Annotated in this window: 38 protein-coding genes and 1 pseudogene (2 of these 39 cut by a window edge); 23 read left to right on the top strand and 16 right to left on the bottom strand. The window is 32.7% G+C overall.

The genetic code is table 11. From position 1 onward, the window contains the following. The 4 genes from ACHRV0_RS14450 to ACHRV0_RS14435 all read left to right on the top strand — a co-directional run. Positions 1-157, top strand: the final stretch of a protein-coding gene (locus ACHRV0_RS14450; RefSeq protein ID WP_395441346.1) for a DndE family protein. The gene continues 236 nt to the left of window position 1, outside the view; 157 of the gene's 393 nt are visible here — the last part of the coding sequence; its start codon lies beyond the left edge, outside the window; its stop codon occupies positions 155-157. Between the two features lie 4 nt (positions 158-161). After that, positions 162-1520 carry an ATP-binding protein gene (locus tag ACHRV0_RS14445; protein WP_395441345.1) on the top strand — a complete coding sequence of 453 codons (1359 nt, stop codon included), beginning with the start codon at positions 162-164 and terminating at the stop codon, positions 1518-1520. Then, a complete protein-coding gene (locus tag ACHRV0_RS14440) occupies positions 1513-2448 on the top strand; it encodes an O-methyltransferase (RefSeq protein WP_395441344.1) in 936 nt (311 codons plus the stop codon). The genes ACHRV0_RS14445 and ACHRV0_RS14440 overlap by 8 nt, the downstream gene beginning before the upstream one ends. A 66-nt stretch (positions 2449-2514) precedes the next feature. Then, positions 2515-5049, top strand: coding sequence for a type I restriction enzyme HsdR N-terminal domain-containing protein (locus tag ACHRV0_RS14435; RefSeq protein ID WP_395441343.1), 2535 nt, complete (start codon positions 2515-2517; stop codon positions 5047-5049). A 42-nt stretch (positions 5050-5091) separates the two neighbouring features. Here the strand turns inward: ACHRV0_RS14435 and ACHRV0_RS14430 are convergent, their stop codons facing one another. From ACHRV0_RS14430 to ACHRV0_RS14405, 6 genes are all read right to left on the bottom strand, one after another. Continuing rightward, the gene (locus ACHRV0_RS14430; protein ID WP_395441342.1) at positions 5092-6324 is read right to left on the bottom strand and encodes a DGQHR domain-containing protein; all 1233 of its coding nucleotides are present in this window, start codon (positions 6322-6324) and stop codon (positions 5092-5094) included. A 4-nt stretch (positions 6325-6328) separates the two neighbouring features. Then, the gene (locus tag ACHRV0_RS14425; protein ID WP_395441341.1) at positions 6329-6910 is read right to left on the bottom strand and encodes a hypothetical protein; all 582 of its coding nucleotides are present in this window, start codon (positions 6908-6910) and stop codon (positions 6329-6331) included. Positions 6911-6927: 17 nt separating this feature from the next. Continuing rightward, positions 6928-12096, bottom strand: a complete 5169-nt coding sequence (gene dptH, locus ACHRV0_RS14420) for a DNA phosphorothioation-dependent restriction protein DptH (RefSeq protein ID WP_395441340.1) — start codon at positions 12094-12096, stop codon at positions 6928-6930. Further along, on the bottom strand, positions 12077-13549 hold the full coding sequence (gene dptG, locus ACHRV0_RS14415) for a DNA phosphorothioation-dependent restriction protein DptG (protein WP_395441339.1): 1473 nt from the start codon (positions 13547-13549) through the stop codon (positions 12077-12079). Before dptG ends, dptH begins: the two co-directional genes overlap by 20 nt. Then, a complete protein-coding gene (gene dptF / locus ACHRV0_RS14410; RefSeq protein ID WP_395441338.1) occupies positions 13546-15291 on the bottom strand; it encodes a DNA phosphorothioation-dependent restriction protein DptF in 1746 nt (581 codons plus the stop codon). Before dptF ends, dptG begins: the two co-directional genes overlap by 4 nt. A 75-nt stretch (positions 15292-15366) precedes the next feature. Beyond that, the gene (locus ACHRV0_RS14405; protein ID WP_395441337.1) at positions 15367-15579 is read right to left on the bottom strand and encodes a helix-turn-helix domain-containing protein; all 213 of its coding nucleotides are present in this window, start codon (positions 15577-15579) and stop codon (positions 15367-15369) included. Between the two features lie 299 nt (positions 15580-15878). Between ACHRV0_RS14405 and ACHRV0_RS14400 the strand changes: the two genes are divergently transcribed. The 16 genes and pseudogenes from ACHRV0_RS14400 (at position 15879) to ACHRV0_RS14325 (ending at position 26748) form a co-directional block, all read left to right on the top strand. Continuing rightward, positions 15879-16325, top strand: a complete 447-nt coding sequence (locus ACHRV0_RS14400) for a prtrc system protein e (RefSeq protein ID WP_395441336.1) — start codon at positions 15879-15881, stop codon at positions 16323-16325. 31 nt (positions 16326-16356) lie between these two features. Next, positions 16357-16572, top strand: a pseudogene (locus ACHRV0_RS14395) (PRTRC system protein C); the annotation flags it as partial. Between the two features lie 59 nt (positions 16573-16631). Then, positions 16632-17723 (top strand): hypothetical protein, encoded by a 1092-nt coding sequence (locus tag ACHRV0_RS14390; protein ID WP_395441335.1) that lies wholly within the window; start codon positions 16632-16634, stop codon positions 17721-17723. Continuing rightward, complete coding sequence (locus ACHRV0_RS14385; RefSeq protein WP_395441334.1) at positions 17720-18289, top strand: PRTRC system protein B; 570 nt, start codon at positions 17720-17722, stop codon at positions 18287-18289. The genes ACHRV0_RS14390 and ACHRV0_RS14385 overlap by 4 nt, the downstream gene beginning before the upstream one ends. A 144-nt stretch (positions 18290-18433) precedes the next feature. Continuing rightward, positions 18434-19312: a PRTRC system ThiF family protein gene (locus tag ACHRV0_RS14380; RefSeq protein ID WP_395441333.1), complete on the top strand. Its 879-nt coding sequence runs from the start codon at positions 18434-18436 to the stop codon at positions 19310-19312. Between the two features lie 596 nt (positions 19313-19908). Continuing rightward, the gene (locus tag ACHRV0_RS14375; protein ID WP_395441332.1) at positions 19909-20136 is read left to right on the top strand and encodes a phage integrase SAM-like domain-containing protein; all 228 of its coding nucleotides are present in this window, start codon (positions 19909-19911) and stop codon (positions 20134-20136) included. A 321-nt stretch (positions 20137-20457) separates the two neighbouring features. Continuing rightward, positions 20458-20754, top strand: coding sequence for a hypothetical protein (locus tag ACHRV0_RS14370; protein ID WP_395441331.1), 297 nt, complete (start codon positions 20458-20460; stop codon positions 20752-20754). A gap of 414 nt (positions 20755-21168) precedes the next feature. Beyond that, a complete protein-coding gene (locus tag ACHRV0_RS14365) occupies positions 21169-21606 on the top strand; it encodes a carboxymuconolactone decarboxylase family protein (protein WP_395441330.1) in 438 nt (145 codons plus the stop codon). Between the two features lie 20 nt (positions 21607-21626). Continuing rightward, positions 21627-23072: a pyridoxal phosphate-dependent decarboxylase family protein gene (locus ACHRV0_RS14360; protein WP_395441329.1), complete on the top strand. Its 1446-nt coding sequence runs from the start codon at positions 21627-21629 to the stop codon at positions 23070-23072. Next, positions 23069-23605 (top strand): alpha/beta hydrolase, encoded by a 537-nt coding sequence (locus tag ACHRV0_RS14355; RefSeq protein ID WP_395441328.1) that lies wholly within the window; start codon positions 23069-23071, stop codon positions 23603-23605. The genes ACHRV0_RS14360 and ACHRV0_RS14355 overlap by 4 nt, the downstream gene beginning before the upstream one ends. Positions 23606-23721: 116 nt before the next feature. Then, the gene (locus ACHRV0_RS14350; protein ID WP_395441327.1) at positions 23722-24381 is read left to right on the top strand and encodes a hypothetical protein; all 660 of its coding nucleotides are present in this window, start codon (positions 23722-23724) and stop codon (positions 24379-24381) included. Between the two features lie 28 nt (positions 24382-24409). Continuing rightward, positions 24410-24793, top strand: coding sequence for a hypothetical protein (locus tag ACHRV0_RS14345; protein ID WP_395441326.1), 384 nt, complete (start codon positions 24410-24412; stop codon positions 24791-24793). A 1-nt stretch (position 24794) separates the two neighbouring features. Next, entirely contained in the window at positions 24795-25442 is a 648-nt protein-coding gene (locus ACHRV0_RS14340) for a sigma-70 family RNA polymerase sigma factor (protein WP_395441325.1), read from the top strand. 23 nt (positions 25443-25465) lie between these two features. Beyond that, positions 25466-25804, top strand: coding sequence for an arsenate reductase (glutaredoxin) (gene arsC / locus ACHRV0_RS14335; RefSeq protein ID WP_395441324.1), 339 nt, complete (start codon positions 25466-25468; stop codon positions 25802-25804). Positions 25805-25861: 57 nt separating this feature from the next. Next, the gene (gene folE, locus ACHRV0_RS14330; protein ID WP_395441323.1) at positions 25862-26506 is read left to right on the top strand and encodes a GTP cyclohydrolase I FolE; all 645 of its coding nucleotides are present in this window, start codon (positions 25862-25864) and stop codon (positions 26504-26506) included. A 5-nt stretch (positions 26507-26511) separates the two neighbouring features. After that, positions 26512-26748 (top strand): hypothetical protein, encoded by a 237-nt coding sequence (locus tag ACHRV0_RS14325; RefSeq protein ID WP_395441322.1) that lies wholly within the window; start codon positions 26512-26514, stop codon positions 26746-26748. Positions 26749-27403: 655 nt separating this feature from the next. On the opposite strand, the gene ACHRV0_RS14320 is transcribed toward ACHRV0_RS14325, so the two are convergent. The 6 genes from ACHRV0_RS14320 to ACHRV0_RS14295 all read right to left on the bottom strand — a co-directional run bounded on the left by ACHRV0_RS14320 (position 27404) and on the right by ACHRV0_RS14295 (position 40302). Further along, positions 27404-28912 carry an alpha-L-fucosidase gene (locus tag ACHRV0_RS14320; protein WP_395441321.1) on the bottom strand — a complete coding sequence of 503 codons (1509 nt, stop codon included), beginning with the start codon at positions 28910-28912 and terminating at the stop codon, positions 27404-27406. A gap of 19 nt (positions 28913-28931) precedes the next feature. Continuing rightward, a complete protein-coding gene (locus ACHRV0_RS14315) occupies positions 28932-31532 on the bottom strand; it encodes a LamG-like jellyroll fold domain-containing protein (protein WP_395441320.1) in 2601 nt (866 codons plus the stop codon). Between the two features lie 234 nt (positions 31533-31766). After that, positions 31767-34211, bottom strand: a complete 2445-nt coding sequence (galA, locus tag ACHRV0_RS14310) for a beta-galactosidase GalA (RefSeq protein WP_395441319.1) — start codon at positions 34209-34211, stop codon at positions 31767-31769. A 52-nt stretch (positions 34212-34263) separates the two neighbouring features. Continuing rightward, positions 34264-35982 (bottom strand): beta-N-acetylhexosaminidase, encoded by a 1719-nt coding sequence (locus ACHRV0_RS14305; protein WP_395441318.1) that lies wholly within the window; start codon positions 35980-35982, stop codon positions 34264-34266. 68 nt (positions 35983-36050) lie between these two features. After that, entirely contained in the window at positions 36051-36878 is an 828-nt protein-coding gene (locus ACHRV0_RS14300) for a family 16 glycosylhydrolase (RefSeq protein ID WP_395441317.1), read from the bottom strand. A gap of 418 nt (positions 36879-37296) precedes the next feature. Beyond that, positions 37297-40302 (bottom strand): triple tyrosine motif-containing protein, encoded by a 3006-nt coding sequence (locus ACHRV0_RS14295; RefSeq protein ID WP_395441316.1) that lies wholly within the window; start codon positions 40300-40302, stop codon positions 37297-37299. Between the two features lie 189 nt (positions 40303-40491). Between ACHRV0_RS14295 and ACHRV0_RS14290 the strand changes: the two genes are divergently transcribed. The 3 genes from ACHRV0_RS14290 to ACHRV0_RS14280 all read left to right on the top strand — a co-directional run bounded on the left by ACHRV0_RS14290 (position 40492) and on the right by ACHRV0_RS14280 (position 47177). Further along, a complete protein-coding gene (locus ACHRV0_RS14290; RefSeq protein ID WP_395441315.1) occupies positions 40492-42177 on the top strand; it encodes a sulfatase in 1686 nt (561 codons plus the stop codon). Between the two features lie 63 nt (positions 42178-42240). After that, on the top strand, positions 42241-45399 hold the full coding sequence (locus tag ACHRV0_RS14285) for a SusC/RagA family TonB-linked outer membrane protein (protein ID WP_395441314.1): 3159 nt from the start codon (positions 42241-42243) through the stop codon (positions 45397-45399). A gap of 11 nt (positions 45400-45410) precedes the next feature. Then, the gene (locus tag ACHRV0_RS14280) at positions 45411-47177 is read left to right on the top strand and encodes a RagB/SusD family nutrient uptake outer membrane protein (RefSeq protein WP_395441313.1); all 1767 of its coding nucleotides are present in this window, start codon (positions 45411-45413) and stop codon (positions 47175-47177) included. A 3355-nt stretch (positions 47178-50532) separates the two neighbouring features. On the opposite strand, the gene ACHRV0_RS14275 is transcribed toward ACHRV0_RS14280, so the two are convergent. The 4 genes from ACHRV0_RS14275 to ACHRV0_RS14260 form a co-directional block, all read right to left on the bottom strand. Then, the gene (locus ACHRV0_RS14275) at positions 50533-50820 is read right to left on the bottom strand and encodes a hypothetical protein (protein ID WP_395441312.1); all 288 of its coding nucleotides are present in this window, start codon (positions 50818-50820) and stop codon (positions 50533-50535) included. A 665-nt stretch (positions 50821-51485) separates the two neighbouring features. After that, complete coding sequence (locus ACHRV0_RS14270; RefSeq protein ID WP_395441311.1) at positions 51486-53423, bottom strand: OmpA family protein; 1938 nt, start codon at positions 53421-53423, stop codon at positions 51486-51488. 12 nt (positions 53424-53435) lie between these two features. Next, positions 53436-54347 carry a type IX secretion system membrane protein PorP/SprF gene (locus ACHRV0_RS14265; RefSeq protein ID WP_395441310.1) on the bottom strand — a complete coding sequence of 304 codons (912 nt, stop codon included), beginning with the start codon at positions 54345-54347 and terminating at the stop codon, positions 53436-53438. 70 nt (positions 54348-54417) lie between these two features. After that, positions 54418-57671, bottom strand: partial view of a gliding motility-associated C-terminal domain-containing protein gene (locus tag ACHRV0_RS14260; RefSeq protein WP_395441309.1) — the 3' portion only. It continues 961 nt past the right edge of the window; only the last 3254 of its 4215 coding nucleotides appear in the window; its start codon lies beyond the right edge, outside the window — the gene reads right to left on this strand; it ends in the stop codon at positions 54418-54420.

Here is a 57671-nt window from a genome sequence, read left to right as displayed (position 1 = left end):
TGCTTTGTATAAAACAGATAAAGATATAGGCCGTTACATAAAAATGCACGTAGATGACGGTTTACAACTTTTAAATGAAGAAGTTAACAATCGTTCTAATATTGATGGGTTTGATTTTTTAACAGAAAAAATTAAAAATTCTTTAATTGAAATCTAATTTTATGAGTTTACAAATTAATGACAATGTAATCGAAGGAAATCCGACCAAGACTTTCTTTATTGAAATGATTACCAGAGACATCTCTATTAGAGACGCGATTTTAGATTTGTTAGACAACTCCATTGACGGAGCCAGTAGAATAACCCCTGGAGATTATAAAGATCTATTTATTGAAATTACAATTAATAAAGACCTGTTTATGGTGAAAGATAATTGTGGAGGTTTTTCTTTAGATGTCGCCAGAAAATATGCATTTAGATTTGGAAGACCTGATGAAGCACCTGAAACATTTGGATCTGTTGGTCGTTTTGGAATAGGAATGAAAAGAGCATTATTCAAAATAGGAAAAGCATTTGAAGTTGAATCAAAACACACTAATGATCACTTTCAAGTCTTTGTTGACGTAGATTCATGGAGATCAAAGAAAAAAACAATTACAATAGGTGATCAGGCATCAGAAGTGGAAGACTGGGATTTTAGTTATGAAAATATTACTCCCGAAACCTCCAATTTAACTGAAAATGGAACATTTATTGAAGTATCAAAACTATATAAAGAAGTTAGTGAATTATTTGATGACGATGAATTTTTAACAGATTTAAGAGACGATATCGAGCGTCTATTAAATTTTAGTTTAGAAAAAGGAATTAAAATTTCTTTAAATGGTGAAACTTTATCAGGGAAAAATATCCAAATCTTTAATGATAAGTCTAATCCATTTATTGTAGAAGGTGTAAAAGATAATGTTAGTTACAAAGTTGTAGCCGGCTTGGGAGAAGTTGGTGATCCAAAAAAATCAGGATGGTATATTTATTGCAATGATCGTCTTGTTTTAGAGGCTGATACTAGTGAAATAACAGGATGGGGAACAAGTGGAATACCAAAATGGCATGTTGACTATGTCATGTTTAGAGGAATTGTTTTTTTAGATTCTGATGAAACTATAAATCTCCCATTAGCTACAACTAAAAAAGGTATTGATGCTACTTCCGATATATATAAGTTTGTATTAGTCTTTATGAAAGATGCGTTACTCAATATTATCCCTTTCTTTAAATTAGTTACAAAACTTGGTAACGAAGCAAATCAATACAGGGTACTATTAGGAGAAACTGAAACTAAAATTTCTGTAGTTGAAATGAAAAACCCTCAACCAGTTTATGTTCCGAGAAAATTTACAGCCCCAGCAGTTGATCAAGATAAGATTGCAACAAAAAAAGATAGTGTAAGAATTTCATATGATGCAAAAAAAGATTTAGCTAACATCGCAAGAACACACTCTCGATCAAAATCTTTGAAAGAATTAGGAGAAACAACTTTTGAGTACTATTTGAAAATGGAAGGATTAGAAGATGAATAGTCCTAAACATTTAAATTACGAAACCAGACCCGCAAAATTTACGGAACGAAAAATGCTGCTTTCTTCTTTCTTAAGACTATGCAATTTTTTTAAAGGGGAATATCAGTATATTGGATTTGGAGGTTTGTCATTTACAGATTTTAAGCTGTTTCATAAAGAATTACATATTAACGATATGTCTAGCATTGAGGCCGGATTGGAAATTGAAAAAGTAAAATTTAATTCGCCATATTCCTTCATAAATATTTTTCACGAATTATCATCGGAGGCTTTAACTAAAATAGACCTAAATAAGAAAACTCTAGTATGGTTAGATTATGATGGCACATTGGACAATTACATGTTTGAAGACTTAGCGATTTTATTTAATCGTTTACCTGTGGGAAGTATTTATTTAATGAGCTGTAATAAAGAACTTAAAAGTGCCGAAACTGGATATATATATACTGTTGAACAATTTCAAGAAAAATTTGATGGATTAGTACCATTTGGAATAAAAGACCAAAATTTTTCTGGTAGTGAAGATCACAAAACTATAAAGAAAATTTTTACAAATCTAATAAGAAAAACTGTAAAGAATCGTAATCTTATTGGTGAAAATATTTACTTTCATCAATTATATAATATAATTTATCAAGAAAATAGAGGAGCTAGAATGTTTACTTTTGGAGGTGTCTTAACTTCAAATGAAACGAAATTTGATGATTTAAATCTTTCAGATTTTGATTTTATCTCAAACGATGATACAGTCTATAAAATAAATCTACCTAATCTTACCACAAAAGAAATAGATCTTATTAATCTTCATCTATCGAATATTGAAGAAGCTGAAACATTAGCAAAAACAAAAATTGTCACAATTAGTGAAATCAATAAGTATAAAGCAATTTATAAATACCTTCCCAATTTTTATGATGTGAGGTTATAATTTTTTTTATCTTTAAATTTTAAGTGACCATTAAAAATTCAATTATTACTCATTTAAAACTTCTTTATGCATCAATCATTTGAATCTATTCATTTATCTGAAGATGATATCCGAACTAAAGTAGTGTACGAATGGTTGAAAGATTGTGGTATTTCTATAAGTGAAATAAGAGTTGAATACTCAATAAATATACGGTTAGGCCGAAAAATAAGAACAATACATTCTCGTGCTGATATTCTAGTAACAAACAACAAAGGAGCCAATCTTTTAATTATTGAAGTAAAAAAACCAGGACATGCATTTCATGAAAACGACAAATATCAGGCTTTATCTTATGCAAGAGCTTTATCTGAAGGGGGGATTGCGCCATTTACAATACTAACAAATGGTAAACATTCTCTTATTTTTGATTCTATAACTGGACAAAATATAAATTCTACATTCATTCCTAATAATCATAATTATATTAGAAATAATTTCAAGATTTCTGCGGATGTAATAAATACTTATTCTGAAGCCCTAGAATATCTAATTTCTTTTTCGGTTGAAAATTTAATGGAATTTTGTAAAGGACAAGTTCAACATAGAATGATTTCATTAAAAAGCTCTAGCATAAATTCTGGTAAAAAATATATTCCTCAATTATATGTAGATCGACACAGTACACGATTAGATTTAGAACGAAAACTGTTTAATGAAAAAGAAAATCGACAAGTTGTTATGCTGGTTGGTCCTCCTCAGCATGGTAAAACTTCTTTTTTATGTTATACCGCTGAAGAATTGCTCAGATTAAATATTCCTTGCTTGTTTTACCCTGCTGTTGCATTAAATAACAGTCTTATTAATACAATCATAGAAGATTTTGAATGGAGCTTTGGGCAAAACTTTGAGCCACATCATTTGTCGCAAAAGTTAGAAAGAATTCTAAGAGATATAGAGAAAAACTTTATAATAATAGTGGATGGGTGGAATGAAATGATCAATCAAGCATTATCAATTAATGATGATTTCCAGAGACTTTGTAATGGTAAAATAAAGCTTTTAGTAAGTACTACTTCTCCTTCAGTTTTAAGATTATTAAACGATAATTCAGGCAATCAAACAGCAATAGCTGACAATTTAAATCTTAGTAGTGGACAAATTAGAAAACTGACAAGCCAACCGCTAAAAAATACCGAAAACATTGGAGTTATTCAAATTGGAAAATTTGATGATAAGGAAATGAAACTTGCAAAAGACAAATATGAAAAGAAATTTAATGTAAAATTTAACAGTGATAGTAACTTACCTAATGATCCCTTCTACCTTCGTTTAGCTTCAGAACAGTATTCTGGCTTTGAAATTCCTTCATTTTCAACTCAAAGCAATCTTATAAAAGAGAGCTTAATTAGAAAAGCTTCACGCTCAGGTATAAATGAAATTGACCTTTTTAGGGGTTTGAAAGAACTTGCTCAAATTATTTTTAATAATGACGCGCCATTAGATGTAACATACTTATCAAACAACTTCTGTTCAGATGCTTACATTTCAAATTGGATCGAATGTGCAATACTTATTTTAACTCGTGAAAAAACTTTACCCCAATTTGATTTTTATTATACCCATGACAGAGATTATTCTATTGCGATAATTTATAGAAAGTGGGATGTTTTTTTTACAATATTAAAAAGTCCTGACCAAATTAAAAATGAATTACTGTTAGCCATAGAAACGGAAGCTGGAAAAAGTGCGTTATTATGGTTTTTAAGCAGTCCTGATTATTGTGATAGGTTAGAATTAATTTTCACAAGTTTAAATTTATATATTATTAATAAAAAAACAATATATGAAATTATAAGCCAGAGTATTCTGAACCAAGTTAATTTTAATAAAAATGTTTCATTTTCTTGGTTAACAGAACATGTAGATGTCATTTTAAATGCTCATATAAAATCGAATGGAAAAGAAAGTGAATTTTCAGAATTAATTTTTGCTGTTTTAGAAAGTTTTAATAAAAATATCAAAGACGACCATTACATATATTGGCTCCGACAATTAGTTAAATATGATAATAGTGTTGATGAGTTAGGAGTTACCGAATCACTTGTATTTCAAATTTATGAGTCTGATGATATAAAAATGTATCCTGACTACTATGATGAATCTGATTTTGATTATGATATTTTTACAGACTTCTTATTTGATGAAGAGGAAATAATTGCATCCAGAGCCGCTCAGTTTTTGTCCTATGTTGATTGTACATCTTTTATTGAATATTTCCTAGATTTAAAAAAAAAGTTAATAGAATTAAACCGAAATCATGTTGAAATCTTAAGAAAAGCAAGTGCTACAATTTTAATCGATTTAAACGAGATGTATTACGGCTCTATGTGTGGAGGTATGCTTACAGAATCGGAACCGGGAGATGATTGGGTAAAAGAAGAATACCTTAAAATGAAATCTTTATTAGAACCTATTATTTTAACTTTTGTTGGAGAAGAACTATCCTATAGCCTTCTGGAAATACTAAATAATTTGTACGACATAGGCTTTACATCTACTGAAAACGAAATTGATTTTTCATTAACAGTAGATCCTAATCAATTAAAACTAGATTTATAATAAAAAGGAAGAAGTTACTTTTCTTATTTTATTTAAAATCTTTTATATATTCAATATCCTCCTGTATTCCTTTAACTCATTCTTATTTTTTATATCATTTATATCAAATAAATTAATAGAACTTAAGATAACGTTTTTCATTCTTGTTTTTCCAACGCCCGATAATTGAAAAAAATTATCTTCAAAATCAACATTCTTTACATTATCAAAATAGTCTTGGACATTTTCAGTAAAATATTTTACACTTATATCTTTATCTACATCTAACTGTTGAAGTATTTTTTTTAAAACAATAAATTGCACTTGAATTCCTACTGTCTTAAATAATATTGAATTTTCCTTAAATAAGCTATTGTAACTTGCTTCAAAAAAATTTATTAGAATTGTATAAATTAATAAATCATTATTTTCAATGTAATAATTTCGTAACGGAGCTGTACTTTTAAATATTTTTAAATTACTTCTTTTTCTTTCTTTTTCACTTGTCAATTGTAATTCATCTCGATCTCTTTTAGCATTATTAGTAATTAAAGATAATATTCCTTCAACAATTGCCGCCGTAGAAATAGACCAATTAATTGAATTTTCCTCTATTAGTTTTTCTAATATTTCATCGTTATTGGCTGCAAGTAAAATATGCCCCTTAAAAATACTATTTATGTCAGTATTTAATTTTCGTGTTAAATAAACAGCTAGCTTTTCTGGAGACCACTTATCAGACTCTTCATCATTTAAATCATACCCGTAAAGTTCATATGCTAAACTCTTATCTACTTTACGTTGATTCATATTAATTGTAGCAAAAATATATGCTTGATATGGATTTGGTAAATCTAAGTAAAGAGTACATAACAGCTCATAATTCTTCTGTTCTTCAATATTAAGATGTTTAAAACTAAAAAGACGATGTTGGCCGTCAATTACTGTACCATTAATTTTAAATTCAGGTATGTATAAATAATTCTCCTCACAATTATCTTTAATTTCTTGAATTATTTTCCATTCACACTGTTCAAGATTATTTTTAGTGTTTCCTGCAACTATAATTGAATTTGGCAGAGCACTTTCGGTACTTCTCAAAAAATTAGCAATCTCTCTTCCACGTCCTTCATCAAATCGTCTTTGAATACCACCATTTCTGAAATTATCATTTTCTAAACTTAGAAAATAAGGCTCAGTATCAACCAACTGAAGTAATTCAAATGCAGTGATTTTAAAAACATAAAAAACTCCCAAGGGCTGATTAATTTGTAAAACTTTATATTTGTTAGGCATTATTTTAATTATTAAATCCGTTTATATCACCATTTAAGTCATCATTTCTTCCATTTTCTGGCTCATTACCTAATAAGTTATTAATATTAATAGTATGAACTAATAACTTGTTTTTAGAATTACATATCCACCAAACATAATAACCAAATATTAAACTTATTATACCTATAATAAGCTTCATATATCTGTTAACAAAAATTGCATTTGCCAAAATCCACAAAAGAAATACAATAATTAAAAATGAAATCCCCAGTATATTTATATCTCTTTTTATTGTAAAGAATTCCTCATCATCCTCACTCCTTTTCAAACTATTCTTTGTGATAAAAATCAAATCAATTATTGATGCTGTAACTAATGATAAACTAACATTAGTCATATTCATTACAATATTTTTTATTTTTTCATCATCCCATTCCAAATTTACTCCATATTCTGCTGAAAATAAATCATAAAAAAGTCCAAATGACCCAACAAAAATTATTACAAATAAAAAATAGAGTACATAACCTGGCATTTCTTTAGGTTTATTATACCTATCCTTTAAGAATTCATAGAGCAATTTCCATTTATAGTTTTTTTCCATCTAAAGGTATTTTAGTACTAACTCAACAACTCCCAAAAAGCCTTATCCTTTATCAAAATTGGTTCCGAGCCAGCAAGGTTAACAATACTCTGGTGTTTCTCCAATCCTTTAATGGTTTTAATTAGGTTTTCTCTCTGTTGCTTCGTTTCTAATGAAAATAGAGAGTCAACTTCTTTAATTTTAATCTCATTTACCCTATGAATTACCCAGGTTAATATGTAATTAGAATATTCATTCTCACTGGTTGCAAAGTGATTCAAAAATTGCGTAGATAAAATCGTTCCAACGCCAAATTCTCTTCCTTCTTTGAGGATCTTACGGATAGAATTAAAGTTCTTACTTAGGAAATTGTCTGCTTCATCCACCAAAATCATTTTCTTAATCTGACGATTGTTTCCTTTTATTTCACTGTGCCCGTGACGCTGCATTTGGGTGTAAAATGCATCTAATGTTATGGCAACAATCAAATTTTGAATTGATTCATCATAACCAGATAAATTAATTACAACTACTCCTTCTATCAAAGAATATAAAGATTGTGTTTTAGTGGAATCCGGTTCAAAAATTTCAAATTCGGAAAGATTGGAAATAGCTGCGTACAAACTGTCTTGAGAGTTCTTTTCGCTTCCTAAATAAATATTACACACATCACCTAATGTTGGCGCGCTGCGCATCCAGGACTCTTTAATAGCTTTATTTATTCCTTTATCCTCATACGCCTCTACAATCACCTCTCTCAATCGTTGTTTTTGAACGGTCCCAAGATTAAAAGCATTAGCTATTGTTTCTTTTAAATCGTTAGCGGTATGCAATGGCAACATAGGTTTAGATTGCTCTGTTGCATCCAAAGCTAAAGGGTTATAGGGTAAGTGGTAAGGGTGCAAAACTTTAGCATTCGTTTTTGAAACAAAATCATCTTTGATATAATCTCCTTTGTAGTCAAAAATTAATATACCTAATTTTTCAACACCAATATTTTTATTGGCATTTTCGTTGAGTTGGGTAATAAGCGATTTGGTAAATTGCGTTTTTCCAGTCCCCATTGTTCCAATAATACCAGTGTTAGTATGCATTACTTTATTAGTATTATTAGGCTCCCATATTACAGCATTAAAATTATTTAAATCAGTTCCAAAAACAACTTCAATTCCTTCTCCGCTATTATTAACATTAACCGTGTCAATTTCTTTTACAGATATGTCCTCCTGAATAACAGGCTCTGATTCTTCAATATCATATGATATAATAGAATCGTCCTCTGATAAAGATTCAATAGGAATAAATAGATCTAAATTAGCATTTGAAAAAGTATTAATTAGCAAACTATCTTTATCAATGGTAGTTTCTGTTTCGTGAAAAAGATAAATTAAATCATCTATCGATTTTACAAGAAAATTATAGCCATCTCCTTCTTGCAAATCAACTCGCATAAATTCACTGTTAATACTAATTTTTCTTTTAAAAACATCATTGCCAAAATGAATTAGTCCAAAAGTTCCAATAATTGAATTTAATCGATTACTGATTGTGAAATTATTATTCAATAAATCATTTCGATAATGCTCTGTAATTAAATTCCAGTTTTGAGTATCCCAAACGTGAAAGAGCTTCATTTTCTCTGCGTTGGTTAAAACTATTTTTGCAAAGAAATTTTTGTAAAACTCGCTTAAAAAACCTTCTCTTTGTAAATGTTCATACAATAAATGAGCTGTCCGTTTTCCTTGATCGATACCTTTTTTCACAATACCTAATCCTCCTATCTTAAGTTCAACAGGATATAGATGCATCAATAATTGATCTTCAAACTCTTCCAGTCCAATAAATAACAAATCATCGCTAAAAGAACCAATAGCACCCAAATTTTTAGTTGAAAACAATCCTTCTCCCATGTTTAGCCCTGCATTACCAGAAACTCTTAATATTTCCTCTAAAGAAATTGGAACCCAGATAATATTAGGGTGATGCAGAAAAGTTAAAGATGATTTAATTCCGGACAAAAGGCTCAACTTCTCTTTTGGAAATTGACTATGTTGCCTAATTAATTTAAGCAGCCACTCCCCATTAATCGCATTAAAAAAATTAATAATATTTATCGTATCAATTTCTGTATCAAATTGTACTTGATGTTTTTGTAAAAACTCCTTAACTACAAATTCATATTGACTTGTTTTACGACTTACTGTAATGGCATCATAACCATTTGAATTATTGTACTGATCACTGTAATGAATAATTACTAAATCTTCACTTTCTTTAAAAAAATCTAAATCAACTTTAGGATCAATATAAGTTACCCATTGCGAATTCTTGTACAGTTTCTCTAATTGCTCTTTTATATCATAATTTATAGTCGTACAGAGTGCTTTATTTCTTTCATATGGGTGACCATTAGAGGCAACTCTAACAAATGAATTCAATAGACACGATAGTTTTGTTAATTCAGTTTTATACTCTGGTAAATCCTTTATACCAAAACCTGTCCTGTAATTTTGAACTCTGGCAGTAGATGACACATCAGCCATTAATCCATTAAATGAGACACCTGTCTTAACTAAACTCACATCATCATAAGACTTCTCTGTCTTTGTTACATCAAATTGATAAAAAGTAACATGTGAATACTCGTAATTCTCTGTTTTTTTTGGTTCCTTTTTGGAATAAAATTTAACTCTGTCAAGAAAAACATTTAAAAGATCTTCTTTTTCAAAATTTTTAGTTTTCAACTCAATTCCCAAATATTTTTCTACATCATCTACACTTTCGTAAAAAGTAAGTTCTTCGAATTTGGTAACTATTTTATCCGATCCATAAATACTTATTTCTATTGGTAATAAGTCTGATAATTTCTTTGTTAAATTACTATTCAAATATTTCCTGTAATAGTCAAAAATACCTTCAACCACTTCTTTACAATCTCCAAGATTAATGGCATTTATTTTTATAGGGGACTTTTTGGATTGGTCAAAAAGAAATTCAAAATTAGTGGTAAAATCTTTAATTTTATCTGTAACTAAATTAGATACAAACGTTTTAGGTACAGCTTGTTTCGAATTTAGATAGACAGTGTAATACAGCCATTCGGGAGAATGACTGGATTCTATGGGAATATAAATTTCATTTGGCTTTCCTTCAATATACGGAATTAAATTATAAGGGCTTAATCGTTTTAAAATAGCATTATAAATTTCTTCATTCTTTAAATCATCATTTAATTGAAGCTGGTAAGCGACATTAAGAGGATGTAATGGACTAAATTTTATTTTTTCTTCACCATTACGCTCTTTCACAACTCCTAACCATAAAAGATTCTTTTGCTCATGGGTTAATGGCTTGTTTTCCTCTAATTCTTCTAAACTGTTGATAAAGCAAGAAACGTACTCAGTCGAAATCTGTTTTAACTCTTCATTTAAATAAACTAAACTTGGCTGCGTATTTCTATTCTTATAGTAATTTCTTAATTTATCAAAAGCTTCTTTAATTTCATCTTTTAGCACTAAGTCATTATTGCGAACAATATTTTCATTATCTAAATACCAAGAGTAGCCATTGGAATAAATAATTTGTTCTTCTTGAATTAAATTGTTTCTGAACTCATCACGCACAGTTTTTTCATTATTTTTAAATAACAACTTAATTGAAGTTCCTTCTTTTATATATTTAAAGTCCATTTTATGAACTCTTTTTTCTTTCCATACATCAATTCCTAAAATAGGTTTAGGTACTTCAAAATCTGTTTTTATAGCAATTGGAACAATTACGTCTGATAAATTAATTTTAAAGTGAATTAAATCTTCTTGTGCCAGTGAATAATCATAATTAACAATTAGCTTTTGGTCTTCACTAATTCTATAAATAGTATCAAGACTTAAAATTTCATTAATAGGTGTTGATCCATCCGAATTAAAAACTAAGTTAGAGCTTTCTTTTATCTGAAGAAAGGAAGACGTTTTTTGAACATTTAATTGAAAATTACCCTCAAAATGAGAAAAAACAGCGGGGTTAAAAGGTAAGTGCAATATTTTAATTAAATACCTTTTTTCAGTGCCTGAATCTTTAAATTCTATAAGACTAAATAAGATATCAGCATCAAATTCTTTAAATTCAATAATAATATTGTAACCACTGCTGTTAACATTAATATTTTTTGATCCTTGTTTAATATTTAAATCTTCCTTTTTTATGAACTGATCATATTTTACATTTACTTTGAAAGGATATTCTAATGAAGGATTAAAAACAATTAGGTTTATATTTCGTTTTTTGGACACAGAATCGCCATCAGATTTATACCATAAAGTTTGAAGTAAGTTTTCTCCACTAATATTTTGAAAAACTAGAGGAGCTTTTTCTTTCTCTTTATCCATCCACTTAACTATTTCAGAATAATCAAATTCATGCCAATCTTCTTTAATAATTTTAGTAAGCGCATGATTTGGTAAATCTTGCTCTAAATCAGATGCAGGATTTCCATTTAAAAAAATGTTTTCAAATTTTTCATAAAGTGTAAAATTACTACTCAAGTCTTTATAAATGTCACCACTTTTACTGCTCAGTTCTTGCTGGGGGAAAAGACCTAAAAATCTAAAATCTTTTAAATCAATTGTACCTTTTTGTAAAGAATTAATAACTTGTTCATAATCAAAAATAGAATTATTATCTTCGACAACACTTTTTGTTTTTCTCTCTAATACTGAATTTAAAATTTGTTTCTCATACTTTTTTAAAGAAGTACTATGCTCTATATCCTGTTCTATATGATTTTTAAATCTGGAATAGTGCAATGGCATTCCCTCCTTAATTAAACTGCCGCTTCCGCCTAATAAGCTGTCTAACTTCCCACTAAACAAAATTAAAATAGCAGTTCCTTCAAAGACATCCTTTTGGTCAGCTACTTTATTTCTAAGCATTGTAAAATAATCTTCCGATGCAAATGAACTAGAAGCAATTATTACTTTAGTATCCCCAATTAATAAACTAAAGGTACTGTAAGCTTCACCTCCTTGCGGATGAGTGTAGGAAAATTGCTCAATGGGTATTTCTAAATTACATTCCAATGATTTATAAAGAGACTGAATATTCTCTTTATTTTCCAAATAAAGATTAAATCGATCACCTGGTTGAATTTTTTGAGATCTAAAATATTCTATTATTAAATCTGAAACATATTTATATAGTTGACTTGACATATTGTGCATCTCCGCTATCACTTTTTTTCTCTATTAAATTAATTTTTTCAAACAATTTTGTAATTTCAAGCTTTGTTGTTTCATCAAAGACAATTCCTCTATCTTTGAACTTATCCCATAATACTTTTAAACGTATTTTGTCTTCGGATCCAATACATATTCTTGTTAGGAATAATAAAAGTTCTTGTGATAAAATCGTAGTATTGCCTAATCGTCCTCTATTTTTAGTGTAATTTACTTTGCCAAATTGAGAATACCATTTTGAATAATCATTGTAAGGTTTTTTTCTGGGAGAATTTTCAAATTGATATTTTATTCTAAACCAAAAACAATAAATATCTTTAAGAATTTCAGACTCAAAATTTTTATTAATTAAATCGAGTTCTAAAATGCGATTACAATCATCCCAATTTTTCCCCGTCTCAAAAACTGTTATACTTTCAGTATAAAAATCTGTTAACTCCTTTAAACAATCTTGAAACTTTATCTTTTCCTGCTCATTCAAAGCGATATAAGTACGCAATATATTTTGATAATCTCCAACTGGCTTTCCATCTACATATATATAATTCAATAATTCTAAAGCATTTACATGTGCAAAAATAGATTCTGAATACTTATTTAACTGTTTCCAGCCTACAAGATGACTAGACAATCTTGTTTCTGAAAGAGTCTCCCAATCCATTGTAAAATAAACTGGTTTTATGCTGCTCGTTTTTGTTCCAAAATCACTAATGCAAAGTATTAGTTGGCTTAGGTAATGAAAATAGTAATACTTAAAAAAGTCCTCAACATGTTTTAAAAAATATGAATTATTGGTTTTCAAAAAAGTAAAATCTTCCAAAAACTGTCTTCTAAGCTCAGGAAACAAATTACTGTAAGCTGAAATCTTCTGCTTATCAGTTGAATCTGGTAACTTTGGCAGACATTGAAGTATTAATTGATGCAACAGATTCTCATTATCTGCATCTTCATTGAAATTGTTTTCATCAACATTATCTTTTAAAAACAAATCAAAAATGAATTTTGATATCTCTTTAATAGCATTGTTAGAATTGATGAAATTCATATAAGATAATGTCTGGATATTGAATTTTATTAATCCGTTCTCTTCATCAAAAAAAAGTCTTGAAATCATGCTTCTAAACTCTTCTACACTTTCAGTATCAACTCTATCAATAGCACTTTCTAATATAACATCTTTAAGTCCGGACTTAAATGAACCATTCGTCTGACTTAATTCTATTTGCATTTTCGAATTAGAAATTCTAAATAATTCGCCTATTACTCCTTGAAAGGATTTAAAGTCATCATTAAAAATATCTCCACTTGGATTAGTTTTGAAAGGTAGCAGCTTTATCTGTTTTCCTGTGACATGGCTAAAGCTGCTGTTTTTAAAATATCTTTTTTCAAGGCTATTAGCTCCAGTTTTATTCAATTCTATTTTTATCATATAACTTGAAATTTATAACCACTGAACGTGTCTTTAGAAAACTTATAATCAACAGCTTTTCCTATATTAACCTCATCAATGTATAATGAAGCTTTATTATTATTTTGATTAATTAAAATGTTTACTGAATTAACAAAATAGACATAATTATTATTGTCTTTTTTATTAGGTCTGTATCCTTGTGAAATCATTTTTAAGATCTTAAACAAACTAAAATCTACATGAATCTTTATGGTATCATTTTCATTATTAATTTTATATGACAGTAAAAATTCCTGCGTAAATTTATCAATATGAGTATCTTTTTTCTCCTTTATCACACTGACATTAGGAATAACCTCAAAATCTTTGAATACTCTGTATTGCGTTTGTTTTTTTCCCACGTTAATAATAACCTTGCCATTTGCCTTCGGGTCTCCATTCCAATTTCTCGCTGCATGGCCAACAAGCTCATATATCTTTTTTATATATTCTCTGTTATGGTTATTATAGTGGTAAAGCCACACTAAGTACTCATCAAAATCAATATCTTTCAAATAATCATTTTCAAAGTAATTGTCAAAATAATTAAGTCTCATAAAAAAACGTGAAAGATCTGACTTTGAAATAGTACTATTACTTAATTTTGATTCAATCCTTTCCAGATAAGTTTTGCTAATATGTTTTGAAAAAATATCTAATGGATTTTCAGCATTTATTAATGTCAATAAAATATCATCAGTAATCGTAGATCTGGTAATACATGGATCTAAATTTTCAATTTTATCAAATAAACTGGACAGTTCAGGATGCTCAAATAAATAATTAGGAATAAGGTTCGAAATATATTTAGCTCCTTGCATTTTTTCTATACTTTTAAAATAATCAGCTTCTTTAATTGTAGAAAGATCGATAGGGACAATTATATCGTGAACAAAATTCAATAACGTTCGAAGTGATACAATTTCTTTACTTGTAATTATTGCCTTAACAATAAGCTGTGATATTATCGTTCTATTGTTCTCATTAAAAAGAAACTCATAATTATACTGTATAGGACAATATACATTTTTATCCTCACTAATAATTTTATAGTCAAGATAAGCCTTATAAATAGTATTATCTTTATTATTAGCAACAATCTTTTCTAGCAGAGTAGATATGATTTTTGATACTGCACCTTGCTCTGTTAGCATATACATATGATAATCTGTAAAATTGACATGATGAAAATGACTTGTAACTTCAAATTCATCATCATGAATCAAATCAGTATCCAGAATTCTTGCAGAAGCTATATATTCTTTTAAAGTTGTAAATTCTTCTCCATATTCCTCAATAAACTTACTTAAAGTACCTAAATTAATTGCCAGAATAATCTTTTCATTTGAAGAGTTTATATTTTCGTCTTTAAATCCTTTAAGCAATTTATATAATGTAACATTTGACGATTCGTTAGGATTATGAGATTCTGTTGCATCATTATGAATTCTAAATTCTGATATTATACTTTTTAATTCATCATGCAGATGTGAAAGAATATGAGATTTCCCATCCCCAACATTCCCACAGACAAGCAGCAATTGCGCTTTATCACTTTCACTAGCTTTAGTTATAATATTTTTTAATTTCTTTTCAACCTCGCGTTCTAAATGTAAATATTTTTTGAATTCATCTAAATTCGAGTACGTCCCCTGCGCAACAGCATACTTTGATGATTCTCTAAGTTTTTTTAACTCTTCAAGTAATGGGTTTAATGACATTGATTTTTTGTTTGGTTAAATATTATCTAGGAAATAAAAAACATCATTAGTTTTAAAATAATCACAGATAGAGTGTTATAAAGTATTCATTAAATCAGAGATGCTAATGTGAAAGGCTTTAGCAATCTTTTCTATAACTATTATGGAGACATTCCTTTTTCCGCTTTCAATACCAGGAATATAAGTTCTGTCTAAATCCGCCAGCTCTGCTAATTTCTCTTGAGAATAACCTTTTGAGAGTCTCAACACTTTGACTTTTATACCAAATTTCATTCTAATATCTTCCATTTAGCCAAAGTCGGTTTTAGTCGACAACTGTACAATAGACGACTGTCTACTTTTCTTGATTTTTCTTAAAATTCCTAACTTATTTTTTTATTATCTCTATCAATTATTTAACCCATATAGTTATACAAAAACAATTTTCATACTACGTATATAAGTAAATTTTTAAAGCTTTCACTCGAAACGGACTAAAAGGGCAGCTAAGATAGTGGCTCAAGTATGCTGCGTACGCATAATGGCTTCGCTTCCCTTGCCACCCTTCGGTACTTATAGCACTTGTGCATCCTTAATCCACTGGCATCTTGCTTTCTTTTTTTCCGTTTTTTCTGAACAAACTCATTGTATCGGTATTATTTTTTAACGATACTGTTGGCGATGATGCCCGTAAAAAAGTACCGACTATTCTGCTCAAAGGTACGGCTGAGAAACTCGACAAAGGATTTTTTGAAGCGATTACAGAGCCTGTACAAGATACGGCACAACTTTTTGCCAATATGGAACAGTTCCTTAAAGAAAAAGAACAGGCAAAAGTGAGTTCACAGATGGAAAAAGACAACATCTTGAAAATGGAAAAGGAAAAATCTGAATTGCAAAAACAGTACGAATCAGCCATGAAAAAAGCAGTAGAACTTGAAATAGCAGGAAAGTTTAAAGAGGCATGGATGAAAGTCCCGTCCGCTGAACTTTATCCTGAGAATAAATACATTATTCACGCCCGCAAAGCAGAATTATCAGCTAAATTCCCATAGACCTTTTTAATGAACCTAAATCCCTAGAGCCATGTTAACAGCCACAACTTTAGAACGAATCTTTATTTTTAGAGATAAAGAAACAGATATTAAACTCGCTGACCCATCAGCCTCTTTCAGCCCCGAAGCGGTATTAAACTTCTATGCGCAGACCTATCCGATTTTAACTACAGCAACCATAGAGGGACCAGTTATAAATGATGATGCGGTGCAATACAAGTTTGTATCACAAATTGGTACAAAAGGAAAAACCATCAAAACGCAAACGATAACAGGCAGTATCAAACTGCCAAAAAACAAAAAGCTATGCAGAATATACAAACAATTTGGCTCATTCGCACAAAACGCAGACAGACTGCCCGATGCGCAGGAAATAAAAAGCAACCCGAACCGCTCTGTTCCGCTCGACCTTTTGCCGATGGTTTTTTAAGACACTCCTTTCTGCCTCTATTTGAAAAAGGAAAAAAAATTCCCGATCAATCTCAGGTAGAAAATGATTTCTTCAGTTCACTTACTCTCCTTACAAGGTTGTATGCTTTTGAGGTTTTGGATACGGCAAGCAAATCCTATCCCTATAATATACTCTTATCACATTCAGATGCTCAGAAACATCTCAGCAGTTTGAGGCGCGATATTGAATTGTCCATTATACAGGATGATGATGGAATTGTAAAATTAGCAACCAAAGATATGTATAATACCTGCAATACACTGTACTTTATTCCTGTACTGCCCCTGTACAGGCTGTTGCAAAGTAGTAAACAGAAACCAACCGCAGAATTACTGCTCTCTGTTTTTTCTTATCTCTACCATATTGCAGAGATTCCCTATTACAGGGAAGACAGAAGTTGTCTTTATTACCACTATGAATGTGTGGAAGAATGGTTGATTGATGAATTGGAAGATAAGGATTGTGAAGACGGAAATAGTATGGTTTCAGAATTAAATACAGCTTCTTACTATGGAGATGTTATGCTCCGCAAAATGTACAATCTATATCATTTAAACGTCTTCAAAAAACGTATAGACAGTTATAAATTTAATAACACTTTCGAAAAAAACTGTCTAAACGTTACAAAACAGGCATTGGCACTAATGCTCGAATATCCTGAGGGTACTATTTTTCAAAGTACATCAAATCAGGAATTTGAAAGTGAAGAAGGGCTAATAAGGGCGGAACAGTACATTTCCTTTATCGCAGATACCGATGCAGCACTTTATGAAAATATTGCACGGGTAATCAATGATGAATTTAACGAATGCTCCGAAATAGAAGAACCGATACTCCTGCAGATTTATGATGCCCAAAACGAGTTAACACCTAAAGCGCTCGATTTTGAATACAGAATCTTTCCGCTTCTAAATGATTTATGCACCCTTTTAAATAATATCCCATGAAAGATATAACCCAAAAATTCGGAAGCCTGTACAATCCTGTAAAAGCCTTTGTAATATATCAGAAAGATTCTGCTGAAAAATCCATTTATGTGGAAGCATATGACATGGATAAAAATGACTATCCCATAAACGCCCATCCTTTAAGCCTTAAGGAAAGTACACAGCTTGCCAATGCCCTTGATACCTCCGACGAACTCACACGTAAATTCCTGAAACCATCAGGACTGCTTCCAAAAAATGTACTGCATTTGAATCCCGAGCAGAATGGTTCTGCTATTTGGTTCACGTCTGCCCAAAAAGTCAGTTTATTTTTTGTAGAGAGTTTAGGGATTACAAACGGCGAAGCATTCGTACCGCCTTTGCTGTGGAAAGCTTCTAAAAGTAACCTTTATATGTATGCAATTGATACCGAAACGCAGATAAACGAACAGACTAATTTATATCATGCACCCTTTTTTAATGTATACACCGATGGCAGGGTCTGTATGGGAACGGTATCTGTAAATATAAAGTCTAACTGCCATTTGGAAGAGTTTATCTCACTTTGGGAGCAGTATTTTTTTTAACAGCTATTTCAGTCACCTCATTGGAAGTACAAGTCCTGTAAAAGAGAACATTATTCAGCTTTGGCAAAAACTTATGGGTAGCACTAAACCGTTTCCGATAAAATCATTACTCAAAAATGGTTTAACCATTAAAAATATACTATAATGAACACACAAAACACCATGCATTATACGCACAATTACCTGATAAATCCAACCAATCCAATAAGAGCAAATCTCATTGGCGCAGGAGGAACAGGAAGCAGGATGCTGACCGAACTCGCAAGAATGAACCGCAGCCTAATCGCTTTGGGTCATGCAGGATTGCAGGTCAATTTATTTGATGATGATGTAGTCACTAATGTCAATCAGGGACGCCAGCTATTTGCAGATGCTAAGGTTGGACTTCCTAAAGCCGTAGCACTCATCAACCGCACCAACCGCTTTTTCGGAACGAATTGGAAAGCCGTAACAGAGCAGTTCTCAACAGCGAATCTGAAATCCGTGCCCAACCGTGGCAGGGCGAACCTTTATGTAAGTTATCTCGATACCGCAAAGGCAAGTTTTGATATTGCAGATTTCCTGCTGAAATGCAATGCAAACAGCGATTTTGAGCGTACTAAATCTCTCTATTGGCTTAATCTCGGCAATGCTCGAAATACAGGGCAGGTTATACTTTCTACCATCAGCGAAATCCAACAGCCTGATTCCAAACTATACAGCACTGTGCCGAGTCTTCCAATGGTAACTGATGAATTTAAGGAATTGCTGCAAGCTCAGAGTGATACGAGTGAGCCCAGCTGTTCCCTTACTGAGGCACTTGAAAAACAGGACTTATTTATAAATGCCGCACTTGCCAGTATGGGAGCATCGCTTTTTTCGAAATTATTTCGTGAAGGAATGCCCCCACATCGAGGATTCTTTTTAAATCTTGCCAACTTCAGATCCGAGACAATAATGGTGGGGGTGATAGCCGCCCGCCCCGCAATTCCAGCCCGTTGGTCAAGGAATTGCGGGGCGCTTTTGTTTGGAATTCCCTCTTAAGCTAAAAATATCCTAATGAACTGTTTAGCGTAAAAGTTTTTTTTAATCAAAAAATAGTAAAAACGAAAGCAATCAAAACGATTAAAACCGTTGCTATACAAAACTTTATAAAACAGTAGTCTTAATACGTTTTAGACGTGAAAACACAATGTTAGGCTACTAATCCGTTACCTATTAACAAAGACACGAATACAAACTAACTGATTATATTTCAGCATTTTGCTTTTATCTTTATATTCTCTTCTAACTCAATGTGATTTAATTTTAAATATTAAACATTTGAGTTCTGGAACAGACAAAAAAGTCCACGTTCAAACTACTTTACTACCTGAAAAAAAACTAACTAAAAAAGAATGGAAATGATCCGGTTATGGCACGTATTATCATTGGCGGAACAGCTAAAACTTTGGGAACAAAGTTAGAAATTACCCCCAATAATTAGGATTTAAAATACGGAAGAATTGAGAGTGAGAGTGTCACTGCTTTGAGCATTAACAAAAAATTGAATAACATAAGAGGGCGTATCGACAAGATTTATGAAGATATGCAAAAGCACAAGGGGTTTGCAACTTCACAGAAAGTAAAGCTTTCTTTTTTTGGTTCTAGGTGTAATGTATGATGCTATACCGAAAGTCTTCAACGACCAAAATGAGAATTTTAAAAAATTGGTTGAAAAAGGAGAACACGCACAAAGTACCTATAATAAGTATACCACAGTTTACAATCATCTTGCCACATTTATAAAAGAATGCTATCATCATGATGATATGGCTTTTAGGAAATTGACTGCTGATTTTATCCGTGAGTTTGATTTTTACCTCTGATACGACTTACAGTCTACACATAATACTGTTTGGGTGTACACAATCTCTGTATTAAGTCTGGCAAAGCTGTCTATTAAGAAAAGTTTTGATACGTGACAATCCTTTTCAGGAATACGAAATCAATATGCAGGAAACCGACAGAGAGTATATTCTTAAAAAGATGCTGAAAAACTGATGACGCTCAATTTTCCGCCCTGTGGATTATCGGACAGGCGATATAAAAAGTCAAATTGCTTCGGTCATCCGACACCTACCGAACTATTATCAATTTAAGACTTTGAAAGAATATAACGACTAGCCGAACAGGGTATTAATGTGGTGGTGAGCAAGGAACTTTCTGCCAATACCTTTAATGGTTATTCTAACAATAACATTAAGCCCAATATTAAAGAGCCTGCCGAACCACAAAAAGTTCGCTACGTTGAAAATACAGAAGAACTGCCTGCGGAAAAACCACATCATTTCTTTGATTTCCTCAACACAGAACCGAAGAACGAGGACGATCTGATAGAAGCTGTTGGCGGTTTGCTTCCCGAAGCACAAGGCGAAGATTACGAACAAAATGACTTTACCAATCGTATGAAAAAAAAACGGAAACGCAAAAGAGGTCAGCAGTGAAAATTCTATGAACCTATATCTGCTCTTAATACCCTGCCCAGGCTTCTTGCGGTAACACCAAGATAAAAATCCATATCTTGTTTTGAAAAAATATTTCCTGTTTGAATTGCAGTTCGAAAAGTTTACTCAAATTATATTCAATGGTATATAACGGTGGGTATGAAGCCATACTTGCTGTTCTACTAAAGTCTTTCATCTTCGATAGAGTTGTGTTACCACTTCAAAGAATTGGTATCTTTGTACCTTTGGTAACACAGAAAACAAAGCGGTCGCTAACATCGTATGGTTATAAACGGATTGAACGGCTTATTATCAAGTTTAGCATTAAAAAAACTGTTTGTCTTAAATACCCAAGCCCTTAACATTCAAGCTAAAGCAAAACGAGTAAATAAAACCAATTAAAGATAGATTGTAATGAAAAAGCAATTAAATATCTACAAAATAGCCGCTAAAGCCTTTGAAGCAATGATGGGGTTAGAAAATTACCTTGCACAAAGTGGTTTGGATAAAAACCTATTTGAACTTATCAAAACCCGTGCTTCTCAAATAAATGGATGTGCGTATTGTATCAATATGCACACTCACGATGCGATGAAAATCGGAGAAACGGCACAGCGTCTATTTTTACTAGCTGTCTGGCGAAAATCCAAGCTTTTTACAGATAAAGAAAAAGCTGTTTTGTCGTTAACTGAGGCGATGACTTTAATAGCCGACAGGTCTGTGTCTGATGAAATTTATGACACTGCTAAAAACCATTTAACTGAACAAGAATTTGCGGCTGTTATAATGGCTGTTGTGGCAATTAATGGTTGGAACAAGATTGCGATTACATCACAAAGCTCATTAGACTAACCTTTATACAAATAGCCCAAATGAATTCACAAGAACTAACCGGCAAACTTGAACAACTCAGTATTTCAAGTAATGAATTGGATATTTTGGAATGGCAACGAATGGAAAAGATAAATCAGGCAACAGGCTTTACCAATACATTTATAAATGGATTAAATGCAATAAAAGGGTTTAACGAAAAAGAAATAGGAAAGCTGGCAATTCAAAATAAAAAACTATCGCTTCCCGAACTTTTAAATTTATACCCAAAGGAAGTCGCTGAGACAGGGATTAATGCAGCTTCGCCTAAAAACTTGGGATACATTCCCGGTGGTGGCGTAGTTACCGCCGCACTTGCCGATTTTATTGCAGCAGTTACCAATCCGTTTGCAAGTGTTTACTATGCATCTCCCGGTGCGGCAACTATTGAAAACGAAGTGGTAAATTGGCTGAAATCCATTTTTTCATTTCTGGAAAATTCCGTTGGGTGCTTGTCTTCGGGCGGATCTATTTCTACTTTGATTGCTTTTACAGCCACAAGAGATAAATACAAAATTAAAAACGAAATTATTTCGAAAAGTCTAGTTTACCTTAGTGAGCAAGTGCATCATTCTGCCCAAAAAGCATTGCGGATTATTGGACTGGAGGATGTGATAATAAGGTATGTTCTTCCTTTGGATCGCAATTACAGAATCAAACCACAAAATTTAGATAAGCTTATTGAAAAAGATAAAGCAGACGGACTTAATCCTTTCCTGATTATCTCTACAGCAGGAACTACCGATACAGGAATGATAGATCCTTTAAACGAAATTGCCAATATAGCCCAACATCATAAATTATGGTATCATATAGATGGTGCTTATGGAGGCTTTTTCATTTTGACCTCAAAAAGAAATTTGTTTAAAGGAATAGAAAGAGCCGACTCTTTAACCATTGACCCTCACAAAGGCTTGTTTCTGCCGTATGGTATAGGTGCGGTACTGGTGAAAGATGCTAACGTTTTTCTTCATTCCAATTATTACACTGCCAATTATATGCAAGACGGCTATAACGAAGAATTATTGAACAGTCCTGCTAATTTATTGCCCGAACTGACCAAGCATTTCAGAGGTCTTCGCGTATGGTTGCCGTTGCAAATTCACAGTACAGAACTGTTTATTTCCTGTTTGGAAGAAAAATTATTACTGACCATTTACTTCAGAAATAAGCTCAACGAACTTAGTTTTTGTCTTGGTCCGGAACCTGATTTATCAGTTAGTTATTTTTGGTATCCGTTTGAAACTGAGGTTGACGAGAAAAATCGACAGTTAATGAATGAAATACACAAAGACAATTCGTTTTTTTTAAGTTCTTCGATAATCAATAAGCAGTTTGTAATACGAATTGCCATCTTAGCCTTCCGAACCAAAAAGGAAACAATTGACGAAGCGGTTGAGATGATTAGTCGTTGTTTACAATTCGTATTACAAGTAAATAAGAAATGAGAAAACTAATCCTACTTTCAGACTTATGGGGAATTGAAAAATCGGATTGGATGCTTCAATATACATCTATATTGAAACAGCATTTCGAAATATATTATTACGACTGCCGTGAGTTGGGGGGCCTTTCCAAAGATAAATTATTAGAAGAAAATATTCATACCCAATTTCTAAACGGAGGCATTGACACAGCCGTTAAAAAACTTCTCGAAATAGAATGTGAGGCTTCTGCTGTTGTAGGATTTAGCATAGGGGGCTGTATTGGCTGGAAAGCTTGTTTATCCAGTTTAAAAGTAAAACATCTGTTTGCGATATCATCAACTAGACTGAGGTATGAAACAGAAAAACCACTTGCAAAAATTGAATTGCTGTATGGTGAAAAAGATTGTTACAAACCTGACAGTAGTTGGTTTCAACAAATGAAAATCAAAGAAAAAGTTTGTAAAAACGAAGAACACGAATTATATCAAAAAAAAGAAATAGCGGAATATTTCTGTAAACGAATAATTGAGAAAATATACAATCCGAACCGTTAACAACGGTATTGTCAAAGAAACAACCTGCACCAAAACTTTAAACTTTCTGATTTTTTTTGTAACCTTTTGATTTCTCATCTACCCTAATCAGGTATAAACAATTAAATTTTTAAAAAATGAAAAAATCAGCAATAATTCTTGCATTTCTTATAACAGCAATTACTGCGAATGCACAGCAAATGAACCATAGTTCGATGGTGGTAAACATCTCGTCAGAGATGGCATCCTTGATGAAGAACCCAAAAGTACTTGAGCTTAATAGAGCTATGAGAAATTTATGGAACGCTCATATGTACTGGACACTGATTACGGTAGATGCCTATTATAATGACCCAAAAGGTTTGAGTGCAAAACTTGATCGACTGTTGCAAAACCAAAAAGACATTGGCTCAGCTATTGTACCTTATTATGGACAAGCTGCCGGTGACCAATTGGCAAAACTTTTGACAGAACATATTCAGTTGGCAGTACCGGTTTTGAAAGCAGCTAAAGAAAATAATAAGGAGGCTTTGGATAAAGCGGTGAAAGATTGGTATGCGAATGCAAAAGATATAGGTGACTTTCTTGCATCTGCCAACCCGAAAAACTGGACTGCCAAAGAAACCCAGGGAGCATTAGAAATGCACATTACACATACAATAGATTATTCGGTTAGTATTCTCAAAGGAGATTACACACAATCTTTTGGAGGCTTTGAAGAGGCATTACATCATATGGTTCATCTTGCTGATATACTGACAGAAGGTATAGCAAAACAATTCCCTGACAAGTTCTAATTGACAAACAATTTAAAAAAGTAAAAAAATGGAAAGTACAATCAAAAATCAGTCTTTGACACAAACGTTCAATCTGTTAAAATATACATTCGGAATCGTTCCTATTGTTGCTGGTGCAGATAAATTCACTAATTTGTTAACCAATTGGGAACAATACATCAACCCAACAATGGCGAACTTATTGCCATTTTCAGCTTCGGTTTTTATGATGATCGTAGGTATTGTTGAAATTGTTGCAGGTATCATTGTACTGAAAAAAACCGGAATTGGCGGGTATATTGTTGCTGCCTGGTTAACAGTTATAGCATTGACCCTGTTACTTGGTTTCAATTACGTGGACGTAGCAGTACGTGACCTTGTAATGGCAATTGCTGCCTTGTCTATGGCAAGATTATCCAAAATAGTTAAATAGCATGAAACAATTTGAAAAGTTTACAGAAACTGAAATCATTGAACGAATTTTAAAAGGAGAAAAATCGCTTTACGAGCTTATCGTAAGGCGATTTAACCCTTACCTGTACAAAATTGGCAGGTCATACAATTACAATCACGAAGACACGCAGGATTTAATGCAGGAAACTTTTATTGACGCATACAAAAGCCTGTTACAATTTGAAGGTCGTGCAAATTTTAAAACGTGGATTATTCGTATTATGATGAACAATTGTTATCGGAAAAGAGAAAAATCAAGTTTTAAAAATGAAATTATGCAAGATGCAAACGAACATTCAACTCCATTGTTTACCAACAGAAATAATGATACGGACAAGATAATTCAGAACCGTGAGTTGGGGCATATCATTGAAAAAGCTCTTGTTCAAATACCTTTGGATTACCGGATGGTATTTTCATTACGGGAAATAAACGGACTAAATGTTTCTGAAACCGCAGAAATGCTGAATATCAGTGAGGCAAATGTAAAAGTACGGTTGAACAGGGCAAAAACAATGCTGCGAAGCGAGATTGAAAACGCTTATTCTACCAGCGAATTGTTTGAATTTAATTTAATCTATTGCAATGCAATGGTAGAAAATGTAATGAAGAAAATAAACGAACTATAATCCAAAAACTCATAAAATTACAAATGAAAATATATCATAATACTCAATGTAGTAAAAGTAATTGTGCATTGGAGTTGATTAAAGAAAATGGGATTACTCCACAAATTGTGGATTATTTAAAAAATACCCCAAGCAAAGAAGAATTAATAAAGTTGCTGTCCATGCTTGACATGAAGCCATTCGATATTGTCCGAAAAAATGAAGCTGTTTTTCAAAAGAACTATTTTGGAAAAACGTTTACCGATGAGCAATGGCTGGACATATTATTACTACACCCGGAGCTTATTGAAAGACCAATTGTAGTAAAAAACGGCAAGGCGGTTATTGCCCGACCTGCGGAACGACTATTGGAATTATTGTAATAAGATACTTAGTTGTTTAGGAAAAACCGAATAATATTAATCAACTTGAATAAAATTATGCCAGAAACATCAAATATAGATTTAGATAAAATCATAATTAATACCCCTATTCACGACGATGCATTTGAGCTGAGTGATATGGAAAAGATAAACAAAATCGAACATCATTTTACTAAAATAATGCAGATACTTGGACTTGATCTTAATGACGATAGTTTGTGCGAAACACCTAATAGAGTAGCAAAAATGTTTGTGAAGGAAATATTCAGCGGATTAAACCCCAATAACAATCCTGAAATAAGTCTTTTTGAAAATAAATACGGTTACAAAAGAATGCTGATTGAAAAAGACATTACCTTATATTCAAATTGCGAACATCATTTTGTGCCGATAATTGGAAAGGTACACGTTGCCTATATTCCAGGCAAGCAAGTTATCGGTTTGTCAAAAATTAACCGATTGGTACAATATTATGCCAAACGCCCGCAAGTTCAAGAACGACTGACCATTCAGATTTCGGAAGCTTTAAAAGAAATTTTGCAACACGATGATGTAGCTGTTATAATAGAAGCCGACCATTTGTGCGTAGCTTCAAGGGGCATCAATGACACGAATAGTAAAACTTTTACTGCAGCGTATTCCGGGCAGTTTGAGAACGATACCGTAAGACAGGAATTTTTATCACATATCCAAAACAAATAATAACAATGGCACAAACAGTTAAAATAATATCGGTCGAACATATTACACACGATGTTTTGCGAATAGTTCCAGAAAAACCGAAAGGGTTAAAATTTATTGCCGGACAAGCGGTTGATATTTCACTGCCGAAACAAGGTTGGGAACAGGAATTAAGGGCATTTACTTTTACTTCATTGCCCGAACAGGACTGCATAAAATTTACCGTCAAAACATTGAGATGTTTGTTTTTTAAATTTACCTAAATTTTAAATACATGCTTGATTTTTATTAGCTGGCTGATTGATCTTGTTCGGTTTCGCAGCATTTCTATCAACTTGCATGTACCAGTCATAAAAATTTATTTAATTCTGATTACTTTGCGGTAAAAAAAATGATGTTTCTTCAACTAACATAAAAAAACTAATTTTAAATAAAACGGTTAAGGCTAAATTTCATTTCTTGTTCTTAATTCACTATTGCTTTACTATAAGATAAAAACCACACGAATAGACATTATAAGGCAACATTTTTTTGAAAAAAAAATATGAGATTACACTTCCTAAAATAATAGGGACAAACAATAAATATCCGTTTGGAAGTAAATTACATACCAGAACCACAGAAGTAAAAGAGACAAAAAGAGAAGCAGATCAAAGTATCCGCTCCCCCTACTAAAGCAAAATTTAGTGGAATTAAATTTGCTCCTAAATAATTATTACCTATAAAAGCAACAACTAGCTCTAAAAATGCACCAGAAAAAATACTAGATGCAAATACACCTCCATCTCCAAGTTAAATCGAGTTCCAAAACCAATTACATAAAAAACAATATACTTACTAAAGTAAAAATATTTGCAATTACTGCGAAAGCAATATTTGCAAATGATTTTTTTGCTGTAAACTCACAAAGAAAAAGAATTATTTAACCTTATTTTTTTCATCAAAATACAATCCCATTTCTGCCAATGCAGGTTGCAATCTTGCTGATACAATGCGCAATCTTACTTTGGATGCTTTAATTGTAGGGAACTCTAATAAACGTTTAAAACCAATAGTTGTTCCTTCTGTCGCTTTTTTCCATCCTTTACCGTCCCAGTACTCAAACACAAAACTTTCAACACGCTGTCCGACAGTGACATTTTCCTGAAGCAGCAGAACATTAAATGTTTGTTCTTTCTTCAAATCCAATTCAACTACATTATCATTTCCTTTCATCGAAAAAGAAATATGTGTTGCATCATTGCCATCCAGCAAAGGTTTTATTTTTTTTACAGCGCCAATTCCCTTTGAGTCATTCAGAAGATTTGTTTTAAATATTTTATCCAATTTTGCCTTCCAGCTTTTTAAAACGGTGATGTCAAAATCGGTAATCAAACCCCTTTTATCAGGCGGAATATTTAATAGAAGAACACCATTTCGTCCTACAGAATGAAAATAGATTTCTTTGAGATATTCTGCTGTTTTTACTTTTTGATCTTCGGCTTCATGATAAAACCAACCCGGACGAATCGACACATCCATTTCGGCAGGATACCATTTTAAGGCATCACCATCTCTCAATTGACTGCGGCTTCCTAAAACCTGTCCTCTGTTATTTCCGGATGGTGGTTCATCAGCCTTAGTTTGCGAACCTTCATTGTATTTTTTATTTTTTCCAACTGGCACTACACTCCATTCCTGCTCACGACCGTGTCCTGTTTCTGTTCCTACCCAACGTACATCTGGACCAGAAACAGCAATAACTGCTTGAGGCTGCAACTTTCGGATATGTGCATACCATCTTTCAAAATCATATACTTGTTTTTTTCCGTTAGGACCTTCTCCGTTTGCTCCATCAAACCAAACTTCATCAACTTTGCCATATTGAGTAAGTAATTCCGTTAATTGTTCGATAAAAAAATCATTGTATTCGGCTGTTCCATAAGAAGCATTATTCCTGTCCCAAGGCGATAAATAAATACCAAAACCAACTCCTAGCTCTTTGCAGGCATCGGCAACTTCTTTTACAACATCACCTTTTCCGTCTTTCCATGGGCTATTTTTCACAGAGTATTCTGTTGTTTTAGTAGGCCATAAACAAAAACCATCGTGATGTTTTGCAGTAAGAATAACTTGTTTTATTCCGGCATCTTTGCAGGTTTTCACCCATTGTCTTGCATCCAAAGCTGTTGGATTGAACAATTTAAGATCATCTTTTCCTTCTCCCCATTCTCTTCCTGTAAAAGTGTTCATTCCAAAGTGAATAAAACCTGTTATTTCTAATCGCTGCCATCGCAGTTGCTGTTCCGAGGGAGTAATTGTTGCGGCAATGTTAACCACTTCTTCATCTGACATTGATTTATCGATACGGACAAAATTTTTACTTTGCGAAAAACCTGCTGTTGTAAAAGCCGTCATCAAAAGCATTAACTGTATTCTCTTTTTCATTTTATATTTTATAAAGTGTTTAAATTTTGATAAGCTTAGTGGTTTTCGAGTTTCCTTTTTCATCAATATACTTAACGATATATACACCTGATATAAAGTTACTGCTATTGATACTAACCTCTTTTTGATTATTTAAGGATTGACTAAATAATTGCTGTCCAACTAAATCATATATTTTTATAAATCCCTTTTGTTCAGCCGGTAGCACTATTGTAAAAATATTTTGAGCAGGATTTGGATATACTGAAAAAACAGAAGCCACATCGTTAGAACTATTTTCGAATGTTTCGTTCTTAAGATTTCTACTGGTTAAACTTCCGCCAATGGTAACCAATTCCAAATTAGCATTCATAACCGTATTTAAAGCTCTCAAAAGCGAAAGTTGGTTGAGATAATCTACATCTGTTGCCGTATCCCAATACATAACTCCGGCTAATGCCATATCCCGAACATATTTTGTTTTTTTTATGATAGTTTGCTGTCCGTTAAACGTAATATCTTTTGAGGTAGGTGCATTCATTAAAACATTATCCAATGAAGGATCGAGTGACGGATATTGAGCAACTATTGCTCTATAACTTACGGTAGCTTTCGAATTATCTGTTGTAGCACCGTAAAATGGCATTCCCATAATAAGTTTCTGAGCAGGATATCCGTAATTAAGCATCGCGGTAATATTATTTACAAATTCAGTATAAGGAAATCGATCAGGACTTGGACCGTAAGATTGTATCGATATATAATCAAGAGCTGAAATTGCAGCCGGACTTATTTTATAATACAACGGATGTAGTGTCACACTAAAATTTGAAGTTGAAGATAACGCCGTATTTAGAGCCAATATTGCAGTACTATAATCCGACCATTCCTGAGTGCTCAAACACCATTCAAAATCTAAATCTACTCCATCAAAACCGTAGGTTTCTACAATGCTTTTTACATTATTGGCAAAATTTGTTCTGGCTGCAGGTGTTGCAATCATTGTTTTCCAATCGCCTCCACTAATTCCTAAACGAATTTCGGCTCCATTATAACCGGACAATGTTTGTTTTAATCCATCTAATACACCTAGCCATGTTCTTGAATCTTTTCCGGGTTGAGATGCATCATCATATTTCCAGTATGCACAAGTTTTTGTTTCATTCCAGGAATCCACCACTATTTCGTTATCTTTAATTGTATTGATTTCACTACTGCTTAAACTCAATAAATTAAGACTGGTTTCGTCTAATTTTCCATCAAAATTAACTCCCAATTCAAAATTTGATCTAATAAAAGGTCCTGTTGTAGCGAGTAATCCATCGCCATTTTTATAAGAAACGGGTACAGAAACTCCATCAACATATATTTTAACTTGTTGATTGGCTCCGGCAGTTCCTGCATAAGTTACAGCAACATGGTGCCATCCTCCTGTTGTAATTCCAGAATTATCAGCCGTTACATAATTATCTGCGCCGTTAGAAAGATGAAAAATTAATTGATTTGTTGCTGCGGCTCCTAATTGTAAATCAATAGTTTTAGTTGCAGATTCGTATTTTCTAAAAATACTGCTATTTTCAATCCATTGATCAATATAGACCCATGTAGCAAAAGAAAATGAGCCAAGTCCCGCTGTAGATTTATTAAGCAAATCACCTCCGCAATTCATGGAAGCTCCGGAACCTGAAAAATCCATCAAACCATTTCTTGAAGCATAACTTGCGAGATAAGTCGCGTTTGTCAAGACACCATTATTTACAGGATATTCAAAAAATAAATCACCATTTGCATAAGGATTGGCTGCCAGATATATTAAATCATTATTATTCCGAACATACTCTTCACTAACTTGTCCGCTTTCGTAAAAATTAGATCTTATATAGCTACTTACAATCTTATATTTAAAAATATTGTTATCTGTTACGGGTACTAAAGACGCACCTGTAAGTGTACCTTGATAAAGGTTTTTATTATCAGCAATTGATGTGGCGCTTTTATCCATTTTCCAGTACGAAATTAGATTTGCGTACAAAGGATGGTATTTATTAATAGTGTTCTTCATGTCAATATCTGCAGCCGTAATAGCATAATTCCAAATTTTGACCTCATCGATACGGCCATCAAAACTTTTTCCTAGTTCAAAAGCTCCCGTTGAAGTAGAAGTAGTTGTAGGAAGCGTACCGTTTCCTGAAGAATAGGTAATACCAGTTGTAACCTGTGTTCCATTGATATAAATACGAATCATATTGTAAGCAGACTTTGTTCCATCGTAAGCCATCACGACATGATTCCATTTTCCAACAGCAATAGCCGAATTATCTACTTGTGCATAACTATTACCATTGTTGGCAACATGAAAATATAATCTTTTTGTTGAAAGCTGTCCTAACTGAATGTCGATTCTATTTTGAGCAGGAAGTGTCGCAGCGGTTTTGCTAAAAACATAACTATTTACATTCCAAGCATTAATATAAACCCAAGCTTCAAAAGAAAACTGGTTCACTCCATTTAATTCATTAATATTTCCAAAAGAAGCGTAACTACTTGTCGTGCCCGAAAAGGCGATACTTTGGTTGGTAGTCTGGCTTTTCATTACCTGGTTAATGGTCAATAGAAAAGCAATAAGTAATACTTTTTTCATAATAAACGGTTGTTTTTGGTTAATTTTTGGTCAATCTATAAGCACTCTTTTTTAATGGTTTTATAAAGAAAGAGTCGTTTTATTTGGCAAACAAAAGACATAGAATATCCTTGTCACTACAACAGAAAGTGTGTTGTAGTAATGTGAAAATTCATTAATGTTCTATTGATTTTTTTAAGGTAAAACGACTCTTTCTCTGCTGCTATCTTTTAATTTAAACAAAGCTTTAAGCTTTTATATTTTCTCTCTTTTTTGGATTATGGTCACGATCGCATTTTTCAAACCTTCAGAAGAAGCTGTCAATACAAACTCTCCTTCTTTTTCTGAAGACTGAAGAATAATTTGACATTTTCCGTTAAATAACGAACGTTTCCAATTGCCATCAAGACATTTATCAGCTTCATGAGAACTTGGATCTCCGTTGCCTACGCCAAGAATACGAGCATCACCAGTAAGCGCAAACTGAATTAAATTCATCGCATCAGGAACTTCTCTTCCTTTGTTATCCAAAACAGTTATATTTATGACAGATACATCATTTCCGTCAGCATTAATAGTTTTACGGTCAGGTGTCAAAACAATTTGATACGCTTTATCAGTTGTTTCTACAGAAGTACGAATCGCTTTTCCATTTTTTAAACCAATGGCTTCGAGCTTTCCGGGCTCGTAAACAACATCCCATTCTAAATGTCCGTTTCTGGGCATTACTTTTTTTCCGAGGCTTTTTCCGTTTAACAATAATTCGACCTCGTCTGCATTACTATTGCACCAAACATTTACTTTGTCACCTGTTTTATGACCATTCCAATATGGGTAAATCTTGATAACGTCTTTATCGGTCCACCAACTTTGATAATAATAGTAAGTGTTTTTTGGAAAACCACAAACATCCATTATTCCAAAATGCGAATTGACGTTAGGCCAGGTAAACGGTGTAGGTTCTCCGCGGTAATCGAAACCTGTCCAAACAAAACCTCCCATAAGCCAAGGTCTGTCGACTGTAAATTTCCACCATTCTTCGGCGGTTTGTCCCCAACGTGGTTTGTTCAAATCATAATCTGGCAAATAACCTTTTATGGAATCTTTTACATACATTCCTCTGGAGCTAACCATACTCGATACTTCACTAAAAATAATAGGTTGTTTAGGATGTTCTTTATGATAATCGTCTAATTCTTTAATGTGGTAATTGAAGCCTCTCACATCCATTTCCTGATTTATACCAAGATATTTAATACCATTATTTCCTCCATAAGTGCTCAATCTCGAAGGATCTAACTCTTTTTGCCTTTGTAACAAAGTATGCGCCATACGTCGCCCTAAATCTGTATTCTGAACTCCTGTTTCTTCATTTCCAAGACTCCAAAGCATTATGCTTGCGTGATTGCGATCTCTTAAAATTAGTTTTTCAAATTGTTCAAAATATTCTTTACCTGTACCAATTACTCTGATCTCATCCAGAACCATCATTCCTAACTTATCGCAAGCTTCTAAAACAGATTTTGATGGCGGATTATGACTGCAACGGTAGGCGTTAACACCCATTTCTTTCAATAATTTTATTCGGTAATACACCAAGGCATCCGGAACTGCTGTTCCAACACCAGCGTGATCCTGATGTACACACATTCCTTTTACTTTCATGGATTTTCCGTTTAACGAAAATCCTTTTTCTGCATCATAAACAAAAGTTCTGATTCCAAATTCGGTTTGAGTACTGTCTGTCGTTATCCCGTTCTTTTTTACAATCGAAACCAATCGGTATAAATTAGGGCTTTCTAAATCCCATAATTCAGGTTTATTAATGGTGAAATTCTGAATTGTTGTAGCACTTTCATTGTTTTTAACCGTTAGTTTTTCTGTCAATGATTTAGTAATTTTTGTCCCTTTTGAATCTATCACATAAGAAACGACCGAACAATCTACAGTTTTTCCTTCCTGATTCTTTACAGAAGTTTGTGCCTGAACTATTCCTTTAGCTTTTTCGACTTTTGATGATACGTAAACTCCATACTCCGGAATATAAACTGGACTTAATGTTTCCAGAGAAACGTTTCTGTAAATTCCGGCTCCTTCATAAAACCAACCTTCATATTGGGTGGCATCAACACGAACTACAATAACATTGTCTTTTGATAATTCTATAAAATCTGTTATATCAAATGAACTTTCAGAATAGCCGCTAAAAGTACTTCCGATATAATTGTTGTTAACCCAAATCTTGAAATCACGATAAACTCCTTCAAAACGAATAATAAAACGTTGTCCTTCTTTTGTATTATCGACCGTAAAGTGTTTTCTATACCAACCAATGCTATTATCAGGATAAAAACCGCCAACGGGTCTGTAACCATGACTTTGTACATCAAAATGTTTGTGGTATTCAAAAGGAAGTTCGACCGCCCAATCGTGTGGCACATTTACGGTACGCCAATCATCATCTTTAAATTCAGGAACGATGCAACCGCCACCGCCGCCAGCTATGGTAAAATTGCGAACGATGCTGTAGTCAAAGTCTTTTGATGGATTGTTGGCACTCCCTAAATGGAATTTCCAGTTTTTATTTAAAGAGGTGATTTGTCTGGATTTTGAAGTTTTAGTCTGAGAGTAAACTACTTGAAAGAAGACACAAAACATCAAAAATAAAATCCAATACTTATTTTTTATAGAAATCTTCATATTTAGTTACGATATAATAGTAGGTTATTTTTCTGGTAGATTCTTCTCAATATCAGTGAGTACTATCCTTTTTAGTTTCAAAAACATGTTTCGCATAATTTACTCCCAAAGCATCATAACGCACTTTCATTGTATTTAAACGAAATTTAAAATCGTTCCAATTCTTATTTTCTTTTGGAGTCCAAACTACTTCTGACAAGGCCGACATTCTAGGCAAAACCATATATTCTACATAATTGGTTGTGTCCATATATTCTGTCCAAACATTGCCTTGAGCACCAAGTACGTATTTTTTCTCTTCAGCAGTTAAAGCATCTGGTGTTGGATCATAACCGTACACTTTTTCGACAGATATAAAGCCTCCAATCGCTAAAGGTTCTTTTGTATAATCCTGTTTATCTACCTGATATTTGTCAAAATAACAATGTGTCCCTGGAGTCATAATAACGTTATGATGTTGTTTTGCAGCTTCGATTCCGCCTTTTTCTCCTCGCCAAGACATTACTGTTGCATTTGGTGCTAAACCTCCTTCGAGAATTTCGTCCCAACCAATAATCTTTTTGCCTTTTGCTTTTAAGTATTTTTCCATACGCTGTATAAAATAACTTTGCAGTTCATGTTCGTTAGCCAGCTTATTATCCTTCATTCTTTTTTGACAAGCCGGACAACGCTGCCAATTTGATTTTGGACATTCATCTCCTCCAATATGAACATATTCTGAAGGAAACAGTGGAATAATTTCGGCTAAAACATCTTCTAAAAACGCAAAGGTCTTTTCGTTTCCGGCGCAAAATACGTCATCAAATACACCCCAGGTTTCCTGAACAATTTTTGGATTTCCTTTTGCCTGCGCTTCTTTTCCTGCTTTCGATCCCATGTTGTTTGTTACAAATGTAGGTTCGTCTGGAAAACAGCTTAAAAAAGGATATGAAGCTATCGCGGCACTTGCATGACCAGGAAGTTCGATTTCTGGAATAACCGTAATATGTCTTTGAGTGGCATATTTTACGATATCCTTTACTTCTTCCTGAGTATAAAAACCGCCATATTCTGTCTGATCATTACCTGTTTCCTGATGAAAACGCCCTGTAATAGTTCCGTATCTTTTAGATCCTATTTCGGTAAGTTTTGGATATTTTTTTATTTCTATGCGCCAGCCTTGATCCTCTGTTAAATGCCAATGCAGCGTATTCATTTTATGCAGAGCAATAAGATCGATGTACTTTTTTACAAACGATACAGGAAAAATATGTCTTCCTACATCGAGATGCATTCCTCTATATGAGAATCTCGGGTTATCTTTGATCGTAACTGCCGGAATAGTAATTTTATCTGTACCGCTATTTCCTGCTTCTAGTGATGCTGGTATCAATTGTCTTAAAGTTTGAATACCATAAAAAACGCCTTTAGAATTTTTTCCTGATATAAGAATTTTATCTGGCGTAACTAAAAGGATATAACCTTCATCCTCATTAATGCTTTTATCTATTTTCAATTCAATAGTACCCGAACCTTCTGTTACAAACGGAATATTCATTTTTGTAGTTAGCGTTAAAAATGAGGCTAAATATTGTCCTTCATTTTCTAAATCTAAGGTTCCTGAAATTTTGGTTTCGGGAGTTATTAAAAACTTTCCTTTGACAATTTCTAATGATACTGGTTTTGGTATTATCTGATAATCTGACGCTGAATTTTTAGAACTTCTATAAGGGTTAACACATGCGGAAAATAAAATACAGGTTAATAATAGTAGTATTAGACACCTTTTCATATTGGTTTGTTTTTGGTTAATTTCTGGTTAGTTTTTTTACTTAATTTTGAATTTTAAACCATCTTGTTTTAATGGACAGCTTTCCAAATTTTTACATAATCAACTGCCATTTCATATGGAAATCCATCTGTTGAGGTTACAAATCCGGGCCAAAATTTAACGCCAGCCTTTCCTTTGTCTGCACAAGCATGATTCAAAATAATATAATAATCAGTTTCAAAAGGCCAATTTTTAGCAAAGTCACCTTTGGGTTCATGTGTCATAACTAATACATTATTTACATAAAATTCTATGCGATTTGGTAGTTTTATGACGCTGTAAGTATTATAACCTGTTGGCGAAATCAAAGGCGTTTTTCCTGTTGATATTGGCTTGAAATCACTATCGCTCTGATGAATTACCTGATTGACAAAATTGTCATTATTGAGCCTTTCCATAATATCAATTTCACCTCCTTTTGGCCACTCTGGATATATTGGATTCTGAGGCATTAGCCATATTGCCGGCCAGCCTCCCTGACCCGCTTTATTGAACTTTGCTCTAACTTCAATTTTTCCATATTTAAAACTGAATTTATCTCTCGTTTGTATTGCGCCTGTTTCTGGACGTTCTTCTTCAATGTTCCACCGCGCTCTTACAAACAAATTACCATCTTTAACTTCAGTCAAAGTTTTATCATCAACTACAAAACGGTTCCACGGTGATTTTGCCTTTTCAGACGGATAAGCACTCCATAACTTTGTATTATATGCATTACCATCAAAATTATCTTCTAAAACTAACTTATAAGTAATTGCATTCTTTTTTTCTGCTGTGTTCTTACGAACTGAACAAGACGTAAATCCGCAATAAACAAGAGCTAATATTAATATTCTACAACTATAGTTTCTTTTCATTATTTTTTATATAATTTTTATTTTATCGGACATTCATTAAATTGAATTGTTCGAATTATTCTCTTTAGGAGGGAAAAATGGCTCTCTAAAATCAAAATAAATCTTTTGATTAAGCCAAATGATTTCGAAGTTTTATATTAATTCAATGTAAATAAATCTTAAACTCGACTGTCCAAAAATAAAATTAAAACTATTTAAAAGTTCTTTTTGAGGGTTACAAATACGTTACTTCAATACTACATCTAAGTTACATTAGCGTTTAAAACACAAACTAAACAACTAATAATAAAATACTTAAACTATAAAAGAAGTATACAAACAAAGTTCAAAAGTATATCTCACAAATTTGGGAAGTCTAAAAGCAAACAGATTGCTTTTAGACTTATCATTTTTTGCTATTGTAATTTACTTTTAATGATTATTCAAGTGGCAACTCAGACATAAACTGTTTCACAGATTTGCTAGTTGGTATATTTAGTTTTTTTCGCAGTCGATGCCTTGCTACTTTTACCGAGGTTAACGAAATTCCGAAAAGTGTTGCTATGTGCTGAGAAGAGAAATTAATTAAAACCAAAGCACACAATCTCACTTCACGCTCACTTAGCGCGGGATACCGCTTTTTTAGGCTTTTAATGAAGGTAGGATGCACCTGATTAAAAACGGTGTAAAAACTTTCCCAATCTGCATCGAGTATAAAACTATCATTGATATGATCGACTATACTTTGCAAACTGGTTTTATCAATGGTTTTACTTTTTACTTCGATTTTAAGCTTGTCTTTTATATCGTTTAGTAAATTGTTTTTGTGTATGGTTCGCAGTGTATTATTGGTGAGTTCGTCTATTTTAAAAGTTAGCTCATCTTCTAACTTTTTTTGTTTTAAGGCTTGATTTTGTTTTTCATATTCTAAGATAGAAATCTTGTCCTGAGATATTTTTTGCTCTTGTTCTTTGATCTCTATTGTTTTTAAGTCCAGAAGTTTTTCGAGCTTTTCTTTCTGTTTTTTAATATTGGAAGTTCTCCAATTGTACAATAATAAAAGCATTCCGATAAAATATAAAACCATCATAATTCGCACAATAGGCCTTTGCCAAAATGATGGCTTAACAATGATGTACAGCGAGGTATATTTTTTGTCCCACAATTTTAAATTATTAGTTGCTCTAACTCTTAACTCATATTTGCCTGGATTTAAATTCGAAAAGGATATTTTATTTTGTCCGTTTAAGTTTTGCCAATTCTCATCAAGTCCAACCATCAAAAACTGATATTCGATACTACTTTTCGAATATAACTCTGACGAAGCAAAGTTTATATTCAAAAACTTATTGTCGGGTTCAATAACTACCGTATCGTTTGCTAATTCGGCAAAAGGATAAACAAACTCTTTTTTTCCGTTAACTCCCTTAACTGAAGTAAAATAAACGTGCGGAAAATAAATCTTATAGTTTAATTTTTCAGGATTAAAATAAGACAATCCATATACACCTGCCATTAATATTTTTCCGTCAGAATCTAAACTTGCGGCACCTCCATTAAATGGATAAATACCATCGGCCATTCCAAAATTAGATACATTGTTATTTGAATCTATTTTTGTTAAACCTGTGTTTGTGCTAAGCCAAATGTTTTTTTGATTGTCCTGTAGGATCCCACGTATAATTCCTCCTTTAATTCTATCGCCATTTGCTACCTTTTCAAATTTTCCGGACTTTCTTATATATTTATTCAATCCTTCGCCATAGGTTCCCACAAGAATCGAATGATCATAGGTTTCATCAATAGACAATATATAACTGCTGCTCAAAGAATGAACATCTTTTACATTGTGTTTGTAAGTAGTTTTTAGAAAACTGTTGCCTCGCTTTTCATATTTAAAAAGACCATCTGTAGTTCCTATCCACATTACTCCTGAAAGATCTTTATAAATACAATTTACCTGATTTGAATTTGAATTAGCATTGGCTTCAAGTTTTATTTCATTTATCAGTTTTAACTCCTTGCTGTAAATACTAATACCATTTCTATGACCAACCCATATATTGCTTTCTTTATCTTCGGCTACTGAAAAAACGCCTCGCAATTCTCTGCCTTTAGGTATCTCTATAAACTTATTTGTTTTTAGATCATATGCATTAATTCCTTCTCTAAGCGTTCCTGCCCAAAGTCTTTTATTCGAATCTTCAAAAAGAGAAAGTACAATATCGCCTCGAAATCCTGATCCAGATCCAGTGCCGGAAAAGACACTTAATGCTTTTGTTTTGGGATTATATCTTCGAAGTCCTGCTCTTCCTGCTGATAACCAAATGTTTTTATAACTGTCTTCTATCACGCGGGAACCTTGCGGATCCTGAATTAAAAATTGGAAGTTTTTAGCCGGAATATTTTCTGTTTTATAATTATTTCGAAAAATGGATATTCCGCCATGCACAGTTCCTAATAAGATTACGCCATTTAATCCGGGTTGTATGTCGATAATAGAATTATCTGATATAGAGAACTCGTTCCCGAAGTCGTACATATAATAATTGAAACTTTTTTTATCCTGACTGTATAAATTGAGTCCTCCTCCATCTGTACCAATCCAAACATTTTTTCCTTCTGCATACACTTTTGTTACTACATCATTATTTATGGTCGATTCTTGCAGGTTTCCTTTTTTAGAAAAATGTTTTACAGCATTACTTTCAATCGTATAAGAATAAAGTCCGTTACCGTTTGTAGCAATCCATAGATTACCCAAATTATCAATAGACATATCATTTATGTATGAATTATTGCCGGATTTTGTAAAACCGGATTCTTTTATAACATCATTCTCTATATAAAATACTTCGCCTTTATCTGTACCTAACCAAAATCTGGAATTGTAACCTTTTAGAATTTTGGTAACATATCCGTTTATCTTTCGTTTGTCTAAAACTTTAATTGAATTTTCGACGACTTGTCCATTTTGATCCACTTTAAACTTAACCAAAGAACCTTTTCCTCCACTTATTAATAGTTCGTTTTCTTTTACTTGTGAGACACACAACACATTAGAATTAAATAAAACCTTAATTTTCGCTGCATTGTATTTAATTCTAACAAAATCATTCTGTTTCTTATCAAAAAAGTAAAGTCCAAACTCTGTGGCTACCCAAAGGTTCTTGTAAACGTCTTCAAAAAATTGATTTACATTATTGTTTTCACCAACGTGATACACTTTTGTTAGCTCTCCGTCAAAACTGTTTATTCCTATTTTATTTCCTACCCAAAGTACTCCATTAAAATCCTGAAATACGGCATTGGCTCTATTTGTGGTTAAGCCGTGTTGCGATGTAATTCGTTTAAATCGTAAAGCATGTGTCTGGGAGTGCAAAGCAGTTTGTTGTAATAGAAATACAAAAAATATAAAATTTATTAACCTTAATCGTAGTATCATAATTTATTCTTTTTTCGGCTTTTAGTCATTAAAAACTATAGGCGCAAAAGTAGGGATGTAACCTGAAAATTCCTCATATGTAACCTTTATGTAGGCCTGCAATATTAACAATAATTTAATACAAATGATATTTTTGCTCTAATTAGTTTTTGATTTAACCAATAGTTTACTCAATAAAAGTTATAAAAAATGAATTTTACTTCAATCAACTTATTTCCCTCTTTTAAAATAAAAAATTACAGCATCTTTGCTCCCAAAAACGGAATCTTAGGAGCTGTAATTTTATGTATAACTGCATGCTCAGTTCAGAAAAATCAAGTAACTGAAAAACAAAAGCCTAATATAATTTTTATAATGTCAGATGATCATGCTTATCAAGCTATTAGTGCTTATGACAATAAATTAATGCAAACTCCAAATATAGATCGCATTGCTCATGAAGGAATGATTTTTACGAATGCAAGTGTAACCAATTCGATTTGCTCTCCATCTCGAGCTGTAATCCTTACGGGAAAACACAGTCACTTAAATGGTAAAATAGACAACTTAAGTAAGTTTGATACCTCGAATGTAACCTTTCCTCAACTACTACAAAAAGCAGGCTATCAAACGGCAATGTTTGGAAAATTGCACTTTGGTAATAATCCTAAAGGGTTTGATGAATTCATGATTTTGCCTGATCAGGGCGATTATTACAATCCGGAATTTATAACTAAAAAAGGTGATACTACGATAACCGGTTACGTGACGGATATTACTACAGATCTAACATTAAACTGGCTGGAAAAAGGTCGAGATAAGACAAAACCTTTTTTATTGATGTATTTGCACAAAGCTCCTCACCGTCCGTGGCTTCCTAAGGAAAAGTATTTTAAGGAGTTTACTAAAAAGACATTTCCGTTACCTGAAACTTTATTTGATGATTACAGTACCAGATCTAGTGCTGCAAAATCTGCCGAAATGAATATTCTAAAGGATATGCTTCTTACTTACGACAATAAATTAGAAGGATCTGTTCTGGATAGTTTAGGTATTAATGAACGAAGACTTAGTACTGGTTTAAACCGAATGACTAAGGCTGAACGTGCGGCTTGGGATGCTGTATATGGTCCTATTAACGAAGAGTTCTTAAAAAACTATCCAAAAATGAGTCCTAAAGAGCTAACCATTTGGAAATACCAACGCTACATGCAAGATTACCTTGCTACAATTGCATCTGTAGACGAAAATGTGGGCAGGTTATTAGATTATTTAGATGATAAAAAACTTTCAGAAAACACAGTTGTGGTATATACCTCAGACCAAGGTTTCTATCTAGGAGAACATGGCTGGTTTGATAAACGTTTCATGTACAATGAATCTTTTAGAACACCACTTTTAATAAAATGGCCTAATAAAATAGCGCCCGGAACAACTGAAGATGAGATGGTACAAAATCTTGATTTTGCGCAGACATTCTTAGAAATAGCTGGAGTTAAAGCTCCAAATGATATGCAGGGAAAAAGTTTGGTTCCGTTACTATTAGGCAAAAAAGAAAAATGGGACAGAGATGCTATCTATTATCATTATTACGAATATCCTGCAGAGCACGCTGTTAAAAGACACTACGGAATCGCAACAAAAAAATACAAATTGATTCATTTCTATTATGATATTGATGCCTGGGAATTATACGATAGAGAAAAAGATCCTAACGAACTTCACAATGTTTATGATGATCCGGCTTATAAAGATATTGCTGCATCGATGAAAACTAAACTACAGGAGTTAAGAGTCAAATATAAAGATTCGGAGACTTTAGACAATTATTATATTCAGCTTTATAACAATCGAAAAACAGTAAAGAAATCAGATCATAAAGAATATTCAGAATAAATATAAAACACTATTAAATAACCAACCAAAAATTTATTTTTTAACCAATTTAAACACAGATTCATGAACAAAAGAAGTTTGATATTATCATTACTTTTTATAATTGTAGCCAGTAATACTTTGCTTGCACAAATAAAAGTGGTAACCGGGCAGGTTACAAATGATAAAGGTTTGTCTATACCGGGCGTAAATATACAGATTAAGAATACCTCGAAAAGTTCCTCTACAGATTTTGACGGTAAGTATAAACTGGAAGCAAAAAAAGGTGATGTATTAGTTTTTAGTTACATGGGATTTATAACTCAGGAAAAAACTGTTAATGCAGAGCAAAATATAAATGTTTCTCTTAAAGATGATTCGCAAGAGTTAAACGAAGTTGTTGTGGTAGGATACGGTACTATGAAAAAGAAAGATCTTACGGGAGCCATTTCATCCTTTAAGCCAAATCGCGATCAGGCTGCCATTGCAACATCTATCGACGATTTATTACAAGGGAAAGTCGCGGGAGTTAGCGTCTCGACAGGAGGTTCAACACCGGGAGCAGCAGGTTCTATTACTATTCGTGGTTCGAATTCTCTTAATGGCGACAGTCAGCCTTTGTATGTAATTGATAATGTACCTCAACCTTCGACAGGGCAAACGATGCGCAATTCTACAGGAGATTATCAACCTACTCTAGATCCGTTGGCAGGAATAAATCCAAATGACATCGAAGATATTCAAATTTTAAAAGATGCCTCGGCAACTGCAATTTATGGTTCTCGTGGTGCCAATGGTGTTATTATAGTTACTACCAAAAAAGGAAAAGCAGGAAAAGCAACGATTCGTGTAAGCGCAATTTTTTCTGTAGCAAACCCAACAAAATTTATTGATCTTATGAACCTGAGAGAATATGCTTCTTTCTGGAATACAAAATACCCAAGTGATCAAAGATTTATTATTGGCAATGATATTAAGTATGTCTATACTGGTGTGAATGAAAGTGGACAAAACATTGTTAAAGAAACTCTTCTTACAGACAGAGACTGGCAAAAAGAAGTGACGAGAACGGCATTATCAAGAGAATATAATTTAAATATAAGCGGCGGATCTGAAAAAACAAAGTACAGCTTTTCTACTTCTTATAAAGATGTCGAAGGTATTGTTAAAAATACTGGTTTGACACATGGCGATTTTCGTTTCAACTTAAATACTGCTATTACAGACAGATTATCAATGGGTTTTCAGTTTAGCGGATTTCTAAGAAAAAATAACATGACCTCTGGAGGAAACAGTGTTGGCAGGATTTCGGGAGCCCTTTTGTCCACAGCGACAAATACTGCACCATATTTTAGACCTACTGATGATGTAACTTTTGCAAACGACGTTGATACCAGAGGTACTGTTTTAAGCTGGCTTACAGACTATGATGATATTACCAATGAGTATCGCTTTTCTGTAGCTTCAAACATTGACTATAAAATTACTAAGAACCTGAAATACACTTTTAGAACTGGTGGCAACTTAAACAATGTCGAAAAGAAAAACTGGTATGATTTAGGTTTATACAACGGTTATTTATACAATGGTTACTTAAGCAAAGACCGTTTAGAACGTAACAACTATAATATTGAAAACCTTTTGTTTTATAACAAATCTGTTGGTGTTGTAGATATTGATGCTACGGCTGGTGTAACTTATGATTCATACCAATTTTTAAATACGGGTTCAATAGGAAAAGGCTTTACCTACAAAAACTTACGTACAGACGGTTTACATACTGCTACGAGTGTACAAATTTTGACTCCAATACAAAGTGATTATCAATTATTCTCTTATTTAGGGAGATTAAATGCTTCATTTTTCGACGGAAGATATGTTGTAACAGGAACAATGCGTGCAGATGGAACCAGCAAATTCAGCCAAAAAAATAGATGGGGTTATTTCCCTTCTTTCGCCTTGGCCTGGAATGCCACTCAGGAAAACTTTCTGGCGAGTACCAGCAAATGGTTGTCTCAATTTAAACTACGTGTTGGTTATGGAGAAACAGGAAGTCAAAACATTGGTCCATACTCCACTATATTTGGTTATGGAGCTGTAGGTTCAGGATATGCAACAGGTACAGGAGCGCTGGTTCAAGGTTTAGGCGTAAGCGGAATCAACAATCCTGATCTAAAATGGGAAAGCACACAATCTGTAAATACTGGTGTCGATTTTGGTTTCTTTGACAGTAGAGTATCCGGTACAATTGACGTTTACAATAAAACCACTAAGGATTTATTGGTAAGTATTACGATTCCTGGTTCTACTGCTTATACTTCATTAACAGTTAACAGAGGTGAAATTCAAAACAAAGGAATTGAAACTACATTAAATGTCGATATTATTCGCAAAAAAGATCTTAAATGGACTTTTGGAGGAAACATTGCTTTCAATAAATCTACTATTAATAAAATAGGAAATACTCCGGGGTCATTTGGTTCTCTAGGTACCATAACTGCTTTTCTTGGTAATACTGCAGGCGATCATTTTGGTGCCGCTAATATTTTTATCGAAGGTCAGGCACCGGGTCTTTTCTACGGTTTTAAAACCAATGGAATTGTACAGCAAAATGAGACTTATGCCGTAGGTGCCCCTTTTGGAAATTCAGCCGCTCCAGGAAATCTAAAGGTAGTAGATGTAAACGGTGATGGTATTGTTAATCTGGCAGATAAAACTATTATTGGCGATCCAAATCCGGATTTTACTTACGGTTTTCAAACGAGTTTAAATTATAAACAATTGCGTTTTAGTACTTCTTTTTCTGGTGTACAAGGCGGAGATATTTTAAACGCTAATAACCGATATAATAATTTAGCGAATTTGCAAAGCGGAGACCGAAACATGAATCATGCAGCAATTGCAAATGCATGGACTACTACAAACCCATCTAATGAATATCCTTCTATTAATAGTAATATTGTTAACGGACATATTTATGATCGCTACCTTGAAGACGGAAGTTATTTAAGATGTACCGATATTACTTTGGGGTATACTTTAAGACAAGATGTAGTGGGTAAACTAGGATTAAACAGCCTGGATATATTTGCATCTGCTAAAAATCCTTTCACAATTAGCAGCTATAGCGGTTATGATCCTGCAAGCAGATCTTTCAACTTTGATCCGTTAAGAAGAGGTTTTGATCTTTATTCTTTTCCAGTTCAGAGACAAATTATCCTAGGTTTAAATTTAACGTTTTAAAAAATTAAGTTATGAAAATCAAATTCAATATAACAAGCTTAATGATTGTTTTGGTCTCACTCATTAGCACATCATGTTCTCTAGACGAAGATCCTAAATATAGTTTTAATTCTATAACAGTTTTTAATAGTCAGAGTACAACTGAAGCTGTTTTAATGCAAAATTACGGTTGGTTAGGAAACGCTGCCGTTTATGGCCAATACTTACACGAAGTAACAACTTCTAACGGAGTTTATTGGTCAAAAACTGATGGTGATCGTCTTGAACGTACGATTAAATATGATAATTATGCCGAAAACACTCTCTTAAGCAGTATGTGGACAGGATTGTACAGAGTGGTTTCTGAAAGTAATTATTTAATGAAAGGATTAGAAGGTTCCACTCTTTCTCAAGCTTACAAAACCAGATGTATAGCGCATGCTAGATTTTTAAGAGGATATACTTATTTTCAATTGGCTAACTTATTTGGAAAAGCTACTATTATAACACAACCTCTTACGACAAAAAATCTACATACGCCATTAAGTACCAGATCTCAAGTGTACGAACAAGCTATTAGCGATTTAATTTTTGCATCTGAAAACTTGCCTCTAACCGAAAGTATGGATGGTTTAGCTACAAAAGATGTAGCGATTGCGTTTGCTGCCAAATGTTACTGGATTATGGCAAACCATGCTCAAGCTGACGGTACTGATGCTACTGCATTATATACTTTGGCAAAATCATATGGAGATAAAGCACTTGGAAAATTTGCATTAGAAGCTAATTATGCCAATTTATGGGTGGTTCATAGCAACAATTCTCCTGAATCTATATTTCAAATTAATTTTACTGATGCTATTGGATTAAATTTGCGTACTACCTATAATTTTGGTCCTAGTGCTAATTTTGGCCGTATTGCTTCGCTTCAGCCTTCTTTTGGAAATATCAAAATTGACAGAGCGTTCTATGACTTGCATCGTGGTACTTATCCTGACGATCCCCGCATAAAATCGACTTATTTATCAAAATGGACAAATGCTTTAAATACTGCTCAAACTTATTATGCATATCCATTATACAATACTGGTACGGCAACTGCTCCTGTGGTTTATGATATGTATGCTTCTGCTCCTCGTAATGCAGGAAATACAGCAACAAATCCTGATTATAATTTTAGTGCTTCTTCAACTATGCCGGCGGGTTTAAGAACGCTTTGGAATAATACGGGTACTGGCGACAGAAATTTACATCCTTTAAACAATAAGTTACTTTCGACGACATTGTCTAATGCGCAATACGATCCTAAAAATTTAATGCTTTTCCGTTATGCCGATTTATTGTTATTGATGGCTGATGTTGAAAATGAATTAGGAAATAGTGGTCAGGCATTAACTTATTTAAATCAGGTTTTAGATCGTGCAAGAAATTCAGGAGGGACTGGAGCTATTTATCCAAAAACTGAAACTGCACTAAGTAAAGATGCAATGCGTGATAAAATCTTTTTTGAAAGAATGTTTGAATTGGCTGGTGAACCTTCTCTATTTGAAGATATTCGCCGTAGAGGAACGGTTTACTTAAGAAAAGTAATTGAACTTCATAACAATAGTAAAAACGTTCAATATAGATACCAACTTGAAACTGCCAATAGTGTTGGTGGTCAATTCAGAGATTACATTCTTAGTAATGGCAATATTACAGAAGATTTTTTAAAGAAGAATTTAGTACTTCCAATTCCTGCTGATGAAATAAATAATAACAATAATATTGGTCAGGAAGATCAGAATTTTGGATATTAATTTAATACAACTCGAATTGCCTCTTTAGTAAAAAACAACTTGAAACCAATTTCATAAAAAAAGCCTTTCAATGGATAGGATCCAAACGAAAGGCTTTTATTTTAATGTATTATCTTATCATTTTAATAGACATTATTAGAATTGAATGATTGATATCATAGAAATTTACAATGATTTATAATATTATAAAACACATAATTACCGATATTGATAATGATTTACATAATCTTCATTAGACAAAAATCTTTGTTGTTTGGTTATCTTATATGTATAAAATTGAGACATCTGATACAAATAATTGCAATATTAAATAATATAAATACTAATTTTAGACCTCATCATCGATCATTTTATAGCTGACAAATTATGAACTTTTTAAGCCAATCTATTATTAGAGCTGCAGCTTCTTCAAAAGTGCTTTTTTCTTCAATAGATAACATTTCTTTTTTTTAATCTAATAATTTTCATAGAAATACAATTGATTTTTTTTTCTCTCATTTTTAAAACCATATTATACAATATCTTCAGTTCATCATATTCAATATCTCAGCTAATTTAAAACTCTTTGAATATCCAGAACATACCTTTCTAAATACCTGTTCTAAAAGCCATATCCTGGACAACTAAAAAGGAAGGATGCGGAACCAATCTAAAGCTACTAAATTATAATACATCATTTGATTATCTACTGTTCACTCTTAGTTGTATGTAAAAAGTCAAATACTCTAAATTACAACTTACAATATACTTATATATATATTCATATTCCAGAAAGCATTATCTCTTAGAAAAGTAACATTGAGTACTAAATATTTCAATTCCGGCGCGAAATTTTTCTCATGAAACAACCCAAAGTCTACCTTTTCAAATCCTTAGACATATTACTTCTTATAACTTTAAACTCATCCAAATTCAAAATATTTTTGTTAAAAACGCCTTATAATTTCCATTAATTTAATTTTTATTATTTTGAATAGTATACAACAATAAGAAAAATACACTCATCAATGAAGTACTTACGAATTACTATCTACTTTAATACTAATTGATAAGATCGCATCTAATTATATAATCTAACACTACTTTAATACGTACTTTTTTGAATTACTAATTATCCATAACAAAACAAAAAAAATACTAACAAAAATTCATAAAAAAAACAAAATCGTCCACTTTATTTAATCATCAACTACTTCTTATTGAATAATCCCTTATGCCCCAATAAGAAATTATATTTCACACAAATATAAAAACACAGTATGTCTGTTAAAACTATCTTAACATATATTCCATAACTAATAAGATCCTAAAAAACATGAGTTTAAAAAAAACAGCTATTATGATAATCTTGTTACTGAAAGTTTTTTTATTAGGAAGACAGAATCAACTTATCAATGGAAATATAACCTTAAAAACATCGATAAAAAAGACGACTCGGTGAAGTTTCTACTATATAGAAAAAAAAGAAACCGTTTTCTTATAAATTTAATCAAAAAAAATACCATAACGTTCATAAAAATTAAAATATACTCTCTTCCAGCTGATTATAAATTTAACTGTCACTTCATGGAATATAACCTAATCATACTAAAATTAAAGTGGCAACTTTTATATATTACTATTAATATTTGATATCTTTGTTCTTATCAAAAAAACATCTTTTTTGCTCCATCTACATATTAATAAACGAAGAGGCGTCATTTAAAAAACTGCTGTCTCTTTGTTTTATTAATTATTTGGAAATTAGGAATTATCAAAACGAGCTCGGTTATTAGTATTTTACATCTAAATTCTTAAACAAATTTTATTTTCAGAAAATTGTTTGAATATATTTAATCTTAAGAAACCTATTCTGATTTACAATCAAAACTGAAAATTTTTGTTTACTTTCAAATCATTAAAAGTTATTAACCATAAAACATTATTATATTTTTTTGTATTAGTTCTCGTTAATTTAAAAAAAAATCTCTGAATTTGCAAATGTATATCAAGTTTCTCTCGTTACGTAAAACATTTTAATCCAACAAAAGGCATTTTTATTGTCTCAATTAAACAATAACATAAATCATATTATAGTAAATATAAACACAGCTATCCGAAAGTGCCAAATAAAAAGTGTCTGAGAATTCTGTATTTATGATTTTGCGAAACAAAAATATCAAAAAACCAGTCATTCGATAAATTATTGATCTTGTTCCTTGATGGATGCTTGAATCTTGTATTAAAAAACATAGTTCAGACAAGGGAGTGTAGTAAATACAAGACCAACGACCAATTTGTCGCATTAATTTACGGGTAGCTAAATAAATTCTACACTTTAAATAGTATTCTCACTGAAATTGGAGTTAAGGAGACTTTTATTAATGACTTAGGACTAAATCAAAGTCCAGCAAGATCCATAATGAGTGATGGCAATAAAAAAAGAGATCGGAGAGTTTTTGAATCCTTGTGTTATAAGGTCTTGAAAATTATGAACGGATCTAAAAATGAGTTCCAATATACTATTACCAAAGAAATTAAAGACCACAAATACAAAATTGATCGACAGTATCACAATTAGCCTGTATTTAAATATGTTTGATTGGGCAAAGTTTCGAACACCAAAAAGCAGTTTGAAAATACATACTTGTTGAGACGACAATTTACGGATTCCAGATGTGGTCAATGTAACACAAGCAAAAATATGAAATTGATGCTGTTTAACTCAGTTAACTTTCTCAAAAGGAATTAATAAGAAGAACAGGGCTAATTTTGATTTTACATTGATATTACGTCAGATTCAAGTTATAAATATTTTTTGCGGCTCACATTAAGTCTAATACATTGTTCCAGTCCATACAGGAATTGAACTTACCTAATGATAAAGATCAAGATATTATTAAGTACAAAATTATAGTTATAAACAGTATTAAAACATTAAAGACTGATATCAACTGACAAAAACTAAGATTTATTTCAAAAGTTTGAGACAAAATCTGCAGATAAAAACATTCTCAGATACAAGCAAAAATCTAGTTAAATCGCAATTTATATGGCATTAATTACTTATTGCTTGAATTGATAAACAGAAAAATTTCTAAAAAGACAAAGTCTATTACAAATTTGGTTTAAAAAATCAGGATATGTTCAGTCTATTATCTCAGTTTAAATTACGTCCTCAATCAAGTCGAAAATCGAACAAAAAAATAAGGCTGAACCAGAATTTAAATTCAGTTCAATCTTATTTTTAACATAATTTCATATCCATAACCTGCTTATAAAGGGTACATGAGATTTTTTCGATATTGAAAAAACGTTGGGATAGCAGTGAAATACAAACTATAAAATTCGATTTTGAAATTAACTAAAACTATTGTTAATTGCATAAAATAATGACGCCCACTTTTAATAATCCTTTAGTAGTTATAATACTTTCATCATTATTTGAATTTAAAAAAACAAAACCTTCTGAATCTAAGCATATTAGCACATCTAAAACTTTCGCCTGCATCTCACGTTCCTTATCAATATCATGTCTAAAACTAGAATGAGTATCTGAAAATTTAATTATACTTTTAGTTAATTCTTCTAAGGTATAACTTCTTGTATAATCTCTGGTAAATATCTTAAGTACCTTATTATAAAAATCAATCGACTCATCCATTATATTTTTTTTATACAAAATAACAGATATCATAATTAATATCAAAGTAGCTCATCAATATCTTTGTGGTAAAATAAATCCTAACTTTACAACTATAAAAAAATTACTTATTTTGCAAGCTAGCGTACCTAACCATCAATCGACTTCAAAAACTTTCTAAAAATCAATCGCACTCAGATTCATAAATCCCCTTTCTTTTAATTATACTAAAATTCAGGTAAAAAAAATAATTTAACAACAATTTATCTATTTTTTCAAACTGTTTACACGAATTTTAAATCAAGAGAAAAGCGAAGTCATTTTATATAAATCTGAATTACTATAAGTTAACAATATTGTAATAAATACAAAGATAAAATCATCTCACATTGATCCCCATAAGTTGTATTGCATTTATAATTACGTCAAAACGAATTTATTTTCTTTCTACTTAAATATAGAAAAAGACCTTATAAAAACGAGGAAATCTTACATGAAAACTACCATACCAGGAAATTAATCTAACACAAAAAAAAGTTAAAAAACGTAAAATATAGTCCAAATATAAACCAAAGTTAATGTTATATTTTACATCGAATCACAAAAAAAAACTCTAGTTGAATAATAACCTTCATATTAATCTTTAATAGTGTACTTAAAAATTAATTATTTTTTCTAATTCATCTCTACATAAAAATTATGACAAATTCACTTCGTCTGTTTAATTTGTGTTCTGCTTCATCGCAAGCGACACCGTCAAAACAATGATTCACTAACTTACTCTCACCGTAGCCTTTTCCAGTTAATCTATTGGCTGCAATACCCTTTTTAATCAGCCATTGTATGGTCGATTTGACCCTTCGATCTGACAGCGTCATATTGTATTTTGCAGTTTGACGACTATCGGTGTGAGAGCGAACATCGATTTTCATCTTTGGATACTGTTGCATTACCGCTACGATTTTTTCTAATTCGAAAGCTGCTTCTTTACGGATGAATGATTTATCCAAATCAAAATAAATAATCGGAATATCCAGCGTTTTAGCCAAATCAGTACCCACATTTATTGGTTTGATTCTTTTTTCTAATGGAATTTCAAGATTTGTTTCGCCTGAGATCGTTTGGGTTAGAGCAGAGATTTCGTTGGCTTCATAATTTTCCTTGGTTGCTCTTACCTTATAGGTTTTGTTGCAATCAACATTAAAATTATAAGTCCCATCAGCTCCTGCAACAACTTCAGCTATTACTTTAAACTGATCATCCAGCAAAGTTACTTTGGCATTATCGACTACTTTTCTGGTTTCTAAATCAACAACAGTTCCTTTTACTATTTGCTCACAAAGTATTTTTTTTGTTTCGATGAATCGGTATAGATCATCATTTCCTTCTCCACCTTCTCTATTAGAAGAGAAAAAACCGATCTTATTCTCACTATTGAGAATTAATGCAAAATCATCTTGTTTGCTATTTATTGGTGCACCTACATTTTGTACGGCCGCAAATGTTCCATCGCCGTTTATTCTGGAAACAAATACATCGAGTCCGCCTAATCCTGGTCGCCCGTCACTAGCAAAATACAATTCATTCTCTTTTGATATAAATGGAAAAGTTTCTCGGCCTTCGGTATTAATAGATGTTCCTAAATTTTCTGGTCTGCCAAAACTATGATCGCTATTAATGGTTACGCTATATAAATCAGATTGTCCAAGTGTTCCAGGCATATCTGAAGCAAAATATAGCTTTTTCTCATCTGTGCTTAATGCAGGATGTGCTACGCTGTATTGATCGCTATTAAAGGGTAATTCGGTTACATTTGTCCATTTGTCATTTACTAATTCTGCTTTATACAGTTTCAATAAAGTGATTTTCTGGTCATTTCTACCTCTTTTCCCATCCAAGAAATTGTTTCTTGTAAAGTACATCGTTTTTCCATCTTTTGTAAAAACTGGTGTAGATTCGTTGAATTTAGAATTGATTTTCTTTTCGAATCGTTCTGGTTTTCCAACGGTTCCATCAAATTTTAGTTCTGCAGCGTATAAATTTGTAAACGATTTATTGGTCCATTTAAACGTTCTTCTAGCAACACCTCCTGTATCTCGTGCTGAAGCAAATACTAGTTTATTACTAAAAAAAGCACTACCATAATCAGTTTGTTTTGAATTGATTCCGGCATTAGCTATTTCAAATCGTCCTGAGTTCGCTTCGATTTGTTCGAGGTAATTTTTATTGTTTTCGAATAATATTCCTCTTTTATCGGTGTTTGTTTTTTTATTAAAGCTTTCGAGAATTTTATCAGCTTTAGCGTAATCTCCTATTGCTTTTAAACTTTGTGCATATCGGTAATAATATTCTGGTTCTTGTTCTGTATTCATTTCAAAAAGCGCATCAAACCATTTGACTGCTTTAGTTAACTCTCCATTAAAGTAATAAGCATTACCAAGCTTTTGAAACATTTTCTCATCTTTATACCCTTTTTCGGCCACTTTTTCATAGGTTACAATAGCATCTACGTAAGCATACTGCGCATAATCTTTATCTGCCTTGGTTTGTTTCACTGTTTGTCCGTTTCCTTTTAGTCCAATAAGCGCTAAAAGAATCGTCGCAACTATATATTTAATTTTCATCTTTATTAGGATTTAGAAGAATCTTGGTGAAGTTATTCGGCTATAATTTTTAAATAATTCATATCTCAGGAATATCTCATGTGAACCCGAATTATAGTTTTTTAATCTGGTAGTTTCATGATCGTATGCATAACCTATATACATTCCATCGGTAACCTGAAATCCTGCCATAGCGCTCAATGCTGCACTCCATCTGTAAGCTGTTCCAATGACAAACTTATCATTAAACATAAAATTGGCTGAAAGATCGACTTGTAAGGGTGATCCTTCGACCATTTTAGTAAGTACTGCTGGTTTAAATTTTATATATTGATATTGATCTAAATCGAATACGTAACCTGCTATTAAATAGTAGTTTATTTTTTCTTTAAAAATAGCTACATCTTCATCATTGTATCGGTTGGTTTCGATAAAATTGGGTACTGATAAACCAATGTAAGCTTTGTCTGAATGCCAATAAACCCCCGCTCCAATATTAGGCGTAAATTTACTGTTTAAGTCTTGAAATTGTGGATCACCTTGATGTTCCGGATTCAATTTATTAATATCCAGATTGAACAAATTAGCAGTAGCTTTAATTCCAAAAGATAACTTAAAAGTCTCAGAAGTAGGTACTGTGTAAGATAAATCAGCCGAAAAAGTATTCTCGTTTGTAGGCCCTATCTTATCGTTTACAAGTGAAAATCCGAATCCTAAATTGCTGTTATTTAATGGTGTATTTGCCGAAAAATTGCTTGTTTCCGGCGCTCCATCTAAGCCAACCCATTGCGTACGATAAAGCCCAAAAATACTTAACGCTCCTCTTGAACCTGCATAAGCCGGGTTTATACTAATGGTATTATGCATGTATTGTGTGAACTGGGCATCTTGTTGTGCGAATCCTACAGCGGAAAAAAACATAAAAACTAAAATTAATTTTCTCATCTATTTTTCTTTTAAGAATGGCTTAGTTTTTTTTTAGGACTAAGCCATTTCTATTTGTTTCAAACTATTATTAATTGATATATAAATATCCAGCTTTCTGATGCCCATTAGACTGCATATCTTTATATTTTAGAATATAATAATACGTCCCGACCGGCAATGCTTCAAATTTCTTAACTGTTGTACGCCCTTCAGATACACCTTTAAAAGCGCGATCTTCGTTGTTGTAATTCTCACGTTCAAATACTAAAACTCCCCAACGATTGTAAATCTCAACCGTATTCTCGGGATAACATTCTAATCCCTGGATATAGAATCTTTCATTCTTCGAATCTCCATTTGGAGAAATAGCGTTGAATACTTTTATTACACAACCTACTAATGGTAAAACCGTAGGAGTATCACTAACATTACTTAAGTTATCTGATTTATCTTCAACACTAATTCCACTTACTGTAGTTCCGTAAACAGTTGCCTGATTACTAACGCTTCCATTATTAATATCATTCTGCGTAATAGCATATTCAGCGCTAAAAGAGACCTTATCAATTTCATTTACATTTAAGTCTATTGGACCTCCAGATACAACAATACCAGGTAATGGATCAGATACTACAATATTATGTAAAGGAACATTTCCTGTATTGGTCACTATAAAACTATAGGTTATTGTTTCACCAGCCTCGGCATTACCATTTCCATTTTCATCATTTGATACTGCAGTCTTAATAATTGCAATTGATGGAACTTCAACAAAAATAAGAATATTAGCTGTACTACAATTAGATCCATTTAACTTCTCACAGATTTGATATGTTAAAACATAAGCTCCTCCTACCGTATTTGGCGCTACCGTAACTGTTCCATTTGCATTTAAAGTAAACCCTTTTGGCAACACACCAATCGGATAAAGATCAACATTTGAAATATTTACAAAAATGCCATTTTGTATATCATTCGTCAATATCGTTTGTGTTGTACCACCAGTAAAACCATTAATTGGAGTAGTTGTAAAATCATCATCCGTAGCATTCAGTGCCGATTTCCCTACAACAATTACTGAAGTTACATTGTCACAATTTGTAGGATTCGTTATTTCGCAGATTTTGTATTCTACATTATAATTTCCTGCCGGAGTATTTGGAGCAACTGTTACAGTTCCGTCTGAGTTTAATGTTAAGCCCGATGGAACACTTACTCCTGTAAGGATTACCTCTCCAGGATTTGTTCCAATTACAACCGTATTTCCGTTTAATTTATCATTATCCGTCAATGATGGGGTTTTTCCTCCTGTCATCCCATCAATTGGCATAGTTATTTCAGTATTAGCCTCAATTTTTGCTTTCTCAACCACTACTGTTACTGTAGCTGAATCACAATTTATTGGATTCAACTTCTCACAGATTTGATATTCGATAGTATATATTCCTGCTGGTGTGTTAGCTGGCACTGTTACAATTCCTGTAGTAGTATCAATCACAGGAACTGCTGCTCCCGGTATTTTTTCTACCGCTGGCGTCGTTACCGTTAAGTTTACGATCCCTTTAACTACTGGCCTACCATTTAAAGTATCTGGGTTAGTTGGATTCCCTGTTAGTACATTACCTGCGTTTGGAGTCCCAGTTGTTCCGTTTCCGCCTGCGATTGTATCGTCTTCCGCACAAATAGCTGGGATTAATTTAACAATTGCCGAAGGAGGAGAAGTACATCCATTTGCAGCAGTAACTGTAAAAGTATAAATACCTGCTACCAATCCTGAAATTGTGTATGTAGCTCCTGTTCCAGAAATGTTTCCTGGATTAATTGTCCAGTTTCCCGATGGTAATCCACTTAACAAGATACTTCCTTCTAGAACTGAACATGTTGGCTGTGTTAATACATCAGCAACTAAATTTACTGGCTCGGCATTCATAGCTACAATCATATCATCCGTCGAATCTACACAAGCCCCATTAGAAATTGTCCATCTCAATGTATAAATATTTCCTGTTATTCCTGTAAACGTAGTTATTTCATTCGTGTCTAACGCAAAGATTCCACCTATTCCATTTACTACTGTCCATCTACCTGTTCCAATAGTTGGCACATTTCCTGCAAGAGTAACTGTCGTTAATCCGCAAGTTGCAACTCCTATTTGATCCATTCCGGCATTAGACATTGTTGGAACAGCATTCACTGTTATCAATACCGGTGCTGAATATGCAACAGCACAAACACCGCTTTGAACTACTGCTCTAAAATAAGTATCCGCAGTAAGAATACCAATAGCCGCTCCTGTTAAACTGCTGGTGGTTCCTGTTATATCTGTCGGCGCATTAAAAGCAGCATTGGCTGCTCTTTGCCATTTTACAACACTTCCTGTATGTCCTGTCAGTGTTAAATCCGCTGGAGAAGTTCCTGAACAAATCGTCTGATCTGAAGAAACGCTTCCTCCTACCGAAACAGCATTCACTGTTATCAATACCGGTGCTGAATATGCAACAGCACAAACACCGCTTTGAACTACTGCTCTAAAATAAGTATCCGCAGTAAGAATACCAATAGCCGCTCCTGTTAAACTGCTGGTGGTTCCTGTTATATCTGTCGGCGCATTAAAAGCAGCATTGGCTGCTCTTTGCCATTTTACAACACTTCCTGTATGTCCTGTCAGTGTTAAATCCGCTGGAGAAGTTCCTGAACAAATCGTCTGATCTGAAGAAACGCTTCCTCCTACCGAAACAGCATTCACTGTTACATTTACAGTTTCGGTAAATGTACATCCAGCTGATGTCGTAATTGTCAAAGTATACAATCCAGAATTAACATTTTGAAAATTAGACACTTGAGGAGACCGAATAACTGATGTAAATCCATTTGGTCCCGTCCAAGAGTATCCACTTGCGCCAGCAACACCACTCAAGAACAATGTATCTCCTTTACAAGGAGATGTCGAAGATTCAATAACTGGTTGCGAAATATTAACCCAATGATCCTCAACCTCTCCATCAACTGCAAGTCCAATAGGGCCAAGTGATTCATTAGTCGACAATCTTATACGTGCATAATACTTATCTCCTTTAGTCAAACCAACAATTGGTGATAAAATAACCGTTACATTACCATTAGTTCCCACCGGTACATTCGAAGTAGCTAACTCATTACTATCGAAAATACCATTCTTATTTGCATCAATCCATAAATACAATTTGGCCGGCTTAGCGGTTTTATTTTTCACATTAATTGTCCCCGTACAAGTTGTCCAATCAAAATTTGTAATACCATCTTCATCGTCAATCCCCGCATTATCATCTCCAATAGGAGCCCCCCCTGGGCTAGCATTATAGA

Source organism: Flavobacterium sp. FlaQc-30 (assembly GCF_044005885.1).
In the GTDB taxonomy this organism is placed as follows: Bacteria; Bacteroidota; Bacteroidia; order Flavobacteriales; family Flavobacteriaceae; genus Flavobacterium.
Note: the sequence above shows the minus strand (reverse complement) of the source record. Positions and strands in the feature narration are given on the sequence as shown.

Excerpts from the sequence above, each read along its gene's own strand:
- ACHRV0_RS14385 (WP_395441334.1), top strand. The coding sequence starts at position 17,720 with ATGAAAGATATAACCCAAAAATTCGGAAGCCTGTACAATCCTGTAAAA.
- ACHRV0_RS14390 (WP_395441335.1), top strand. The coding sequence starts at position 16,632 with ATGCAGAATATACAAACAATTTGGCTCATTCGCACAAAACGCAGACAG.
- ACHRV0_RS14340 (WP_395441325.1), top strand. The coding sequence starts at position 24,795 with ATGAAACAATTTGAAAAGTTTACAGAAACTGAAATCATTGAACGAATT.
- ACHRV0_RS14405 (WP_395441337.1), bottom strand. The coding sequence starts at position 15,579 with ATGGAAGATATTAGAATGAAATTTGGTATAAAAGTCAAAGTGTTGAGA.
- ACHRV0_RS14345 (WP_395441326.1), top strand. The coding sequence starts at position 24,410 with ATGGAAAGTACAATCAAAAATCAGTCTTTGACACAAACGTTCAATCTG.
- ACHRV0_RS14280 (WP_395441313.1), top strand. The coding sequence starts at position 45,411 with ATGAAAATCAAATTCAATATAACAAGCTTAATGATTGTTTTGGTCTCA.
- ACHRV0_RS14315 (WP_395441320.1), bottom strand. The coding sequence starts at position 31,532 with ATGAAAAAAGTATTACTTATTGCTTTTCTATTGACCATTAACCAGGTA.
- galA (WP_395441319.1), bottom strand. The coding sequence starts at position 34,211 with ATGAAGATTTCTATAAAAAATAAGTATTGGATTTTATTTTTGATGTTT.
- ACHRV0_RS14305 (WP_395441318.1), bottom strand. The coding sequence starts at position 35,982 with ATGAAAAGGTGTCTAATACTACTATTATTAACCTGTATTTTATTTTCC.
- ACHRV0_RS14285 (WP_395441314.1), top strand. The coding sequence starts at position 42,241 with ATGAACAAAAGAAGTTTGATATTATCATTACTTTTTATAATTGTAGCC.
- ACHRV0_RS14325 (WP_395441322.1), top strand. The coding sequence starts at position 26,512 with ATGGCACAAACAGTTAAAATAATATCGGTCGAACATATTACACACGAT.
- ACHRV0_RS14360 (WP_395441329.1), top strand. The coding sequence starts at position 21,627 with ATGAATTCACAAGAACTAACCGGCAAACTTGAACAACTCAGTATTTCA.
- ACHRV0_RS14350 (WP_395441327.1), top strand. The coding sequence starts at position 23,722 with ATGAAAAAATCAGCAATAATTCTTGCATTTCTTATAACAGCAATTACT.
- dptF (WP_395441338.1), bottom strand. The coding sequence starts at position 15,291 with ATGTCATTAAACCCATTACTTGAAGAGTTAAAAAAACTTAGAGAATCA.
- ACHRV0_RS14445 (WP_395441345.1), top strand. The coding sequence starts at position 162 with ATGAGTTTACAAATTAATGACAATGTAATCGAAGGAAATCCGACCAAG.
- ACHRV0_RS14290 (WP_395441315.1), top strand. The coding sequence starts at position 40,492 with ATGAATTTTACTTCAATCAACTTATTTCCCTCTTTTAAAATAAAAAAT.
- ACHRV0_RS14320 (WP_395441321.1), bottom strand. The coding sequence starts at position 28,912 with ATGAAAAAGAGAATACAGTTAATGCTTTTGATGACGGCTTTTACAACA.
- ACHRV0_RS14430 (WP_395441342.1), bottom strand. The coding sequence starts at position 6,324 with ATGCCTAACAAATATAAAGTTTTACAAATTAATCAGCCCTTGGGAGTT.
- ACHRV0_RS14300 (WP_395441317.1), bottom strand. The coding sequence starts at position 36,878 with ATGAAAAGAAACTATAGTTGTAGAATATTAATATTAGCTCTTGTTTAT.
- dptG (WP_395441339.1), bottom strand. The coding sequence starts at position 13,549 with ATGATAAAAATAGAATTGAATAAAACTGGAGCTAATAGCCTTGAAAAA.
- ACHRV0_RS14365 (WP_395441330.1), top strand. The coding sequence starts at position 21,169 with ATGAAAAAGCAATTAAATATCTACAAAATAGCCGCTAAAGCCTTTGAA.
- ACHRV0_RS14295 (WP_395441316.1), bottom strand. The coding sequence starts at position 40,302 with ATGATACTACGATTAAGGTTAATAAATTTTATATTTTTTGTATTTCTA.
- folE (WP_395441323.1), top strand. The coding sequence starts at position 25,862 with ATGCCAGAAACATCAAATATAGATTTAGATAAAATCATAATTAATACC.
- ACHRV0_RS14265 (WP_395441310.1), bottom strand. The coding sequence starts at position 54,347 with ATGAGAAAATTAATTTTAGTTTTTATGTTTTTTTCCGCTGTAGGATTC.
- ACHRV0_RS14275 (WP_395441312.1), bottom strand. The coding sequence starts at position 50,820 with ATGGATGAGTCGATTGATTTTTATAATAAGGTACTTAAGATATTTACC.
- ACHRV0_RS14270 (WP_395441311.1), bottom strand. The coding sequence starts at position 53,423 with ATGAAAATTAAATATATAGTTGCGACGATTCTTTTAGCGCTTATTGGA.
- ACHRV0_RS14355 (WP_395441328.1), top strand. The coding sequence starts at position 23,069 with ATGAGAAAACTAATCCTACTTTCAGACTTATGGGGAATTGAAAAATCG.
- dptH (WP_395441340.1), bottom strand. The coding sequence starts at position 12,096 with ATGTCAAGTCAACTATATAAATATGTTTCAGATTTAATAATAGAATAT.
- ACHRV0_RS14425 (WP_395441341.1), bottom strand. The coding sequence starts at position 6,910 with ATGGAAAAAAACTATAAATGGAAATTGCTCTATGAATTCTTAAAGGAT.
- ACHRV0_RS14440 (WP_395441344.1), top strand. The coding sequence starts at position 1,513 with ATGAATAGTCCTAAACATTTAAATTACGAAACCAGACCCGCAAAATTT.
- ACHRV0_RS14380 (WP_395441333.1), top strand. The coding sequence starts at position 18,434 with ATGAACACACAAAACACCATGCATTATACGCACAATTACCTGATAAAT.
- ACHRV0_RS14435 (WP_395441343.1), top strand. The coding sequence starts at position 2,515 with ATGCATCAATCATTTGAATCTATTCATTTATCTGAAGATGATATCCGA.
- arsC (WP_395441324.1), top strand. The coding sequence starts at position 25,466 with ATGAAAATATATCATAATACTCAATGTAGTAAAAGTAATTGTGCATTG.